This is a genomic window from Campylobacter concisus (genome assembly GCF_003048605.1).
Lineage (GTDB): Bacteria > Campylobacterota > Campylobacteria > Campylobacterales > Campylobacteraceae > Campylobacter_A > Campylobacter_A concisus_BM.
Window position 1 is genome coordinate 171873 of sequence record NZ_PIRX01000003.1, and the last position, 56042, is coordinate 227914.

64 protein-coding genes, 2 pseudogenes and 1 CRISPR repeat array (2 of these 67 cut by a window edge) are annotated in these 56042 nt (G+C 39.4%); of the genes and pseudogenes, 37 read left to right on the forward strand and 29 right to left on the reverse strand.

The window, feature by feature from the left end; genetic code table 11:
• The 5 genes in view from gmhB to CVS86_RS03305 are tightly spaced (at most 1 nt apart) and all read left to right on the forward strand, a layout consistent with a single transcriptional unit that may run on beyond the window.
• On the forward strand, positions 1-488 hold the 3' portion of the coding sequence (gene gmhB, locus CVS86_RS03285) for a D-glycero-beta-D-manno-heptose 1,7-bisphosphate 7-phosphatase (protein WP_107791002.1). Its footprint begins 28 nt before the window's first position; 488 of the gene's 516 nt are visible here — the last part of the coding sequence; the start codon falls outside the window, past its left edge; the stop codon is at positions 486-488.
• Positions 485-1474 carry an ADP-glyceromanno-heptose 6-epimerase gene (rfaD, locus tag CVS86_RS03290; RefSeq protein ID WP_107790962.1) on the forward strand — a complete coding sequence of 330 codons (990 nt, stop codon included), beginning with the start codon at positions 485-487 and terminating at the stop codon, positions 1472-1474. The genes gmhB and rfaD overlap by 4 nt, the downstream gene beginning before the upstream one ends.
• Positions 1467-2885 (forward strand): D-glycero-beta-D-manno-heptose-7-phosphate kinase, encoded by a 1419-nt coding sequence (rfaE1, locus tag CVS86_RS03295; protein ID WP_107790963.1) that lies wholly within the window; start codon positions 1467-1469, stop codon positions 2883-2885. Before rfaD ends, rfaE1 begins: the two co-directional genes overlap by 8 nt.
• Positions 2860-3429, forward strand: a complete 570-nt coding sequence (gmhA, locus tag CVS86_RS03300) for a D-sedoheptulose 7-phosphate isomerase (RefSeq protein WP_103596131.1) — start codon at positions 2860-2862, stop codon at positions 3427-3429. Before rfaE1 ends, gmhA begins: the two co-directional genes overlap by 26 nt.
• A gap of 1 nt (position 3430) precedes the next feature.
• Positions 3431-3826: an SseB family protein gene (locus tag CVS86_RS03305; RefSeq protein WP_009294047.1), complete on the forward strand. Its 396-nt coding sequence runs from the start codon at positions 3431-3433 to the stop codon at positions 3824-3826.
• Positions 3827-4869: 1043 nt separating this feature from the next.
• Here the strand turns inward: CVS86_RS03305 and tilS are convergent.
• From tilS to panC, 3 genes are read right to left on the reverse strand one after another with little or no spacing between them, the layout of a single operon-like run.
• Positions 4870-5862, reverse strand: a complete 993-nt coding sequence (gene tilS, locus CVS86_RS03310; RefSeq protein WP_107790964.1) for a tRNA lysidine(34) synthetase TilS — start codon at positions 5860-5862, stop codon at positions 4870-4872.
• Entirely contained in the window at positions 5859-7169 is a 1311-nt protein-coding gene (gene rimO / locus CVS86_RS03315) for a 30S ribosomal protein S12 methylthiotransferase RimO (RefSeq protein WP_107790965.1), read from the reverse strand. The genes tilS and rimO overlap by 4 nt, the downstream gene beginning before the upstream one ends.
• A 2-nt stretch (positions 7170-7171) precedes the next feature.
• Positions 7172-7993, reverse strand: coding sequence for a pantoate--beta-alanine ligase (panC, locus tag CVS86_RS03320; protein ID WP_107790966.1), 822 nt, complete (start codon positions 7991-7993; stop codon positions 7172-7174).
• 120 nt (positions 7994-8113) lie between these two features.
• On the opposite strand from panC, the gene prfB reads away from it, so the two are divergent.
• On the forward strand, positions 8114-9214 hold the full coding sequence (gene prfB / locus CVS86_RS03325) for a peptide chain release factor 2 (RefSeq protein ID WP_103595613.1): 1101 nt from the start codon (positions 8114-8116) through the stop codon (positions 9212-9214).
• Positions 9215-9235: 21 nt separating this feature from the next.
• On the opposite strand, the gene CVS86_RS03330 is transcribed toward prfB, so the two are convergent.
• Complete coding sequence (locus tag CVS86_RS03330) at positions 9236-9787, reverse strand: tetratricopeptide repeat protein (RefSeq protein WP_107790967.1); 552 nt, start codon at positions 9785-9787, stop codon at positions 9236-9238.
• A gap of 77 nt (positions 9788-9864) precedes the next feature.
• On the opposite strand from CVS86_RS03330, the gene CVS86_RS03340 reads away from it, so the two are divergent.
• The 4 genes from CVS86_RS03340 to CVS86_RS03355 are packed head-to-tail and all read left to right on the forward strand — an operon-like array spanning position 9865 to position 12825.
• Positions 9865-10182 (forward strand): type II secretion system protein, encoded by a 318-nt coding sequence (locus CVS86_RS03340; RefSeq protein WP_107790968.1) that lies wholly within the window; start codon positions 9865-9867, stop codon positions 10180-10182.
• A complete protein-coding gene (locus CVS86_RS03345; protein WP_107790969.1) occupies positions 10179-11519 on the forward strand; it encodes a dihydrolipoyl dehydrogenase family protein in 1341 nt (446 codons plus the stop codon). The genes CVS86_RS03340 and CVS86_RS03345 overlap by 4 nt, the downstream gene beginning before the upstream one ends.
• Before the next feature lie 10 nt (positions 11520-11529).
• Positions 11530-12189, forward strand: a complete 660-nt coding sequence (locus CVS86_RS03350) for a tetratricopeptide repeat protein (RefSeq protein ID WP_002941997.1) — start codon at positions 11530-11532, stop codon at positions 12187-12189.
• 12 nt (positions 12190-12201) lie between these two features.
• Positions 12202-12825 carry a tetratricopeptide repeat protein gene (locus tag CVS86_RS03355; protein ID WP_087580858.1) on the forward strand — a complete coding sequence of 208 codons (624 nt, stop codon included), beginning with the start codon at positions 12202-12204 and terminating at the stop codon, positions 12823-12825.
• A gap of 44 nt (positions 12826-12869) precedes the next feature.
• Here the strand turns inward: CVS86_RS03355 and CVS86_RS03360 are convergent, their stop codons facing one another.
• The 8 genes from CVS86_RS03360 to CVS86_RS03395 form a co-directional block, all read right to left on the reverse strand.
• Positions 12870-13082 carry a helix-turn-helix domain-containing protein gene (locus tag CVS86_RS03360; RefSeq protein WP_107790970.1) on the reverse strand — a complete coding sequence of 71 codons (213 nt, stop codon included), beginning with the start codon at positions 13080-13082 and terminating at the stop codon, positions 12870-12872.
• Positions 13083-13364: 282 nt separating this feature from the next.
• A complete protein-coding gene (locus CVS86_RS03365; protein WP_002942078.1) occupies positions 13365-13901 on the reverse strand; it encodes a hypothetical protein in 537 nt (178 codons plus the stop codon).
• Positions 13894-14415: a hypothetical protein gene (locus tag CVS86_RS03370; protein ID WP_107790971.1), complete on the reverse strand. Its 522-nt coding sequence runs from the start codon at positions 14413-14415 to the stop codon at positions 13894-13896. The genes CVS86_RS03365 and CVS86_RS03370 overlap by 8 nt, the downstream gene beginning before the upstream one ends.
• Entirely contained in the window at positions 14412-15416 is a 1005-nt protein-coding gene (locus tag CVS86_RS03375) for a hypothetical protein (RefSeq protein ID WP_107790972.1), read from the reverse strand. Before CVS86_RS03375 ends, CVS86_RS03370 begins: the two co-directional genes overlap by 4 nt.
• Positions 15417-15476: 60 nt before the next feature.
• Entirely contained in the window at positions 15477-15923 is a 447-nt protein-coding gene (locus CVS86_RS03380; protein ID WP_107790973.1) for a hypothetical protein, read from the reverse strand.
• Complete coding sequence (locus CVS86_RS03385) at positions 15913-16692, reverse strand: lysophospholipid acyltransferase family protein (protein WP_107790974.1); 780 nt, start codon at positions 16690-16692, stop codon at positions 15913-15915. Before CVS86_RS03385 ends, CVS86_RS03380 begins: the two co-directional genes overlap by 11 nt.
• Positions 16673-17974 carry a tRNA (N6-isopentenyl adenosine(37)-C2)-methylthiotransferase MiaB gene (miaB, locus tag CVS86_RS03390; protein WP_107790975.1) on the reverse strand — a complete coding sequence of 434 codons (1302 nt, stop codon included), beginning with the start codon at positions 17972-17974 and terminating at the stop codon, positions 16673-16675. The genes CVS86_RS03385 and miaB overlap by 20 nt, the downstream gene beginning before the upstream one ends.
• Positions 17974-18216, reverse strand: coding sequence for an HP0268 family nuclease (locus tag CVS86_RS03395; protein ID WP_002941786.1), 243 nt, complete (start codon positions 18214-18216; stop codon positions 17974-17976). Before CVS86_RS03395 ends, miaB begins: the two co-directional genes overlap by 1 nt.
• A 172-nt stretch (positions 18217-18388) precedes the next feature.
• On the opposite strand from CVS86_RS03395, the gene nusA reads away from it, so the two are divergent.
• Complete coding sequence (gene nusA, locus CVS86_RS03400; protein ID WP_012139939.1) at positions 18389-19492, forward strand: transcription termination factor NusA; 1104 nt, start codon at positions 18389-18391, stop codon at positions 19490-19492.
• Positions 19492-19971 carry a GNAT family N-acetyltransferase gene (locus CVS86_RS03405; RefSeq protein ID WP_107790976.1) on the forward strand — a complete coding sequence of 160 codons (480 nt, stop codon included), beginning with the start codon at positions 19492-19494 and terminating at the stop codon, positions 19969-19971. Before nusA ends, CVS86_RS03405 begins: the two co-directional genes overlap by 1 nt.
• Before the next feature lie 48 nt (positions 19972-20019).
• Here CVS86_RS03405 and CVS86_RS03410 read toward each other — a convergent pair whose 3' ends face one another.
• Positions 20020-20424 carry a hypothetical protein gene (locus tag CVS86_RS03410; RefSeq protein ID WP_234399218.1) on the reverse strand — a complete coding sequence of 135 codons (405 nt, stop codon included), beginning with the start codon at positions 20422-20424 and terminating at the stop codon, positions 20020-20022.
• A gap of 20 nt (positions 20425-20444) precedes the next feature.
• A complete protein-coding gene (locus CVS86_RS09970) occupies positions 20445-20621 on the reverse strand; it encodes a hypothetical protein (protein ID WP_234399219.1) in 177 nt (58 codons plus the stop codon).
• 159 nt (positions 20622-20780) lie between these two features.
• Here CVS86_RS09970 and CVS86_RS03415 point away from each other — a divergent pair, with 159 nt between their 5' ends.
• Positions 20781-20993 carry a transcriptional regulator gene (locus tag CVS86_RS03415; protein WP_103575997.1) on the forward strand — a complete coding sequence of 71 codons (213 nt, stop codon included), beginning with the start codon at positions 20781-20783 and terminating at the stop codon, positions 20991-20993.
• A gap of 142 nt (positions 20994-21135) precedes the next feature.
• Here the strand turns inward: CVS86_RS03415 and rho are convergent, their stop codons facing one another.
• Positions 21136-22479 carry a transcription termination factor Rho gene (gene rho, locus CVS86_RS03420; protein WP_021092197.1) on the reverse strand — a complete coding sequence of 448 codons (1344 nt, stop codon included), beginning with the start codon at positions 22477-22479 and terminating at the stop codon, positions 21136-21138.
• 142 nt (positions 22480-22621) lie between these two features.
• Here rho and CVS86_RS03425 point away from each other — a divergent pair.
• The 3 genes and pseudogenes from CVS86_RS03425 (at position 22622) to CVS86_RS03435 (ending at position 24789) form a co-directional block, all read left to right on the forward strand.
• Positions 22622-23727 (forward strand): annotated as a pseudogene (locus CVS86_RS03425) (cation diffusion facilitator family transporter).
• 59 nt (positions 23728-23786) lie between these two features.
• Positions 23787-24305, forward strand: coding sequence for a DUF1566 domain-containing protein (locus tag CVS86_RS03430; protein WP_141090368.1), 519 nt, complete (start codon positions 23787-23789; stop codon positions 24303-24305).
• Positions 24306-24465: 160 nt separating this feature from the next.
• Complete coding sequence (locus CVS86_RS03435; RefSeq protein ID WP_103650657.1) at positions 24466-24789, forward strand: DUF1566 domain-containing protein; 324 nt, start codon at positions 24466-24468, stop codon at positions 24787-24789.
• Between the two features lie 71 nt (positions 24790-24860).
• On the opposite strand, the gene CVS86_RS03440 is transcribed toward CVS86_RS03435, so the two are convergent.
• The 3 genes from CVS86_RS03440 to CVS86_RS03450 form a co-directional block, all read right to left on the reverse strand.
• Positions 24861-25181 (reverse strand): hypothetical protein, encoded by a 321-nt coding sequence (locus CVS86_RS03440; RefSeq protein WP_103650658.1) that lies wholly within the window; start codon positions 25179-25181, stop codon positions 24861-24863.
• A gap of 69 nt (positions 25182-25250) precedes the next feature.
• Positions 25251-26336, reverse strand: a complete 1086-nt coding sequence (locus CVS86_RS03445) for a pyridoxal-phosphate dependent enzyme (protein WP_103650659.1) — start codon at positions 26334-26336, stop codon at positions 25251-25253.
• Positions 26337-26347: 11 nt separating this feature from the next.
• Positions 26348-26731 (reverse strand): RidA family protein, encoded by a 384-nt coding sequence (locus CVS86_RS03450; protein ID WP_002941830.1) that lies wholly within the window; start codon positions 26729-26731, stop codon positions 26348-26350.
• 146 nt (positions 26732-26877) lie between these two features.
• On the opposite strand from CVS86_RS03450, the gene CVS86_RS03455 reads away from it, so the two are divergent.
• The 3 genes from CVS86_RS03455 to ccoS are packed head-to-tail and all read left to right on the forward strand — an operon-like array spanning position 26878 to position 30142.
• A complete protein-coding gene (locus CVS86_RS03455) occupies positions 26878-27498 on the forward strand; it encodes a transcriptional regulator (RefSeq protein ID WP_107790978.1) in 621 nt (206 codons plus the stop codon).
• On the forward strand, positions 27495-29873 hold the full coding sequence (locus tag CVS86_RS03460; RefSeq protein WP_107790979.1) for a heavy metal translocating P-type ATPase: 2379 nt from the start codon (positions 27495-27497) through the stop codon (positions 29871-29873). Before CVS86_RS03455 ends, CVS86_RS03460 begins: the two co-directional genes overlap by 4 nt.
• Positions 29873-30142 (forward strand): cbb3-type cytochrome oxidase assembly protein CcoS, encoded by a 270-nt coding sequence (ccoS, locus tag CVS86_RS03465; protein WP_107790980.1) that lies wholly within the window; start codon positions 29873-29875, stop codon positions 30140-30142. Before CVS86_RS03460 ends, ccoS begins: the two co-directional genes overlap by 1 nt.
• Here ccoS and CVS86_RS03470 read toward each other — a convergent pair.
• On the reverse strand, positions 30077-30685 hold the full coding sequence (locus CVS86_RS03470) for a LysE/ArgO family amino acid transporter (RefSeq protein ID WP_234399220.1): 609 nt from the start codon (positions 30683-30685) through the stop codon (positions 30077-30079). The genes ccoS and CVS86_RS03470 overlap by 66 nt on opposite strands.
• 117 nt (positions 30686-30802) lie before the next feature.
• Between CVS86_RS03470 and CVS86_RS03475 the strand changes: the two genes are divergently transcribed.
• Positions 30803-32464 carry a DNA polymerase III subunit gamma/tau gene (locus tag CVS86_RS03475; protein WP_107790982.1) on the forward strand — a complete coding sequence of 554 codons (1662 nt, stop codon included), beginning with the start codon at positions 30803-30805 and terminating at the stop codon, positions 32462-32464.
• Positions 32465-32884: 420 nt separating this feature from the next.
• Here CVS86_RS03475 and glnA read toward each other — a convergent pair whose 3' ends face one another.
• Together glnA and CVS86_RS03485 are read right to left on the reverse strand one after the other, a co-directional pair.
• Positions 32885-34315, reverse strand: coding sequence for a type I glutamate--ammonia ligase (gene glnA, locus CVS86_RS03480; protein ID WP_107790983.1), 1431 nt, complete (start codon positions 34313-34315; stop codon positions 32885-32887).
• An 87-nt stretch (positions 34316-34402) separates the two neighbouring features.
• Positions 34403-35182, reverse strand: coding sequence for a histidinol-phosphatase (locus CVS86_RS03485; protein ID WP_103620664.1), 780 nt, complete (start codon positions 35180-35182; stop codon positions 34403-34405).
• Between the two features lie 136 nt (positions 35183-35318).
• On the opposite strand from CVS86_RS03485, the gene CVS86_RS03490 reads away from it, so the two are divergent.
• The 17 genes from CVS86_RS03490 to CVS86_RS10225 all read left to right on the forward strand — a co-directional run bounded on the left by CVS86_RS03490 (position 35319) and on the right by CVS86_RS10225 (position 47112).
• Positions 35319-36068, forward strand: coding sequence for a chemotaxis protein (locus tag CVS86_RS03490; protein ID WP_107790984.1), 750 nt, complete (start codon positions 35319-35321; stop codon positions 36066-36068).
• A complete protein-coding gene (locus tag CVS86_RS03495; RefSeq protein WP_107790985.1) occupies positions 36068-37327 on the forward strand; it encodes a peptidase U32 family protein in 1260 nt (419 codons plus the stop codon). The genes CVS86_RS03490 and CVS86_RS03495 overlap by 1 nt, the downstream gene beginning before the upstream one ends.
• On the forward strand, positions 37324-37818 hold the full coding sequence (gene purE / locus CVS86_RS03500) for a 5-(carboxyamino)imidazole ribonucleotide mutase (protein ID WP_107790986.1): 495 nt from the start codon (positions 37324-37326) through the stop codon (positions 37816-37818). Before CVS86_RS03495 ends, purE begins: the two co-directional genes overlap by 4 nt.
• An 11-nt stretch (positions 37819-37829) precedes the next feature.
• Positions 37830-38303, forward strand: coding sequence for a DUF3972 domain-containing protein (locus CVS86_RS03505; RefSeq protein ID WP_002942132.1), 474 nt, complete (start codon positions 37830-37832; stop codon positions 38301-38303).
• 3 nt (positions 38304-38306) lie between these two features.
• Positions 38307-38723 carry a GyrI-like domain-containing protein gene (locus tag CVS86_RS03510; RefSeq protein WP_009294001.1) on the forward strand — a complete coding sequence of 139 codons (417 nt, stop codon included), beginning with the start codon at positions 38307-38309 and terminating at the stop codon, positions 38721-38723.
• Between the two features lie 10 nt (positions 38724-38733).
• The gene (gene glyQ / locus CVS86_RS03515) at positions 38734-39594 is read left to right on the forward strand and encodes a glycine--tRNA ligase subunit alpha (protein ID WP_021084368.1); all 861 of its coding nucleotides are present in this window, start codon (positions 38734-38736) and stop codon (positions 39592-39594) included.
• Positions 39595-39600: 6 nt separating this feature from the next.
• Positions 39601-40323: a Nif3-like dinuclear metal center hexameric protein gene (locus tag CVS86_RS03520; protein ID WP_107790987.1), complete on the forward strand. Its 723-nt coding sequence runs from the start codon at positions 39601-39603 to the stop codon at positions 40321-40323.
• A 16-nt stretch (positions 40324-40339) separates the two neighbouring features.
• Positions 40340-41047 carry a zinc ribbon domain-containing protein gene (locus tag CVS86_RS03525; RefSeq protein ID WP_107790988.1) on the forward strand — a complete coding sequence of 236 codons (708 nt, stop codon included), beginning with the start codon at positions 40340-40342 and terminating at the stop codon, positions 41045-41047.
• Positions 41048-41055: 8 nt separating this feature from the next.
• Positions 41056-42192 (forward strand): lipid IV(A) 3-deoxy-D-manno-octulosonic acid transferase, encoded by a 1137-nt coding sequence (gene waaA, locus CVS86_RS03530; RefSeq protein ID WP_107790989.1) that lies wholly within the window; start codon positions 41056-41058, stop codon positions 42190-42192.
• Positions 42189-42947, forward strand: coding sequence for an RluA family pseudouridine synthase (locus CVS86_RS03535; RefSeq protein ID WP_107790990.1), 759 nt, complete (start codon positions 42189-42191; stop codon positions 42945-42947). Before waaA ends, CVS86_RS03535 begins: the two co-directional genes overlap by 4 nt.
• A gap of 62 nt (positions 42948-43009) precedes the next feature.
• Positions 43010-44350, forward strand: coding sequence for a signal recognition particle protein (gene ffh, locus CVS86_RS03540; protein WP_107790991.1), 1341 nt, complete (start codon positions 43010-43012; stop codon positions 44348-44350).
• A 71-nt stretch (positions 44351-44421) separates the two neighbouring features.
• On the forward strand, positions 44422-44649 hold the full coding sequence (rpsP, locus tag CVS86_RS03545) for a 30S ribosomal protein S16 (RefSeq protein ID WP_009293992.1): 228 nt from the start codon (positions 44422-44424) through the stop codon (positions 44647-44649).
• The gene (locus tag CVS86_RS03550; protein ID WP_009293991.1) at positions 44649-44891 is read left to right on the forward strand and encodes a KH domain-containing protein; all 243 of its coding nucleotides are present in this window, start codon (positions 44649-44651) and stop codon (positions 44889-44891) included. The genes rpsP and CVS86_RS03550 overlap by 1 nt, the downstream gene beginning before the upstream one ends.
• Positions 44884-45414, forward strand: coding sequence for a ribosome maturation factor RimM (gene rimM, locus CVS86_RS03555; RefSeq protein ID WP_103644171.1), 531 nt, complete (start codon positions 44884-44886; stop codon positions 45412-45414). Before CVS86_RS03550 ends, rimM begins: the two co-directional genes overlap by 8 nt.
• A complete protein-coding gene (gene trmD, locus CVS86_RS03560; protein WP_103644170.1) occupies positions 45411-46115 on the forward strand; it encodes a tRNA (guanosine(37)-N1)-methyltransferase TrmD in 705 nt (234 codons plus the stop codon). The genes rimM and trmD overlap by 4 nt, the downstream gene beginning before the upstream one ends.
• Positions 46112-46468, forward strand: a complete 357-nt coding sequence (rplS, locus tag CVS86_RS03565; RefSeq protein WP_002941851.1) for a 50S ribosomal protein L19 — start codon at positions 46112-46114, stop codon at positions 46466-46468. The genes trmD and rplS overlap by 4 nt, the downstream gene beginning before the upstream one ends.
• Before the next feature lie 137 nt (positions 46469-46605).
• Positions 46606-47112, forward strand: coding sequence for a helix-hairpin-helix domain-containing protein (locus CVS86_RS10225; protein ID WP_107790992.1), 507 nt, complete (start codon positions 46606-46608; stop codon positions 47110-47112).
• Positions 47113-47363: 251 nt separating this feature from the next.
• A CRISPR array of direct repeats spans positions 47364-49041; the repeat unit is 30 nt; unit sequence GTTTCAAACTCCAACGGAGTAAATTCTAAT.
• Between the two features lie 153 nt (positions 49042-49194).
• Here the strand turns inward: CVS86_RS10225 and cas1 are convergent.
• The 8 genes and pseudogenes from cas1 to CVS86_RS03605 form a co-directional block, all read right to left on the reverse strand.
• Entirely contained in the window at positions 49195-50193 is a 999-nt protein-coding gene (gene cas1 / locus CVS86_RS03575; RefSeq protein ID WP_107790993.1) for a CRISPR-associated endonuclease Cas1, read from the reverse strand.
• 9 nt (positions 50194-50202) lie between these two features.
• Positions 50203-50481 (reverse strand): CRISPR-associated endonuclease Cas2, encoded by a 279-nt coding sequence (cas2, locus tag CVS86_RS03580; RefSeq protein WP_021089505.1) that lies wholly within the window; start codon positions 50479-50481, stop codon positions 50203-50205.
• An 8-nt stretch (positions 50482-50489) separates the two neighbouring features.
• Positions 50490-51024: pseudogene (locus CVS86_RS03585) on the reverse strand (Dna2/Cas4 domain-containing protein).
• Complete coding sequence (locus tag CVS86_RS09980) at positions 51024-52046, reverse strand: helicase-related protein (RefSeq protein WP_234399221.1); 1023 nt, start codon at positions 52044-52046, stop codon at positions 51024-51026. The pseudogene CVS86_RS03585 and the gene CVS86_RS09980 overlap by 1 nt, the downstream one beginning before the upstream one ends.
• 93 nt (positions 52047-52139) lie before the next feature.
• A complete protein-coding gene (locus CVS86_RS09985) occupies positions 52140-53222 on the reverse strand; it encodes a CRISPR-associated endonuclease Cas3'' (protein WP_234399222.1) in 1083 nt (360 codons plus the stop codon).
• On the reverse strand, positions 53200-53910 hold the full coding sequence (cas5, locus tag CVS86_RS03595) for a CRISPR-associated protein Cas5 (RefSeq protein WP_107790994.1): 711 nt from the start codon (positions 53908-53910) through the stop codon (positions 53200-53202). The genes CVS86_RS09985 and cas5 overlap by 23 nt, the downstream gene beginning before the upstream one ends.
• Before the next feature lies 1 nt (position 53911).
• A complete protein-coding gene (gene cas7b, locus CVS86_RS03600) occupies positions 53912-54853 on the reverse strand; it encodes a type I-B CRISPR-associated protein Cas7/Csh2 (RefSeq protein ID WP_107790995.1) in 942 nt (313 codons plus the stop codon).
• 10 nt (positions 54854-54863) lie between these two features.
• Positions 54864-56042: the 3' portion of a TM1802 family CRISPR-associated protein gene (locus tag CVS86_RS03605; protein ID WP_107790996.1), read on the reverse strand. It continues 588 nt past the right edge of the window; only the last 1179 of its 1767 coding nucleotides appear in the window; its start codon lies off the right edge, out of view; its stop codon occupies positions 54864-54866.

A 56042-nucleotide genomic window follows, 5' to 3' on the forward strand; every position in this document is an offset into this window, starting at 1 on the left:
TTTTTTTAGACCGAGATGGCGTCATAAACGAAGACGCTGGATACGTTTGCGAGATCAAAGACTTTAAATTTATTGATGGTATTTTTGATGTGTTAAGAGAATTTGCTAGGGCTGGCTACAAGCTCTTTGTCGTGACAAATCAATCAGGCATCGGTAGGGGCTACTACACGCAGGAGCAGTTTGACGCTCTAAATAAATTTATGCTTGAAAGCTTTAAAAAAGAGCAAATTTTTATCACCAAAGTCTATTTTTGCCCGCACGCTCCAGAGCAAAAATGCACCTGCAGAAAACCAAATCCAAAAATGATACTTGATGCTTGCAAAGAGTTTGACATAGACCTTGAAAACTCGCTCATGATAGGCGATAAGCCAAGTGACGTCGAGGCTGGCAAAAGAGCAGGTGTTGGTAGAAATTTCTTGCTCGATGGGATAATTTTTAAAGATGTAAGAGATGTTTTAAATAAGCTAAAAAAGGAAAAATCACTATGAATTTAAACGGAAAAAAGATAGTTATAACTGGCGGCGCTGGTTTTATCGGCTCAGCTTTGGCACACTATTTTGATGAAAACTATAAAGATGCTCACGTGCTTGTCGTGGATAAATTTAGAAACGACGAGACATTTAGCAACGGCAATCTAAAAAGCTTTGGTCATTTTAAAAATTTACTTGGTTTTAAGGGTGAAATTTACGCTGGCGATATCAACGACCCTAGCACACTTGAGAAGATAAAAAGCTTTCGCCCAGACGTTATCTATCACGAAGCAGCGATCTCAGATACCACTGTCAAAGAGCAAGACGAGCTAATAAAAACAAATGTAAATGCCTTTGTAAATTTGCTTGATATCTGCGAGAGTCTGGGCGCAAAGATGATCTACGCTAGCTCAGGGGCGACTTATGGCAACGCAAAGAGCCCACAAACCGTTGGCGAGTGCGAAGCGCCAAATAACGTATATGGCTTTAGCAAGCTAAGCATGGATAATATCAATAAAATTTATGCAAAGCGCGGCGTGAGCGTGGTTGGACTGAGGTATTTTAACGTCTTTGGCAAGGGCGAGTTTTTCAAAAACAAAACCGCCTCGATGGTGCTTCAGTTTGGACTTCAAATTTTAGCTGGCAAGACCCCAAGGCTCTTTGAGGGCAGTGACCAGATCAAACGTGACTTTGTCTATATAAAAGATATCATTGAGGCAAATATAAAAGCACTTGACGCGCCAAGTGGCGTCTATAACGCAGCTACTGGCAAGGCTAGAAGCTTTCAAGATATCGCTGACATCTTGCAGCGTGAGATCGGCGTAAATTTAGGCAACGAATATATCAAAAACCCATTTATCGGCTCATATCAGTTTCACACAGAAGCCGACGTCGCCCCAGCTCGCGAGGCATTTGGCTTTAGCGCGACTTGGAGCTTGGAAGAGGCGATAAAAGACTATTTGCCAGAGATAAAGAGAATTTATAAGGAAGAGATAAATGGCTAAGAGGGTTAAAATTTTAGTCGTCGGCGACCTCATGCTGGACCACTATATCTGGGGCAGCTGCGAGCGCATCTCGCCTGAAGCACCTGTGCAGGTGGTAAAGATAAATAACGAAACTTATACGCTTGGTGGCGCTGGTAATGTAGTAAGAAATTTACTCTCCCTTGGTGCAAACGTGAGCGTAGCTAGCGTCTTAGGAGATGATGAGGCTGGTAAAAAGATAAAAGAGAAGCTTGCTGAGATAAATGTAAAAGATGAGCTGATCCTTACTGAAAAAGGGCGTGAAAGCTCGATAAAAAGCCGCATCATGGCATCTCACCAGCAAGTTGTCAGGATCGATAAAGAGAGCGTTGTCAAGATAAAATTAGAAGATGAGCTCGTCTCAAAAGTCAAAGAAAACCTTGCAAATTTCAAGGCCGTCTTGCTAAGTGACTACGGCAAAGGCGTGCTTAGTGAGAAGGTCTGCCAAGAGATCATAAACGAGTGCGTGAGGCTAAATATCCCAGTGCTCATAGACCCAAAAGGCAGCGACTACTCAAAATACAAAAACGCCACCCTTCTAACGCCAAATAAAAAAGAGGCGAGTGAGGCTACAAATTTAAAGATAAAAGACAAGGCCGAGCTTGAAAAAGCGATAAAACAGCTAAAATACGAGCTAAATTTGACCTATTCGATCATCACGATCTCTGAAGAGGGCATCGCGCTATATGATGACAAATTGCATATCTTTGCGGCCAAGGCAAAAGAGGTCTTCGACGTCACAGGTGCAGGAGATACGGTGCTAGCGACACTTGGCTATATGCTAGCAAATGGGGCTGATATAAAAGAGGCGATCAAGATAGCAAATCTCGCAGCAGCCGTCGTCGTGGCAAAGATCGGCAGCGCAACGGCTAGTTTTAGCGAGATCGAGCAGCTGTTAAATAGCTCATTTGGGGCAAATTTCGAGCACAAGCTTAAAAGCGTTGAGGAGTTAGAAGAAATTTTGAGCCAAAAGGGCAAGAAAAAGGTCGTTTTCACAAATGGCTGCTTTGATATCTTGCACGCTGGACACGTAAAATACCTAGCCCGTGCAAGGGAGCTTGGCGATCTTTTGGTAGTCGGGCTAAACTCGGACGCTTCAGTTAAGAGGCTAAAAGGCGAAGCAAGGCCCATAAACTCGCAAGATGATAGAGCCTGCGTGCTATGCGGGCTTGGATTTGTAGACTATGTCGTGATATTTGATGAGGATACGCCATTAAATTTGATAACAAAGATAAAGCCTGACGTGCTTGTAAAAGGGGCTGACTACAAGGGCAAAGAGGTCGTTGGCAGCGATATCGTAAAAGAGGTCAGGCTGATCGACTTTGTCGAGGGCAAAAGCACAACAGGGATAATAAAAAGGATAAAAGATGCTAAAAACGATGATAAAAAATGAGCTTGAGGCTCACCAAAAGACCTTTAGCGAGCATGTAAATTTGCTAGGTAGCCTAGAGCGCGCTTGCCAGATGGTGGCTGATACGCTAAAAAATGGCAAAAAGGTGCTCATATGTGGTAACGGCGGCTCTGCGGCGGACGCTCAGCACTTTGCAGCCGAGCTAACTGGCAGATATAAAAGCGAGCGTCAGCCACTACCTGGCATCGCGCTAACTACAGACACTTCGGCACTTACAGCCATTGGCAACGACTACGGCTTTGACTATGTTTTCTCACGCCAGTTTGAGGCTTTGGCTCAGTCAGGCGACTTGCTCGTGGCGATCTCAACGAGTGGCAACAGCAAAAATGTCCTTGAGGCTATAAAAAGTGCCAAAAAAATGGGCGCATCAGTGCTTGGACTTAGCGGCAAAGGTGGTGGCGCGATGAATGAAGGATGTGATCTAAATTTAGTCGTTAGCTCAAGCGATACAGCAAGAATTCAAGAGTCGCACATCTTTTTTATACACACGATCTGCCAAGCCGTAGATGAGGCTTTTAGGGGTTAAAATGCAAGAAGCGATGGATAAATTTTTAAGTGATCCAAGCGAGAAAAATGAGATAAATTTGATATCGGCTTTAAAAAAGGCTACTTTTTTTGCTCCAGTGCTTTTAAACCAAGCACTTGCAAAGCCTGATGGTGGCGTAGTTTATGAGGAGGAGGGCTCAAATATCAAATTTATCCTACTTGAAGATGAGGGCGAGAAGCTTAGCTATTTTCCGGCATTTACAAGCAAAGAGGCGATGAAGCTTTGGCGAAACGACAGCGAGCAAGAGAGCATTGAGATAGGGCTAAAGGAGTATCTTGCGATGCTAAAAGAGAGTAGTTATGCTGGCGTCGTGGTGGATGCTTTTAGCTATGACTTTGTGCTAAAAAGAGAGCTGATAGAGAAAATCCTCGCTTAGGGCGTAATAAAATTTATAAAATTTTACGCATTATTTTATGCAAATGGCTTTGATGAGGTAGATTTTGAGTTGCTGGTCTATTTAAATTTTTAGGCTGGCTTTTTGCTGCGATCGGCGGTGATTTATAAATTTGACTTTTTTGAGTGCTTTTATTAAATTTGATATTGTAGATGAGCTAAATTTAGTAAGCTACAAATTTCACTATCTCGTTTATAAAATTTGGTTTCATATATCTTTGTTATTGGTAGCAAAATTAAATTTGATATACGATTTTAAAGCGATAAGACCGCTGTGAATTTTAAATTTAAGTTGAAGATCGCAGCTATCCTGCAACAAAGATATGTGGATCAAATTTAGAGTTTTATTGCTTGAAAAATTTATATCGTAGATGAGTTTTTGGGCTGTTTTAAAACAGCTGTGAAATTAAATTTACTAGATGATGCTTTAAATTTGGCTCTTTATAGATTAAATTTGACTTTTAGTATAGAAAATTTGCAGGTTTAGTGCTGTATTTGTCAAGGTTGAAGCAGGCATTTACTTGAGAGCTTGAGTAAAATTGCTGCTTAAGGCTTTAAAATTGACTTTTCAGATCAAATTTGCAGCCAAATTTAAGCCCAAAAAATAGTTGTAATAAACTAAAAATAAATAAATTTACCGATAGAAATTTTAAATTTTGCAGACTTAACGCTTTAGTGTGAATATCGTAAAGGTAAAATTTACTGGTTGAGCTTTAAAATTTGCTCTTTTGTGTGTTAGATTTATAGCCTTTGTATTCTAAATTTATACACAAAAGCAGTTTATATCAGAAAAAAATAAAGGCGGCTAAAGCCAAATTCGCAGTTTTTGCTCTAATTGCTAACGTGGGTGGTTGCTTTTTGCTTGTGAGAGTGGAGTAAAATTTAGTTTTAAATTTGACCTTAGTAGATTAAATTCGCAGATAGAAATTTTAAATTTTTGCGGACTTGTTAAGATTGTTGTAGAAAATTTGGTGATAAAAAGTTTAAATTAGCCTTTGGTAGATCAAATTTAGAGCCTAAAAAGCTCTATCTACTAAAAAATTTAGAAAGGTTTTCTATTTGAATGCCGTTTGCAAATAAATAGCCTCTATTTATCGCTGGGAGCTTTAAAATTCTAGCTTTTTCTTTAAAAATTTTTGGCATTACGACTTTGCAAAATGGCGTTACCAAAACAAATTCATTAGCATATCCAACGGCGATCTTGCCACTTAGCACCACGCTTGTTTGCCTTGCTAAATTTGCATTTAGCTCATCTTTTTGAGCCTTGCTTAAAAGTACATTTAGCTCTTTTGCTGCCATATCGACGCCCCGCACAACGTTACTATCATTTTTTATAATAAAAATTTCATTATCTATCTTTGTGATATTTGGCAGCAAATTTTGCCTATCAGCCTCCAAAAACTCAAAGCTTCTTTTCACGCCGCCAAAATACTCGTCCAAAAACGGCTCGCTAAAATTTAGCCTCACAAAGCTTCTTTTAAGCTTGCCTTCTAAATTTGTCTCATCGACAAAGTAGCGCAAACCTCGCTCGTCAAGGTAGTTTTGAAGCTCTTTTTTGCGTAAATTTAAAAGCGGTCTAACCAGCCAAAAGTGCTTTCTCCTCTCAAGCTCGCTCATGCCAAAGAGCTCTTTTAGTCCAGCACCCTTGCCAAGCTGCATCAAAAACCACTCAAATTTATCGTCAAATTGATGTGCTAGGATCAAATTTTCATAGCCAAAATTTTGGCAAATTTCTCCAAAAAACTCATATCTTGCTTCACGTGCATTTTTTTCAAAATTTGACCCAGCTAAATTTACACTTTTTACGTAGATCTTTTTGCCAAATTTGCTAGCAAGCTCTTTGGCGCTTTCCACTTCAAATTTGCTCTCTTTTCTAACGTTGTGATCGACTATGGCTAGATCAAATTTGACCCCAGTCTCGTGTAAAATGTAAAAAAGTGCGGTGCTATCTATGCCGTGCGAGAAGGCAAGCAGGTTTGCGCCTGAGCTTAGCTTACCAAGCACATTTTGGCTTATCATTTTGCTTTTTTGATGATGGTGGCGACTAGTTTTTGATCAACCACGTCGCTGACCTCGCAAAGGTAGAGCGAACCGATCTCAAGCTCTTTTAAGTCGCTTTCATTGATCAAAATTTCGCCGTCTATATCTTTGTCCCAGATATCTTTTTTGGCTGCGTAAAACATCTCGCCCTCGCTGCTAATGCCCTCAAGCGATGCGTAAATTTGCTTGCCAAGCTCTTTTTGTAAACTCTCATTTATCGCTTTTTTAGTGATCTTTTCTATCTTGCTTAGCCTTTTTGAGATGATCTTGGCTGGGATTTGCTCCATTTCAAAAGAGGCTGTGTCCTCTTCTTTTGAGTAGGCAAAGGCTGAAATTCTATCAAATTTAAACTCTTCTAAAAACTCGCAAAGCTCCTCAAAATCCTCCTCGCTCTCGCCTGGGTGTCCCACGATGACACCAGTTCGCAAGAATGAATTTTTGGCATTTCTCATCAAATTTAAAAGCTCTTTTATCTTTTTAGCGCCACTTCCACGCTTCATTATCTTTAGCATATTTTCGCTGATGTGCTGGATGGGCATGTCAAAGTAGTTGTGAAAGATAGGCGAGGCGATTATGCGCGAAATGAGCTCCCTGCTGGTCGTACTTGGGTAGATATAAAGTATCCTAGCGCTCTTTACGCCTTTTATCTTTTCTATCTCGTCTATTAAATTTATTAGCCCGTCGCTAACGCCATGATCGCGCATGTATGAGCTTGAGTCTTGGGACAAAAAGCTAAAGTCGTAGTAGCCTTTTTTGACTAGATTTTTGACCTCATTTACGATGTTTTCAAGCGAGCGTGATTTTAGCTTGCCCTTAAATGTCGGTATCGCGCAAAAGCTGCACTTTTGGTTACAGCCCTCTGAAATTTTGATGTAGGCGTGGTAGTTTGAGCCAGTTATCACGCGCTCTTCGTTTGCCTGCAGATAAGTCTGCGGGCTAAATAAATTTTGCTTTTTCAAGATGATCTCATCGATCTTGTCGTAGTCTGCCACGCCGGTAAAGAGATCGACCTCTGGTAGCTCTTTTATTAACTCATCTTTGTAGCGCTGCATAAGACAGCCAGTCACTACTAGCAAAGAGCCATTTTTACGAGCTTCGTGCATCTCAAGTATGGTTTGGATGCTCTCTTCTTTGGCGGATTTGATAAAGCCGCAGGTATTTACGATGATGACGTCTGCGTCGCTGATATCGTCCGTGATATCGTAGTTTTGCAAGCGTCCTAGCATGATCTCCGAATCAACTAAATTTTTATTACAACCAAGCGAGATTAGATGAAGTTTTGGCATTTTTAGATCCAGATGTTGTCTATTAGCCTAGTTTTGCCAACATAGGCGGCTACTAAGATGATGGTGTTACCTTTTTCTACTTTTGAAATTTCATTTAAATTTCTATCCGTAACCGCGACGTAATCAACTTTTAGTGGCTCTAAAACCTCAAGCATATTTGCCTTGACCTCGCTCGCGTCTTCTTCGCCGTTTTGGATCAAATTTAACGCTTTATTTAGCGATCTTGAAAGTCTTAGCGCGTTGCACTTATCTTCGTCGCAGATATAGACGTTTCTGCTTGAAAGTGCTAGGCCGTCAGGCTCTCTAACGATATCGCAAGCTACTAGCTCGATGTTTAAGAAAAATGTCTTTATCATATTTTGCACGATGATGAGCTGCTGCGTGTCTTTTTTGCCCATATAGACGCTATTTGCACGGGTTAGGCGAAATAGCTTGTTTAGCACTCTTAAGACGCCATCAAAGTGCCCAGGTCTAGTTTTGCCCTCTAAGATGGTCGAAAGCTTCTTTGGAGCGACGATGAGCGGTTCATCTTCAAAGTAAAGCTCATTTGTGTCTGGTATAAAGATAGCGCTAACGCCGTTTTGCTCGCAAATTTGGATGTCGCTTTGCTCTTTTCTTGGGTATTTGTCCAGATCTTCGCCTGGCAAAAATTGAGTTGGATTAACAAATGTTGAGACGATGCTTATCTCATTTTCGCTCACACATTTTTTTATAAGGCTAACGTGTCCGTTATGAAGTGCGCCCATTGTCGGCACAAAACCGATCTTGCCACTTGCATTTTGGACAAAATTTTCAAGCTCTTTTATAGTTCTTATGATCTGCATATTTGACTCTTTTTATCTAAATTTTAACTTGGCATTGTAACAAAAAAGGATTAAAAGGGCGTAAATTTAAAAATGTAAGCAACTTTTGGCTAAAATCGGCAAAAATTTATGGAGAAAAACTTGGATAGTTACGAATACAACGAGCTTTTAAAGAAGCTACAAACAAAAGTTGAAAACATAGGCTCTATCGTAAAGCCTGACGAGATAAAGGCTAGGCTAAAAGAGATCGAAGCGACCGAGCAAGACCCTGACTTTTGGCAAGATATCGCAAGAGCTGGGGCGCTAAATAAAGAAAAGACAAAAATTTCAAACATGCTTGCTAAATTTAGTGACGCTCATCAAGCAGTTAGCGACGCAAAGGAGCTCTTTGAGCTAGCAAATTCTGAAAATGACGAGGAGACTATAAATTCTCTCTTTGAAGATGCTAAAAATTTAGATGAAAAGATAGTAAATTTAGAAATTTCTATGCTTTTAAGTGGCGAAGATGACGGCAAAAACGCGATCGTATCGATCCACCCAGGAGCTGGTGGTACTGAGAGCAACGACTGGGCGAGCATGCTTTATAGGATGTATCTTAGATTTTGCGAGCGTGAGGGCTTTAAGGTTGAGACTTTGGACTTTCAAGAGGGCGAAGAAGCAGGCCTAAAGGATGTGAGCTTTATAGTAAAAGGCGAAAACGCTTATGGTTACTTCAAGGCAGAAAATGGCATCCACAGGCTCGTTCGAACAAGCCCATTTGATAGCGCAGGACGCCGCCACACAAGCTTTTCTAGTGTCATGGTAAGCCCTGAAGTAGATGATGATATAGAGATCGAGATCGAAGAGAAAGATCTAAAGATAGACACTTATAGAGCTAGCGGTGCAGGCGGTCAGCACGTAAATAAGACTGAATCAGCCATCCGCATCACGCACATACCAACTGGCATCGTCGTGCAGTGTCAAAACGACCGTAGTCAGCATAAAAACAGAGCCACAGCGATGAAGATGCTAAAGTCGCGCCTTTATGAGCTTGAGCTGATGAAGCAACAAGAGGCGAGCAACAGCGTCGAAAAGAGCGAGATCGGCTGGGGACACCAGATAAGATCATACGTGCTTTTCCCGTATCAGCAAGTAAAAGACAACCGCAGTGGCGAGGCATTTTCGCAAACTGATGCGATACTTGATGGAGATATCAAAAAGATGATAGAGGGCGTTTTGATCGCTCAAAAGGCTGAGGGGTAGTAAATTTAAAAGAGATGAGAGCTAAAATTTCATCTCTTTTAGCTTGGTGCAGGCTTCTTCTTTGGCATGGTAGCAAGCCTCATCAAGATAAATTCTAGCTTTTTTATAGTCATTTTTGCCTAGGTAGATAAGCCCTAGATCATAGCTGGCCTCGCTTGAGCCAAGGCTAGTGGCTTTTTCATAAAAATATATCGCTTTTTCTAAATTTTTATTGACCCCAAGGCCGTACTCGTAGATATATCCAGCGCTTCTTAGTCCGTCTATGTTGCCGTATCTGCCAGCTGTCTCAAACCAAAAAAGTGCCCTTAAGATATCCTTACTAAAGCCTTTGCCGTCACGAAAACAAACGCCAGTTTGCTGCATGGCTAGGACATTGCCATCTTTTGCGTAGTCGTAAAATCTCTTGCAAGCCTTTGGATAGTTGCCTTCGTTATATAGATAGATGGCGTCTGCTATCTGCTCTACTTCAGGATCAAGTGGTGGCTCGCTAAGACCTAAATTTTGCGAAATTTGCTCTGCTGAACAGCCACAAAATAGCAAAATGCTAAATAGAAAAATGATAAATTTTTTCATATTTGTCCTTGAAAATTTAGGCGATTTTATCGAATTTTATCTTATAATGATCGCAAATTTAAGCAAAAAGGAACGATATGGATCATAACGCACTTTTGACACAGCTTGGCTACAACATAGACGAAACGACCACTGAGCATATGCGTAGAATTTTAAATAACACTGATGGCCTTTTGCCAAAGAGTGTGATCGAGCTAAACGATCATCTAAAGCCGCACCTTTGCTTTGTAGCGATGAGCGGGAGTGAGGATAGGCTAAAAATAAAAAACGTTGCAACCGTCAAAGAGATAAAAGAGCGTGTTGATGAGATCATCAAAAGCTGGGCAAATAAATACAGAATGGATATCAAAAAGATAAACGAAACTACATACTACATAATAGGAAAAATTAAATGAAATATGACATTGTTATTATTGGATTTGGTAAGGCTGGCAAGACGCTAGCGGTAAAGGCGGCTGCGCTTGGTAAAAAAGTCGCGCTAATCGAGAGATCGCCAAAGATGTATGGAGGCACTTGCATAAATGTGGGCTGCATACCGACAAAGCGTCTAATCACAGCTGCAAAAGAGGCGATATATGCAGATAATAGCGTTGAAAACGAGTATTACACGCTTAGCATCGAAAATAAAAATAAGCTAATCTCAGCTTTAAATTCTAAAAACTATGCGATGCTAAATGATAAAGAAAATATCGACGTGATCGATGGCGTTGGCTCGTTTAAAGATAAAAATAGCGTCTTAGTCACAACCTCAAATGGCGAGCAAAAAGTCGTTGAGGGCGAGTTTATCATCATAAATACCGGCTCAAAAGAGGCGTATGCGCCATTTGAGATAACAAACTCAAACGTCTTTTCAAGTAAAACTTTGCTTGATCTAAAAACTATGCCAAAGCATCTTGTCATCGTTGGCAGTGGCTTCATCGGCATCGAGTTTGCATCGATGTTTGCAAATTTTGGCTCAAAAGTGACCATCGTCGGACGCTCACCACTTCTAAAAAATGAAGATGAAGACATAGCTAAAAGCGTAAAAGATGCGCTAAGCGTGCAAGGCGTCGAAATTTTAGAGGGCTGCGAGATAGAGAGCTTAAAAGATAATGCGCTAAATTTTAAACAAGACAGTGAAGATAGGATCATTAAGGCTGATGCGTTTTTAGTAGCGCTTGGCAGAGTGGCAAATTTAGATGATCTAAATTTAAAAGCAGCTGGTATCGAGCTAAATGAAAAAGGCTTTATAAAGACAAATGAGCGCCTTCAAACAAATGTGTCGAACATCTACGCAGTGGGCGACGTGCGCGGCGGAGAGCTTTTTACCTACACGAGCTTGGATGATTTTAGGATAGTTTTCTCGCAAATTTTTGGCGATAAAAAGCGCACCACACAAAATAGAAGCATCCACGCAAACGTGCTATTTACCGACACTCCGCTAGCAAGAGTTGGCGTAAATGCAAAAGAAGCTAGCAAGCTTGGGCTAAATTTCAAGGAGCTAAAACTTAGCATGGCAGCAGTGCCAGGAGCAAAGGTGCTAAATCATGATGTGGGCATGCTAAAAGCGATCGTTGAAGCAAGCAGTGGCGAAATTTTGGGGGCTAGCTTTCACTGCATCTACGCAAATGAGATCATAAATGAGATCGCGATCGCGATGAATTTAAAAGCAGACGCAAATTTCTTTAAAAACCAAATTTTCACTCACCCAAGCATCAGCGAAGCCCTAAATGACTTGTTTGGACAATACTAAAAGGATAAAAATGAAAAAATATCTACTACTTTTAACTGCTCTATTTTTCACAGGCTGCTTAAATGTGATCGGCATCGGAGAGACGCCAAAGCAAGATGACTCATGGCAGCAACCAAAGGACGAAAAGGTGGTGCAAAACAAAGAGCAAATTTCAAAAAATGCCATCGATCTTTTAACACCAAAATGCGAGAGCGGCGATGCTGAAGCTTGCAACGACTTGGGTGTAAATTTTGAGCTTATGAAAGAGTATGACAATGCTTACGCAAACTACAAAAAGGCTTGCGATGCGAAAGTGCAGCTTGCTTGCTCAAACCTTGGTACACTCTATGAAAACGGCCTTGGCGTGAAAAAAGATCCAAAAAAAGCGGTCGAAATTTACAAAGATAGCTGCAATAGTGGCGGCGTACAAGCTTGCTACCACCTAGGAAACGCCTACCGCAAGGGCGAGATCGTAAAACAAGACTACTATCTAGCGATGGAGGCCTACACAAACGCTTGCAACGCTGGGGATTTGCCAAGCTGCGCAAATATCGGTGCGATGTATGAGCTAGGTCTTGGTATGAACAAGGACGAAAAGAGAGCTTATGGGATTTACAAAGTCGCTTGCTTTCGTGGTCTAAACAAGGCGTGCCCACAGATGAAAAGACTAGGCGCAAAGCTTGGCATGTAAGCAGGAAAATAAGTGAAAAAAGTTTTAAATTTTGGGCTTATCGTAGCTGCTAGCTTTATGCTAAGTGGCTGCTGGTCGTGGCAAAAGATGGTGAGCTTTGGCTTTTGGCAAAGTGATGAGGAGGCTAGGGCGGAGCGCCTTGAGCTTGAAAAAGAGAAGATGGTGCAAAACTGCGAGAGCGGGAATAGCATCGACTGCAACAACCTAGCTGTAAATTTTAGCAACGAAAAGGACTTCGTAAAGGCAAAAGGCTACTACGAAAAGGCTTGCAACGCTGGGCTTGCAACTGCTTGCTCAAATTTAGGTCAAATTTACGAGCAAGGGCTAGTTGATGAGCAAAAAGATATCGAAAAGGCTCTAAAGCTTTATAAACTAGCTTGCGATAGTGGCGACGGCGTTGGCTGCTACAACGAGGCAATGGGACTAAAATCCTACATCGAAAGCGAAAATTTAAAAACTCATAAGATAGATAGAAACAAGGCTGAGGCTAGGGTGCTAAAGCTTTTGGCAAAGAGTTGCGAGCTTGAGTATGCTCAGTCGTGCTTCTTGCTTGCAAAGCTAAGCGGCGATGAAACAAAGGCGGACGCACTTTATAAAAGAGCCTGCCAACTTGGCAAATGTGTGGATAAAAAGTAAGAATTTGTGTAGCTTAAATTTATAAAAGCTACACAAAGTTAAATTTAGTTTGATCCGCTAAGTCTATATCCCACGCCTGAGATGTTTTTGATGAGGTTGGCGTCAGTTTTTACCCTTATCTTTTTGATAGTCATTCTAAGTGCTTCGTTACTCATCGATTTTTCGCTCCAGACATAGTTTTCTATCACTTCGTAACTCACCACTTTTTCTATATTACTCACGAGCAAAAAGAAGAGTTTTGCCTCATTTTTTGGCATCTGAACCTCTTCGCCATTTTTGAAAAAGCTGCTTGCTCTTCATATCGTATTCGTAAATTTCTTTAAATTTGATTCTGCTTTCAAAAATATCTTTTGTCGCCATTATGATCGTGGTTTGAAGCTCTTTACATAGTTTTATAACCTCGCTTTGTGTGTCAGCATCTGCGTGTGTAAGAGTTTTTTTGACCTCTTGTAGCAGAGAGGGCTCTAGCTTTTTATATCCTAGTATTTGCTAAGAGCAGTGCGATTTTAATTTTATGTGGAGAAATTTATTAAATTTGGTTACTTCAACCCAAAAACTTTTATGTTAAAGGTCGTGTGGATCTTGTCGTTTTCGCCCTTCATGACGATAGGAAATTCGGCTTTTATGATGCTGTCGTAGCTGCTAAGCGCATCTAAAAAGTCATAAAATTTCTGTGGGGTTTTAAGCGAGCTAGTGACATTTAGGCGGTATCTAAAAAACTTCTCAGTTGCATTATTTTCGCCTTCTTCTATCTTGCTAAGGCTCACTTCGCTAAAAAATTGTGATGCGAAATTTATAAATTTGTCCTTATCAAAAGCTGTATCATAAGCCAAGATGATAGCGCCGTCCTTTTGTCTTGTCGCCTCAAGTGCTTTAAATTTAGCTTCAAATTCATTTTTTACCTTCGTATATGATGAGGTTTGCGAATAGTTTTGTCTTGAGAGGCTTTTAAATTCTTTTATGTTTGGCACGATAAAGCCAAATATCATAATGAAGCAAACTATGATAAAAGCAAATATAAAAAGTAAAAGCTTTACTGGGTCGATTTTTTCTAAGCTCGTATCTTTTTTACTCATTATATCCCTCAGAATTATCAATCTTATTTGTGCTTATAAAGCCGTACCAGCCGTTTTTGCTCTGATAAAAGCTAGTGTTTGACGTGGTGAAAATCGACCTTAGTGGCGAGGCCAAAAGCTGGTTAAAGACATCTTTTGTAGGCGTTATGCCGCGTATGATGAGCGAGTTTTTATCCATAAAGACCTCTTCAAGCGTGATGCTATCAGGCACAAGGTCAAAGAGGTTATGCAGGCTTTGCTTTAGGATAGAGTTTGACGTGAAAATATCGTTTGCTGCGTCTATCTGCACGCCAAGTCTAGCTGAAATTTCATCAGTATCAACTATCTTTTGACTAAGCTCTTTTTGCTCATTTGCTAGAAATTCTATATTTTTCTTGGTTGAGTAGTTTTTATAAACGATAAAGAAATTTGCCACCAAAAGCACCACAAAGACAAAGCCGATGAGGCTTAGCCAGAGCTTGCTAAAGATAGATAGAAGCGGTCTTGGTTCTGGAGTGATGAAGCTAAATTTCATAGTGTTATCTCTTCTTGCATGATCTCATTCATGATGTGATTTGTGTTGATCGGATAGCTTGATGTCTCCACAAATAGCTCAGACTGCAGGTATTGTAAAAAGGTTGCACTTGTTTTTGTGTTTTCAAAAACGATGATCTGCTCGATAAAATCGCCGCCGTAGATCGGATTTTCATAAAATTCTTTCATAGCTTTTGCGATGTAGTCAAACATCTTCATATCGCGCCCAAATATCGCTACTGACTTCTCGACATTGGTCGAAGCTGGCATATTTAGCTCGTAGTTTAGATCTTCAAATTCTTTTGGTTTATCATCGCTTAAAAAATCATCCAAACTCTTAAAATCATCAAGCGCCGTTGCGCCATCTTCTTCTTTGACTATAAGGTTGTCTATGTCTGTTATATCCTCTTCTTTTAGGCTTTCGATCTCTTCGTTGCCCTCTTCAGTGTCACTCATATTTAAAAACGTAGAGAGCTTCATCTGCTTATCTTTAAATATCGCAAGCGCAAAAGAGTGCGAGTGGATGTAGAGATATAGCGTGGTTTTTGGCGAAATTCCACGCTTTAAAAGCTCGTGAAAGAGCAGGGCGATAGGTGAGTAGATAAGATCGACGCTACCTTGCCCAAAGAGGTTTTTATATCTTCTTATAGCATTTAAATTTGCATATATGCTCCAGCTATCTTGCATCACAAGGCTGGTTAAATTTTGTGTGTTGATGTTGAATTTTTTATACTCGTCAAAGTTGGCAGTAGGCAGCGCACCTTGTGAGTCGTCGTTAAAAAAGAGCGAAACATAGACGCCAAAATAGGTCTTTTCCTGCTCTTCTATGTATTTTAAAACTTTTTCATCGACACTATCTATGCTTATGTCTGTAAATTTAGCATTTATGGTTTTTATAAGCTTGCCGTTTCTAAAGACCTGACCGTAAAATATGCACTCGTTGCCCTCGATCACGACGCTTAAGAAAAGGTTTGAAAAAAGCTTTTTGATGCTAAAAGACATAACTCTCCTAAATTTAGTGCATTATTTTTGATATGTTAGCTAAAAAGGGATTAAATAAGTTTAAAACAGCTCGTTTTTTAGTTTTGCAAACGCCTCTTTCATCTTCAGAGCTTCGCTTTTTAGCTCATCATCAAGCAGTGCAGAATTTCTCAAATTTTCAAAATCCTCTATCATCACATCACACATCATTTTGATGCGCTCATTATCAGCCTTACTGACACCATTTTGGCTCATTTTTTTGATGCGTTCAAGATACTCTTTGCCGTTTTTTATGTATGAGTTAAATTTCATAGCTGCCTTGCTTTGATTAAGCGTGGTGGCGGCCATCTTATTGTATGCGTCAAGATCAAGGGCTTTTTGGCTTAAATTTATAGCCTTTTCATACTCTTTGCTCTCGTAGTAAAATTTCGCTTCAAGAGCGAGCTTGTAGGAGTTGTCGCTGTAAAAAAATAGCCCAAACAAGGCTATTATAAAAATGGCTATAAAGATAGAAATTTTATTTTTCATAAATTTCGTCCAAAATTTCTCTTATCTCGTCACTTATTTGCGGATTTTTGTGAGCATATTTTTTCCACCAAATTTTTAAATTTGACCTAAAGTCCTCTTTGTTTTGCTCCACGCTCTTGCCACCGTCATTTTGTGAGGCCTGCCAAAGCTCGTTTTGTATCTTCTCTTTTGCCTCTTTTTGCTCTAAATTTGCCACGCTAAAAGGCGCTGAGAGGCTAAATTTTATAGTTGAAAATGGCTTTGGAAGTATCATCTTATCCCAGCTTTTAAACTCCCAAAATGAGTTTGCTTCGAAATTTAGAGCGTAAATTTTGCAAGATGACTTTTGCGCGATCACCGCAGCTCCGTCTGCTACGCTGTGTCTTGGACCGCGTGGGCCATCTGGTGTGATGATGACGTCGTGGCCTTGCTTTATCTCTCTTAGGGCTTCTATGAGCGCCCTTGCGCCGCCTTTTGAGCTGCTGCCTCTAATGGTGCCGATGCCAAAAAATTTGATTATTCTGGTGATTAGCTCGCCATCTTTGTGGTCGCTGATTATTACCTTGCCTTGTTTTCTGTTTTGGCTGCTCCACCAGCGTCTGTAAGCAAAGCTCATAAAGCTAAGCCTGCCGTGCCAAAAGACGACGACGCAGCCATTTTGTGGTAAGAAATTTGGAGTGTAGCTCTTTTTGCAGGTTAGAAAAATGAGCCACATCAAAATGTAGATGAAAAAGACGCCAACGCTCGTGGCGAGCTTTTCAAGGGTATTTTTAAATTTGCAGCTCGCCATACAAAACCATTCGTTTTGGGTTTGTGATCTTTACTTTTTGCGTAGTGCCAAGAAGCTCCTCACTGCCATCAATTTGAACTAAAAAGTTGTTAAAACTTCGTCCAGCAACGCCGCCATTTGCTCTTAGCTCTTCAAAATATACATCAAAAATTTTATCTTTTTGTGCCGCCACGATCTCGTCTAAAATTTCGCTGTGGCGATTTTGCAGGCGCGTTAGCCTTTCTGAGGCGGTTTTATCATCTATTTGATTTGTAAAAGTAGCTGCTTTTGTAAGCGGACGAGGCGAATACTTAAAGCTAAAAATTTGCTCAAATCTAACTTGCTCAAGCACGTCCATCGTATCTTCAAATTCATTGTCGCTCTCACCTGGAAATGCGACGATGATATCAGTTGAGATGCTCACGTCTGGGCACATTTTTCTAAGTCTTAGCGCGCGGTCTAAAAACCACTCTTTTGTGTATCCACGCTTCATCTCGCGCAAAACTTTGGTGTTTCCGCTTTGAAGTGGCATGTGCATAGATTTACAAATTTTTGGGTTATTTGTGAAAATTTCAAGAAATTTATCATCCATGTGAAGTGGATGTGGGCTTGTAAATCTTATCCTCTCAACACCCTCTATCTCGCTTATCTTCACTAGCAGGTCGCTAAAATCGATATTTTCTTGCACGCCTGAAAATCTTTTGCCGTAGTTATTGACATTTTGCCCTAGTAAAAATATCTCTTTTGCGCCGCTTTTTGCGGCCTTTTCTACCTCTTTTAGGATGAGGCTTGAAGGGATAGAAATTTCATCGCCTCTAGTGTGTGGGACGATGCAGTAGGTGCATTTTTTATCGCAGCCGATTGAGATGTTGATGTGGCTTTTATATGGCGAGCCTCTAAATTCGCCAAATGCATATTCGCTCTCGTCGTGGTTGATGTCGGTTGAGATAAATTTAGGTGTATTTACCGCCTTTGTGATCTTGCTAACATTTCTTGCGCCAAGGACAAAATCAACATAAGGTGCGCGCTTGAAAATTTCACTACCCAAATGGCTTGCAGTGCAGCCACAAACGCCTATTTTAGCACCTCTTTTTTTGGCTTTTTCAAAGGCTCCAACCTCGCTAAAGAGCTTATGAACTGGCTTTTCACGAACTGAGCAGGTATTTATAAGGATTAAATCAGCTTCTTCGATGTTTTGTGTTAAGGAGTAGTCTTCTTTTTGTGAGAGCTCGGCTATGATATGCTCGCTGTCACGAACATTCATAGCACAACCTAGAGTTTGGATAAAGAGTTTTTTACTCATTAAAGTATATGCACTTCATACATATAATCGCTATCATCAAGCCCGTATTTCACGGTTCTGTGATAAACGCTTAGCCCTTTTTCTTCAAAGTGCTCGACTAAGGCGATTAGCTGTTTGTGTGTGTTTTCTTTATCAAAATAGAAAATTTTCTGACCCTCTTTTTCGACAGCTGCCTCTATCTTTTCTAGTGAAATCGTTTTTGGTTTTGCGTCTAATTCGGCTCTTGCAAGTTTTAGCTCCATTTTTAATCCTTTCAAAATCTTAAATTTTAATCGGTCAATATACCCAAATCATCATAAAAAAAGGATTAAATAAAAGTTAATAACAAGCTTAAAGTTATTAAAAGTATGGCTCATGTATAATTTCAAAACTTCACGAAAAATCCCCGAAATTTATCGTCACAATGGAGAAAAAATGGAAAGAATATCAGACATTATAGAGTCAATTGCAAATGAGAAAAATTTAGAGATAGAAGATGTAAAAGAGCGCGTCATAAGAGCCTTGATAAACACTGCAAAAAGGGTTTATGGCGAAAATTATGAGTATGACGTGAGTATCGATGCTAATAAAAATTTAAAGCTTTATCAAAAAATTTCAATCGTAGCAAACGACGATGAGAGACTTGCTGAAGACAATGAACACTTTTTAAGCTTAAAAGAGGCTAAAAAGATAGATAGTGGCGTAGAGATCGGAGATGAGCTCACTTACGAACTAAGCCTTGATAACCTTGGCAGAACCGCAGCTCAAACGCTTCACAAAGAGCTTGAGTATCACATCCAGCGCCTAGTAGAAGAGAAAATTTTACAAAAATATAATGAGATGAGCGGTCACATGGTCTTTGGTCCAGTTGTAAGGGTCGATAACGATGAAAACACATTTATCGAGATAGACGAGCTTCGTGCCATCTTGCCACGTAAAAACCGCATAAAAGGCGAGAAATTTAAAGTGGGCGACGTGGTAAAAGCGGTCATTAGAAAAGTTTTTACAGATAAAAATTTAGGCATAAAGGTCGAACTTTCAAGGACTTCGCCTAAATTTCTTGAAGCGCTGCTAACTTCAGAGGTGCCTGAGATAAAAGATGGTGGCATCATCATCCAAGGAAGTGCGAGGATCCCTGGCGAAAGAGCAAAAGTAGCGCTCATCTCAACCACTCCAAATATCGATCCAGTCGGCGCAACCGTTGGCACAAAGGGTGTTAGGATAAATGCCGTAAGCAAAGAGCTTCATGGTGAGAGCATCGATGCGATCGAATACACCACCGAGCCAGCGATCTTGGTAGCTCGCGCTATGGCGCCTGCGATCATCACATCTGTAAAGATCGAAGAAAACAAGGCGATCGTGACACTTGCGAGCGAGCAAAAGAGTAAGGCGATTGGCAAAAACGGTATAAATATCCGCCTGGCAAGCATGCTAACTGGCTATGAGATCGAGCTAAATGAGCTTGGCTCAAAAACTAGCAGCAGCGGCGAAAATGGCGAAATGGTCAAGGATCTAAAAGCACTCTTTGGTGATAACTAATGAAATTTGAAATAAGAAAAGCGACTGAAGGCGATATAGACGTGATCTGCGAGCTTGTAAGAGAGCTTGCGAGCTATGAAAAGATGAGTGATCAAGTCACTTTTACAAATGAAATTTTCGCAGACTCCATTTTTAATAAAAATCACGCAAAAGCCCTTGTTTGCGAAAGCGAGGGCAGGGCTATTGGCTACGCTATCTATTTTTACACGTTTTCTACATTTTTAGGGCTTGGCGGGATCTATCTTGAGGACATCTACGTCAAAAAAGAGTTTAGAAATCAAGGCATCGGCAAGGCGTTTTTTAAATTTCTAGCTCAAATTTGCAAGGATGAAAATTTAAAAAGGCTTGAGTGGTGCTGCCTAAACTGGAACGAGCCAAGTATCAAATTTTATGAGAGCATGGGTGCCAAAAATCAATCTCTTGAGTGGAGAACCTACCGCTTAGACGGCGAAAATTTAGAAAAGCTGATAAATTTATAGTTTCTAGCAAAAGCTCAAATTTGCTTTGAAATTTGAGCTTGTGAGTGATTAAAATTTATATGTATATCCCATATAAAGACCGAGGTTTGTCTCTTTGGCATCAATCATATCAAATTTGCTGATCTTGCCGTAGTCAGTTCTATCAGCTTTTAGACCAAACTCAACCGCATTATTTTCGTTGATAGAGTATTCGGCACCAACTCTTGCACCTAGTATCCAGCCGTTTGTGCTAGCACTTTCCATCGGAGTTTCAGCATCGCCACCTTTTATTTTTAGTTTTGAAAAACCAGTATAGCCACCAAGAACTAGTTTAAGATCTTTTGCTACGCTTGGAGTGTAGTCAGCTCCAACTATAAATTTATGAGTTTTCCACTCAGCTACGCTTTTATCTTCGTCATTTGCTGTTTTCTTAACTTTAAAATCATATATGTAAGCACCATAAACTCTAGCCACATCAAAGTCATAACCAGCTTTTATGCCAAGACCGGGTTGTGCTTTTTTGACTTTTGATGTGCCACTCTATCGCTATTTGCTTTTAATTTTGAACTAAAAGAGTAATCTCCTTCAACTCCCACAAACGCTCCTTGCGCTAGAGCAGCGGCACTAGCTAGGCTTAAACCTAAAGCAACCTTTAAAACTACATTTTTCATTTTTACTCCTTATTTAAAAAATGTTACGCGGCTATTTTAAATTTTCTTATATTAAATAAAGTTTAAATATTCAATGAAATTAATAAAAAACATAAAATAATTCAATTGTTTTCTTATCAGAATAAAATTTATAAAATCACTCGAAAAAAGGAGTGTAAAGTGGGTAAGATGACAAAACGTGATATGGCTTATCATTTAGACGTTGATGTCGCAACGCTTTACAACTGGCGAAAACACAAGCCAAACCTTTATCGTATCGTGATGCTTGGATTTAAATTTGACGAGCTTATCGAGCAGAGCAAAAAGACTTGCAACGAGCTTTGCGAATATGAAAATTTAATCAATCAAGATATAGAAAAATTTAGTAAATAATCGTTTAAAAATCGTAATCTCTTTTATAATCAAAAGTGTTAGAAAATTCAAAATTTCTAAGATATTTTTGGCTAGAAAAGCTAGAGTTTATATTTTAAGTGAAAATTTGAGCTCAAAGCAAGCGCTTCAAGCTCAGTTAAATTTACTCGTTTAGGATAGAGAGAAGCTCTTTGTTATCTTTTGTTTTTAGCATTTTTGCGTATAAAAATTTAAGCGCTTCGACGTCGTCCATTGTAGCTATCGCAGAGCGAATAGCCCAAATTTTTTGAAGCTCATCAGGCTTTTGAAGTAGCTCTTCTTTTCTGGTGCCTGATTTTAGCACGTTGATAGCTGGGTAAATTCTGCGGTCTGAGATGTTGCGATCAAGCACGATCTCGCTGTTACCAGTGCCTTTAAACTCTTCAAATATCACTTCATCCATACGTGAGCCAGTGTCGATCAGTGCGGTTGCGATGATGGTTAGCGAGCCGCCATGCTCGATATTTCTAGCTGCACCAAAGAAGCGTTTTGGCTTATGAAGTGCGTTTGCGTCTACGCCGCCTGTTAGCACCTTGCCGCTTGGCGGGGTCACTGTGTTGTAGGCGCGTGCTAGACGGGTTATACTATCAAGCAAGATGATGACATCTTTGCCCATCTCAACTAGACGTTTTGCTTTTTCAATGACTAGCTCTGCTACGCGGACGTGGTTAAGCGCTGGCAGGTCAAATGTCGAGCTAAAAACCTCGCCTTTTACGCAGCGCTGCATGTCTGTAACTTCTTCTGGTCTTTCATCAACCAAAAGCACCATTAGCTGGGCTTCTGGATGATTTTTAGCGATGCCGTGAGCTAGCTCTTTCATAAGCTCAGTTTTACCACTTCTTGGAGGTGCGACGATGAGGCCACGCTGACCCTTGCCAATAGGCGTGAAAAGGTCGAGCACACGGCCCGTTAGCTTCATCGGATCATACTCTAAATTTAGCTTTTCGGTTGGGAAAAGTGGGGTTAGGTTGTCAAAGAGTGGCCTCTCTTTTGCGTCTGCTAGAGGCATATAATTTACCGCTTCGATCTTTAAAAGGGCGTAGTATTTCTCCTGATCTTTTGGCTCTCTTACTTGGCCAGTGATGATGTCGCCCACACGAAGTGCAAATTTGCGGATCTGAGAGTTTGAAACATAAGCGTCGTTTGAGCTGTCACTTAAATTTGCATCAACAGCCCTTAAAAAGCCGTAGCCCTCGTTTGTGATCTCTAAAATTCCAGTAAATAGTATAAAGCCACCTTGTTTTGTCTGGGTTTTTAGTATCTCAAATATCAAATCCTGTCTGCGAAATTCACGTGGATTTTCGACGCCAACGCCATTTGCGATCTGCACTAGCTCGTCTAAGCTAAGCGTTCTTAGCTCTTCGATCTTGTGTCCGTCGACTGGTACGTGGGTTCTTGATGCTTGATGTTTTTTTGTAGTTTTTGTGCTTTGAGCAGCACTTTGCTCGGTTTGGTTGTTGTTTTCCATTTTTCCTCTTTAAATGCGGGGATAAGACTGCAGAATTTCTAAGCTTCAAAAGTTTTTGAAAGTTTTGGCATTTTATAAAAATAAAACTTTGTTGTCAAGAAATGATATAATCTTGCCAAAAATGAAAAGGGATCTCAAAATGATGGATTTTAAAGACGGCAAACGCGAAAAAAATATAATAAAAACGGCGTTTATCGGCATAATTACAAATTTTTTCTTAGCTGGAGCTAAAATTTTTATAGCTATGGTTTCAAACTCAGTTGCATTGATATCAGATGCTATAAATAACATTAGTGATGCAGGCTCAAGTATCATCACGATATTTGGCTCAAAGCTAGCTAGTAAGATGCCTGACGAGGATCATCCGTATGGCTATGGTAGGACTGAGTATATCGGCGGTCTCATCGTCTCGGTTATCGTACTGATGCTTGGTTTTCAGTTTTTAAAAACATCGGTAGAAAATATCTTTGCGCCAGAGCCTACAATCTTTACGATGCCGTTTTTAGTGTTTTTGTTCTGCGCGATATTCGTCAAATTTGCACTTGGATTTTACTACAAAGGATAGGCAAAGAGACCAAGTCTATCTCGCTTAGAGCCGTAGGGCAAGAGGCTTTAGGTGATGCTATCATCTCGTGCGTGATCTTAGTTTCAGCAGCACTCTCATACTTTGCCAACATTCAGATAGATGGCTATGCGGGCGCTTTGGCATCATTTTTTATCATCATAAACGGCGTGCTTTTGATAAAAGAGACCTTTGATAAGATCATCGGACAGCGCGTCGAAAAAGAGATCAGTGATGAAATTTACGCCGCTGTAAATCGCTGTGAGATCGTGCGCGGGGCATACGACTTGATACTGCATAACTACGGCGCGCAGCGTTACGTGGGCTCTATAAATGTCGAGATAGACGAGCATTTGCCACTTAGTGAGGTTTCGCAAAGGCTAAATGAGCTTCAGATCGAGCTATATAAAATTTATAGGATATATCTGGTTTTTGGCGTTTATAGCGTAAATTTAGGTCAAGAAGGGAGCCGTGCCTGCGTGGCAAATTTACTCTCACGCTTTAGCAGTGTGCGTGGATTTCATGCGTTTTTTATAGACACCAAGAAAAAGAGCGTGAGGTTTGACGTGGTGGTTGATTTTGCTGAGAGAAATTTAGGCGAGCTACGTGCTGCGATCGAGCGTGAGGTATCGTTAAACTATCCAGGATATAAAATTTTCATCGTTATAGATAGGGAATTTGCGTGAAAATATTTATTGCCTTGGTATAATTTTGTTGTTTAATAAATATTTCAAAGGAGGATGTATTGAGAAAAACAATAACCGCTTCGCTGGCTTGTGCGCTCTGCTACGGTGCGGCGTTTGGCTTTGATTTAATGGGGTTTGTTAAAGATACTATAGGTATTGAAAGCGGGGTTACGGCGGGCTTTAGCCGGGACAACCGACGAGAGGTCGTCAAAGACGACATTTATAAGCTAATGTGGCAAGACGGCGAGGATATATATCAAGGTACTTATGACGAAGCAGTAAAGTACTGCGAAAATTTAAATTTCGCGGGCTTTGACAACTGGAGATTGCCAACTATAAAGGAGTTAAGAAGCATATCAGATAAAAGTAAATTTAATCCTGCTATTAACAATATCTTTAAAAACACCGCATATACAAAAAGCGATAACAGCGAGATAAAATATGGTTGGTACTGGAGTTCTACTACTGGGTACGCTAGAGATTCATCCAAATGGTTTGTTTTGGATTTTGAAACCAGTGATGAAGATTGGGCATTTTTATTTAGTCGCTGTTATGTTCGATGTGTGCTAGAGTACTAAATTTGAAAATTTAAATACAAAGTGAGAAAATATGAAAAAAAACATAGTTACTTCTTTGCTTCTTTGTGGACTACTAAATGCTGATACGCTAAGCTTAATATGCTATCGTGACAACTATAAGCATGTAGTTATATGTAGTGAGAAAAAGTTAGGCAGATTGATGTGGCAAGATGAGAAACAAATTTTTAAAGGAACATTTGAACAAGCCAGTGAGTATTGTAGGTTAGTAAATCTTGCAGGTTTTGAAGATTGGAGATTGCCTACCATAGAGGAACTCTCAAGTATTACCGATGTGGAAAAATATAATTTAACTATAAATTCGGTTTTTAAGCATTTGCCAGAGCTGGAATATCTTTTTTATTGGAGCTCAACAAAATATATAAAGGATTTATTGTATGTATGGGGCGTAAATTTTAGCGATGGGCATATTGGTTTTAATGGTTCATCTGATCAGTATTTCGTGCGGTGCGTGAGAAATGATTGATTTGGCGGGTTATGCGCCTTAAATTTGTTTTTTATAGTTAAATTTGAGGCTGAAATTTAATGAGCCGAATTTTATTTAAACTTACGACTCATAAATTTTGCGATGTTCAAATTTGCAAGCGTTAAAAATTCGCTCGTAAATTTGCCAGCGTTTTCAAAATGTGAGTTTTGCCAAAAATCTACTGCAAAATTTGACGGCTTTTGCAAAACGTCTGCCAAATTTAGTCCGCTCGGTGCAAAAACTCGGCTATAAAATTTACATGTAAATTTAAGCATCGTAAGTTTGGCTTCATCAAATTTAACTCCGCTAAACACTCGAAAACGAGGCAAAAATCGGCTATCAAATTTGATAGACGATTTAAATTCGTCAAATTTACCGCCAAATCGACGCATCCGTCAAAAAAGACTGCACTCGCTTACATGCGCAAAAAGCAAAAAACTAAAGCGATAAAATTTAAAAAATCAGTGTTCGCTTTTCAGACCAGCGCCGCACATCGAGATGATGCTTTTGCCCTCTATCTTGTGTGATTTTACGTAGCTTGCGTATGCCGCGTAGATCGCTGCTGTGGTGTGCTCGACGTAAAAACCGCGGCTTGCTAGGAAATTTCTAGCTGGCTCAATATCCTCTTCTTTTATCGTGATCACCTCGCGCTCGCCCGCGTAGCGGCTAGCTAATATCTCAGCGCCACGAGCAGGTTTTGCTATCGCTATGCCCTCAGCCAAAGTTGGCTCTGGCTTGATCGCACGTGGCTCGCTTGTTGCCCATAAAAATGGCGCGCACTTTTCGCTTTGAACGATGAAAATTTTAGGTAGTTTTTTGATCGCTCCAGCCTCATATAGCTCATTTAGCGCGATCTGGCTGCCAATTAGCAAGGTGCCGTTGCCAACTGGCAAAAAGAGATTTTCAGGGACAAAGCCAAGCTGCTCGTAAATTTCATATATATATGTTTTGGTGCCTTGGTAAAAAAGCGGGTTAAATACGTGGTTTGCGTAAAATATGCCCTCATCTTTTGCCCTTTTTCTGCAAGCATCTGCCGTCTCGTCGCGCGTGCCGTCAAAGACAACCGCCTTTGCGCCGTAGTACTCAAGCATCTTTATCTTTTTCTCACTTGTGCCTTTTGGGACGTAAATTTCACACTCTATGCCAGCTCTAGCAGCGTATGCGGCGACCGAATTTCCAGCGTTTCCGCTGCTATCTTGCAAGATCTTTTTGATGCCATGAGTTTTACAAAACCAAATAAGCATCACCGCACCCCTATCTTTAAAAGAGAGTGTTGGCATCGCATAGTCCATTTTAAGATAGAGTGCGTCATCAAATTTCACGCTCTTTGTTAGCCCTTCGCCAAGGCTGATATCGCGCCAAAGCTCGTTTTTGATAGGGAAAAATTTGCGGTATCTAAAGAGGCTAAACTCGCGCTGATCGATCAAATTTAGATCAAATTTGGCCGGTTTAAACTCCAGATCATATAGCCCACCGCACTCGCACGCAAATATAGGCGTCTCAAAGTCTGCGCTCTTGCCGCACTTTGAGCAGATAAATTTAGGCATTTTTGCTCCTTTTAAATTTTTCTATCGAGTATCGCTGTAGCTTCGATCTCTAGCAGGCAGCCAAAGTGAAGTTTGTTTGTCGGTACTACGACGCGAGCTGGCTTGTGATCGCCAAAAAATAGCGCATACTCGTCGTCTATCTCGTCCCAAAAGTCGATATCTGGCGTATAGATGCGGCACATTAAGATGTCGTTTCTCGTCGCATTTGCCAGCTTTAGCACGTTATCAAGATTTTTTAAAGCCTGCCTTGTTTGCGCCTTTAGCCCCTCTGGGATCTGCCTAGTCTCTGGGTCCATACTAAGCTGACCTGAGATGTAGAGGATGCCGTTGTGCTCGGTCGCTAAAGAGTAGTGAGCCTTTTTCTTTTTTGAAATTTCTGTTTCGTAAATTTTCATATTTTCTCCTTAAAAATTTAAAAAATTATAGATAAAAAATTATTATTACCACTTAAATTTCATAAATTTTCATAAAAAATTATATTTTTCTTATCGAAAATTTAAAAATATTTTGGCTAAACTTAAACAAAAACAAAAGGCGCCTTATGCACCATATATTAAAGGCATTTATCCCAACGGCAAATCTCATACAAAAAAGCTCGCCATTTGCCTGCGAAGTCGTCCTGCACGATCTCTCAAACCCACAGCGCTCAGTCGTCTATGTAGCTGGAGACGTCACTGGCAGAAAGGTCGGACAAAGCTTTGACCACCTTGTAAGCGAGGTTTTAAACAGCAAAAATTTCAAAGACGACTACGTAGCAAACTACTTTTTTACCAAAGATGAAAAGCTAGTGAAGTCTTCAACCGCCTTCATAAGAGACGAGCTCGGCGAGATCATCGGGGCTATATGCGTAAATGTCGATGCGAGCGTGGCAAAGAGCCTTTTTGAAATGGCTGGGAATTTCTTAAAAACGAGTGAAAATGAGCCAAAGAGCGAGCAAAACGACGATGTGACAAAGATCGTTTTAAATTTGATCGACAAGATCATCGCCAAAAATGAGGGCAAAAAGCTCAAAAAGGAGCAAAAGCTAGAACTCGTGGGCTTTATGAACGAAAAGGGCATTTTTAACATAAAGGGCGCTATCGAGGTCGTAGCAGCCAAGCTAAACGTCTCAAAGATCACGATATATGGCTATTTAGACCAGCTTAAAAAGAAGCGTCCATGAAGTGTAGGTGCGCTCACTGCAAGCAAAGCTTTGATGAAAGCGCGATGATAGAGGCTAAAGGCGGGCTTAAGTTTTGTTGCGTCGGCTGCAAAGGCGTCTATGAAATTTTAAATGAAAGTGGCCTTGGCGAGTTTTACGAGAGGCTTGGCAAAAACACGCTAAATCCTGCAAGTAGCGGCGCAAATGTCAAAAATTTAGCGGCAAATTTTAGTGAGCTGGTGGCAAAAGAGGGCGAGTTTTCTAAAATCTCGCTTCTGATTGACGGTATCACCTGCTCGGCGTGCATTTGGCTACTTGAAAAGGCACTTTTTAGCCTGCCTGGAATTTTGGAGGTAAATATCAACTCGCTTAGTCAAAAGGCGGTCATTGTTTACGATGAGCAAGAGCTTTTGGTGGAGCAAATAATTGAGAAAATTTATGCCGTTGGCTACACTCCAAAGCCCTACGCAGCGAGCCAAAAAGAGGATGAGCTAGTCAAAAAAAGGCGAAATTTCTACGCAAAAGCGCTTGTTGGCGTCTTTGCTACGATGAATATCATGTGGCTGGCGATCGCGCAGTATGGCGGCTACTTTAGCGGTATCAGAAGCGACGTGAAGGATCTTTTAAGTTTCGCGCAGTTTGTGTTGGCAACGCCTGTGCTTTTCTACACTGGCAGCGAGTTTTTTAAAGGGGCAAAAATCGCCATTAAAAATGCCTCACCAAATATGGACCTGCTCGTTATCACTGGGGCTAGCATAACCTATATCTACTCGATCTTTGCGATGTTTACAAGAAGTGGCGAGAGCTATTTTGACTCGGTAGCGATGATCATAACCTTTGTTTTTATCGGTAAATTTTTAGAAATTTTAGGCAAGAAAAAGGCACTTGAGACCTCAAATTTCTTAAGCGATATGTTGCTTGCAAAAGTGTGCGTTTTAGAAGATGGCAATGACATTTTAAAAGAGCCAAAAGATGTAAATTTAGGCGAAAAGATCGTGCTTAGATCAGGCGAAAGGGCACTGCTTGATGGGGTGGTGCTTAGTGGCGAGGCAAGCATAGATAGCTCAAGCTTAACAGGCGAAAGCTTGCCACTTTTACTAAGCTGTGGGGACGAGGTCAAAAGTGGCGTTGTCTGTCTAAACGGGCAGATCGTCTATGAGGCAGGACAAATTTTTAAAAACTCATATCTTAATAAGCTTATAAATTTACTCCAAAACGCAGAGCTAAAAAAGCCAAATATCGAGCTAGCAGTCAATAAAATCGCCTCGAAATTCTCTCTTAGCGTGCTAACTCTGGCATTTTTTACATTTTGGTTTTGGTACTTTAAATTTAGCTTTTCAGAAGCGATAGTGACAGCTGTGAGCGTCATCGTCATCGCTTGCCCTTGCGCGCTTGCCCTTGCCACGCCAGTTAGCAGTGTTTGCGCCCTTGGGGTTGCCTTTAAAAACAAGGTGCTTTTTAAGGAGGCTAAATTTTTTGAAAGCCTTGCAAAGTGCGATGTGGCAGTCTTTGACAAGACTGGGACGCTTACAAAGGCTAAATTTGAAGTGAGCGAGTTTTTTATAAAAGAGGACGTGAGTATTGATAAAATTTACTCGCTTTGCCTCATCTCAAACCACCAAATAAGCGTTGCGGTGGCTGAGTTTTTAAGGCAAAAAGGGGCAAAAAAAGTTGAGCTTGAAAATGCAAATTTAAGCGTGGCAAAAGGGGTTAGTGCTGATATCGCAGGCGAGAGCTTTGTCGCTGGAAGCAAGCGCTTTTTGGCTGAAAATGGGGTGAAATTTGAAGAGAGCGAAGAAAATGTGAGCTTTTTTGTGGGCAAGCAGGGTGAGCTGGTGGCTAAATTTTACCTAAAAGATAGTGTAAAGCCCGAAGCAAAGGCGCTAATAGAGGAGCTAAAGAGTGCTGGCATGAAGGTTTGTATCCTAAGTGGCGACGTGCAAAATGTGGTAAAAAATGTGGCAGATGAGCTTGGTGTGAGCGAGTTTAGAGCAGGGATGATGCCTGATGAAAAGGCTAAATTTATAGCTGGTCTCAAACATCAAGGCAAAAAGGTGCTGATGGTAGGGGACGGCATAAACGACGCAGCTGCGCTAAGCCTTGCTCACGTGGCCATTTGCATGGGAAGTGGCGCGGCGGTGAGCTTAGAAAAAAGCGATGTCGTGTTACTTGATGATAGCCTTCAAAGCCTTGCAAAAGCGGTGAAAATTTCAAAATTTACCTATAAAACGATAAAGCAAAATTTACTCTTTTGCCTGCTTTATAACGCCCTTAGCCTGCCATTTGCTGTCTGTGGCTACGTCATGCCACTATTTGCCGCGCTTTTCATGTCGGCAAGCTCGCTAAGCGTCATACTAAACTCGCTTTTTATAGTTAGAAAATTTAAGGATAAATAGTGGATACAACGACTCTTGCGATGCTTGTTTTTATCTCGGTTTTGATGGGGGCGGCCTTGCTTTTTGGCGTGCTTTGGGGGATAAAAAATAGGCAGTTTGAAGACTACCGCAAATTTTTAGACGGAGCGAATTTGGACGATGAAGACGCGCTAAATGAAGCCTACCAGCTCGAACTTCGCAAAAAAGAGGCGCTAAAAAAGAGGCTAGAAGCTAGCAAAAAGGAGCATGAAAGCAAGGGCGAGCATGACGAGGCCGACAAAAAACTCTAAAATTTTCCATGAGATGGGCCTTGCAAAAATAGGCGCTAAAAACCTAGCCAGATAGCCAAGTGCGAAGAAAAAGCAAAATGAGGCAAGGCTAGCTCCCACGCCAAAGATCAAATTTTCATCTTTAAATTTGGTAGAAACCGAGCCTATTAGGATCATCGTGTCAAGATAGACGTGAGGATTTAGCCAAGTAAAAGCGAGCGTTAAAAGGATGTTTTTCTTTAAATTTGATCTGGCATAATCGCTGCTGGTATCCATGCTAAGATCTTTAAAAAAGCACGTGTGAAAGTTCATTAGCGCGTAAAAAAGTAAAAATAAAAAGCCACCATATAGGGCGATTTGCTTGATGATAGAAAAATTTTGCACGAGGCTACCAAGCCCAAAAACTCCTGCAAAGATCAAGAGGGCGTCGCTAATGGCGCAAATAAGGCAGATGATAAAGATATTTTCTCTTTTGATGCCCTGTTTTAGCACAAATGCGTTTTGCGCGCCAATGGCTAAAATGAGCGATAAAGAGGTGAAAAATCCAGACAAAAATGCTTGCAAATTTATCCTTCTAGCTAAAGTTTGGCTTAAATTTAGCAAAATTTAACTTTATCATAACCATAAATTTATGCCTTTTTTTATAAAATCAGCAAATTAAAATTGCAAAAAGGAAAGCAGTTGCAAGCACTAGCCCTAAAATATCGACCAAAAAATTTTGACGAGCTCATCGGACAAGAAGCCGTAAGCAAGAGCCTAACCCATGCACTTGATGAAAATAGAGTGAGCCATGCTTATTTGTTTTCAGGCCTTAGGGGAAGCGGTAAGACATCTAGTGCTAGGATATTTGCAAAGGCTTTGGTCTGCGAGAAAGGGCCAACTTCTAGGCCTTGCGAGGTCTGCGCGCAGTGCGTGATGGCAAACGAGTCGCGTCACATGGACATCATCGAGATGGACGCAGCCAGCCACAGAAAGATCGACGACATAAGAGAGCTCATCGAGCAGACAAAATACGCTCCTACGGCTGCTAGATATAAAATTTTCATCATCGACGAAGTGCATATGCTAACAAAAGAGGCGTTTAATGCCCTTCTTAAAACGCTTGAAGAGCCGCCAAGCTATGTTAAATTTATCTTAGCGACCACCGATCCGCTCAAGCTGCCAACGACAGTGCTTTCAAGGACGCAACATTTTAGATTTAAACAGATAAGCAGATATGAGATCGTAAAACACCTTGAATTTATCCTTAGTAAAGAGGGCGTGAGCTACGAGAGGGAGGCGCTTGAGATACTAGCTAGAAGTGGCGGCGGCTCGCTAAGAGATACGCTAACGCTGCTTGATCAAGCTATCATTTATGGCGCTAGTAATATCACAAAATCAAGCGTGGCAGCGATGCTTGGACTTCTTGATCCAAGTAGGATCGAGCAGATCATCGAGCACGTCGCAAATGCCGATAAAAACGCCATTAGAGTGCTTGTGACCGAGCTTGAGACCTATGAGCCAGAGATGATCATAGATGAAATTTTGGCAAATTTAAAGCAGAGATTTTTAGACAACGACCCAAAATTTTCGCTTCTTATATATGAGAGATTTTTTAGGATTTTGGCGCAGGCAAAGTCGATGTTAAGCGTGTCAAGCGACAACGGTTTTGTGCTGATGCTTATGCTTTTTATGATGATAGAGGCGCTAAATTTACAAGATATCGATGAAGCCATAAAGCTTGCTAAGAGCGAGCCTAGCGTGGCTGTGATCGAGCCAAAAGCTGGCGTGAGTGAGCAAATTTTAGCCATAAAAGAAGCGCCAAAGACGCCATACGAGCAGTTTGTGGCAAAAATTTATGATAGAAGTTTTGAGCTTGGTGAAATTTTTAAAAATCACATAAGTTTTAGCTTTTTAAATGAAAATGAGCTTGGCTTAGTCGTCAATGCAACTGGCGATGAGCTGGCATTTTTCAAAAAAAGTTGGGGCGTAATGCATGAAATTTTACATACAATTTTTGGTAAAAAAATCAAGATCGTAAATGCTAAGACGCAAATTCCTGCCCCAAAGCCTGAGCCACAAACTCCGCCACAAGAGCCACAGGATAAATATAGCTACCTTGACGAGGAGATCGCCAAGATAAAGGCTAGGCAGCAAGACGAGCAAAAAGATGAGCCAGCAAGCGAGCCTGCTGCGTCTGAAAATAGGGTAAATGCGCTATCTCAGCCTCAAAATGACTTTGCAAAAGAGCTGATGTCGCTAAGTCAGAGTAAAAGCCCAGAGGAGCTTAAAAAGCAAAGAGAAGAGAGCGTGATAAAAGAGGCAAATAGGCTCTTTGGACAGCCTGAAGTGCAAAATAGCTAGGGATTTGGCTTTTTGCAAATTTGCTTGATTTTGCGCTTTAAATTTAGCTTTTTGGCGTAAATTTCTAAATAAAAGTTTTTTAATGAATTTATTTGCTGCTATCCTGATTAAATGAAATCCTAAATTTATATTGCAAATTTAAAAGAGCTAGGGCTTATTAAATTTGAGCTTTTAATGAGGCAGATAAATTTAAAATTCTGGCAAATTTACCCCTTGTTTGCAAAATCAAATTTAGCTCAAATTTATGTGCTATGACTATTTTTATCTATAAGCTTTAAATTTCTAAATTTATATGAGTTTAGTCTTACTAAATTTTAAATTTATTCTTGTGTGTAAAGCCAAATTTAGACCAAAATTTAACTATATAGACTTTATATTTAAAAAAAATCCCCAAGCCCAAAAAAGCTTGGAGATTGCGTTTTAGCAAGAGAAGCAAGTCTTAAACTCATAAGCGGTTGGACGTGCTTCGTAAGGCCAAACCTGAGTTTCAAATTTCATGTGCTGATAAGTGTCGATGAAAAGATCGCTCATTATCGGTTTTAGGTATTCGTTATCGCGGATAAGCGCTTCAAGGCTGCCACGAAGTGTGTGTGGTAGCTGCTCGATGCCGCGCTCTCTGATCTCATCGAGGTGAAGTTTAAATAAATTTTCATCCATCGGACCAACTGGCTCGTATTTGTTTTTAACGCCGTCAAGACCCGCCATTAACATCGCTGAGAAGGCTAGATAAGGGTTTGCTGTGCTATCTGGAAATCTCATCTCAGCCCTAACTGACTTCTCGCCAGCTCCGTAGGGTATGCGGATGCTCGCTGAGCGGTTTTGGCTAGAGTAAGTGAGGATAGATGGCGCTTCAAAGCCTGGGATTAGGCGTTTGTAGCTGTTTGTGCTTGGGTTTGTGAAGGCTGCAACGCTTCTTGCGTGTTTTAAAACGCCGCCGATGTAGTATCTTGCAAAGTCGCTTAAATTCGCATATCCGCCCTCTTTATAAAATAAATTTTTGCCGTCTTTCCAGACAGACTGGTGCACATGCATGCCGCTGCCGTTGTCGCCATAAAGCGGTTTTGGCATAAATGTAACTGTTTTGCCGTTTAGGTGGGCTACCATGCGAACGACGTATTTGTAAATTTGAACGTTGTCAGCAGCCTCGACCAGGTTGCCAAATTTCACGCCGATCTCGCCTTGACCTTGTGCGACTTCGTGGTGTCCTAAAAATACTTCAAGGCCAACTTGTTCTAAAACTTGCATCATTTCAGCCCTTAGATCGACCATGCTGTCGATTGGCTGGGTCATCAAGTAGCCGCCTTTTCTGCGTGGGCGGTGACCTGTGTTGTAGCTATCTTTAAAGTCTGCAGCGTCGTTCCACTCGCCTTCTTCGCTATCTACTTGATACATCGCGCAGTTTGGGCTGTCGATGATTTTGACGTTGTCAAATACAAAAAATTCATTCTCAGGGCCAAAATATGCCTCGTCGCCAAGCCCACTATCTTTTACATATTGCATCGCTCTTTTTGCGATCGAGCGAGGACATTTTTCATAAATTTGACCTTTGTAAATGTCGTAGATATCGCAAAAAACGACGACTGTGATATCAGAGGTAAATGGGTCCAAAAACGCAGATGTCGCTTCTGGCTTCATTATCATATCGCTCTTGTCGATTGGCTGCCAGCCGTTCATCGAGCTAGCGTCCATTGGGATGCCGTTTGTGAAATTCTCTTTTGTAACAGCTTTTATGTTGTAGCTTATGCTGTGCCAAGCGCCGTTTAGATCGGTAAATCTAAAATCTACAAATTTAACTTCATTTTCTTTGCAAAAATCAAAAAAATGATCGATGTTTTGGACAAATTTTCCCATTTTTTATCTCCTTCTGGTTTTTAATTTTCGTATTGTATCACAAAATTTTATATTTAAGATTATTTTTATATTTTATTTGACCCCAAACTAAAATTTTACTAATTCTCTATCTCTATTTTTAAATATCGCACACTTTGAATACCCCAAATTTCTAGCTATCTGCTCGCAAATTTCGCCGTTTTTACCGATATCTTCTTTGGCATGAGCATCTGAGCCAAAGGTAATAGTGATGTCATTTTCAGCGATTAGCTCAAGTAAATTTACGCTTGGATATTGCTCGCCGATAGGCTTTCTAAAGCCAGCTGCGTTTATCTCGACTACCAAATTTGCCTCTTTTATCGCTTTTACCGCGTTTTTGGCCAGGATCCTGACATCTTTTTTGGGTAAAAATTTAAATAGTTTTAAAAGATCGATGTGCCCCATGATGTCAAATTTACCAAGTCTAGCCGATCTTTCTATATGGTCAAAATACTCCTGCCAAATTTGATCCAAGTCTTTGCCCTCGTAACCGCCGATAAATTCAGGGTTGTCAAACGCCCAGCCGTTAAAAAAATGCACAGAGCCTATTAGATAATCAACCTTTCTAGCAAAAACTCGCTCGTCCATAAAGCCATCTAAAAAGTCCATCTCGTAGCCAAGCAAAATTTCTATCTCGCCGCTAAATTCATCTCTTAAACGTAAAATTTCGTCTTCGTAGCTTTGCATCTCTTCAAATTTCATCCTATAAGCTTCATCGTAGTTCATCGGCGCGTGATCGCTAAAGCCAAAGTATTTTGTGTCAGCTTTTATGGCGCATCTCACAAATTCTAGCGGTTCGCCAACTGCGTGGTTGCAAAGAGGTGTGTGGTTGTGAAGATCGACGGTCATTTTTAGCCTTTTAAAGTCGTTTATTTTTCAAAAATGCTACCTAAAATTTGATAAATTTAAAGATAAACGCATACTTTTTAAACTTTCTTTTTATTTAAATCCTATATAATCAAGGCAAATTTTATTAGGAGCTTTTATGACCCAAGAGGAACTTGACGCGCTTATGGCGGGCGGATTAGAGGATGATTTAGGTGATACTAAAGATGCCAGCCAAGAGGTCGCGGACGTCAAAGAGGAAACAGACGAGGTAGCAGAAGTTGCAGAGGCAATGAGTGCTAAAGCAGATGAGCCACAAGCAAATAGTTCAAAACATGGCGAAAACTACAGAGTGAGCGCAGACGGTGTTTGGCCACCGCCACCACCAACTGAAGACCACAAAATGGTGCATCAGCTTGACGATGTGACAAGAGATAGCGAAGAGAAAGCTACTCAGATGTTTGACAAGCTTGAGACGATAAATAACTTTTTTATGGACGCTGAGAGCGACTCAAATAGCCTAAAAGAGGCGATAAACTCAAATGTTGAGCTATTTACGACACTAAGTGAGAAATTTCCAAATATTGCTGCATTTAGCGAGGCTTTAGAGAAAAACAACGCACTTCTTGGCACGATCGATAACATCATCTCAAATTTACAAATGGGACAAGATGAGATCATGATGGCTATGGATATGATGCAGTATCAAGACATCCACAGACAAAAGATCGAGCGTGTTATCAACGTTATGAGGGCGCTTAGCAAATATATGAATACCTTGTTTGAAGGTCGTATCGATGATGATAAACGCGTGGGATCTGCTGTTCATATCGCTGGTGATACAACGACTGAAAACCTTGTCAGCAACGACGACATCGAAGCCTTGATAGAAAGTCTAGGTAAAAAATAGTGCTAAAAAGGCCTGAGCTTTTATCTCCAGCTGGAAATTTAACAAAACTTAAAATCGCCCTTGAATACGGAGCCGACGCTGTTTATGGCTCGGTGGCTAGCTTTTCGCTAAGGACTAGATCGGCAAGGGAGTTTAACCTTGAAACATTCAAAGAGGCGATAGACTACACTCATGCAAAGGGAAAGAAATTTTATGCGACCATAAATGCCTTCCCTTTTAACTCTCAGATAGAACCGCTAAAAAGGCACTTGCAAACCATCTCAGCGATGAAGCCAGACGCCTTTATCATCGCAACTCCAGGCGTTATGAGCCTAGCAAAAGAGATCGCTCCAGATATCGAGATACATCTCTCTACTCAGGCAAACGTTATGAACGTTTTGGACGCTAAAATTTATCACGATATGGGCGCAAAACGCATCGTCGTGGCTAGAGAGATGAATTTAAAAGATGTTATAAAGATAAAAGAGGAAATTCCAACTCTTGACATTGAAATTTTCGTCCATGGCTCTATGTGCTTTGCCTACTCTGGCAGGTGCTTGGTAAGCTCAGTGCAAAGCGGACGTATGTCAAACCGCGGCAGCTGCGCAAACGACTGCAGATTTAAGTATGAACTCTACGCCAAAAACGAAGAGAGCGGCGTGCTTTTTCGCTTAGAAGAGGACGAAAATGGCACTCATATCATGAACTCAAAGGATCTTTGCCTCATCTCGCACATCAAAGAGATCGTTGATAGCGGTGTCATTGATAGCTTTAAGATAGAGGGCCGCACAAAGAGCGAGTACTACGCAGCTTGCACTGCAAGAGCCTATAAAATGGCGATAGATGATGCTATGGATGATAAATTTGACGCGCAAATTTATGAAAATGAGATAAATACACTGAAAAATCGCGGCTTTACAGATGGCTACTTGGTTCATAGACCTTATGAGCGAACCGATACGCAAAATCACACGAGCAGCCTAGAAGAGGGCACTCATCAGGTAAATGCCATAAGCGAAGACGGTGAGTTTTTTAAATGTAAATATAAAATTTTCCCAGATAAGGGCTATGAGATCGTGGCGCCAACTGGCTCACACATAGACGATAGTGAAAATGAAATTTCAAAGGTCTATTCGCAAGATGGCAAGAAATTTATCAAATTTAAGCAACTCATCACCAAAAAAGGCAAGGTCATGAGCGAAATTCACAGTGGCAATGAAAATGAGATAAACCTCGGCGTTAAGCTGCCAAAATTTAGTTTTTTAAGGGAGAAAATATGAAATTTGTTTCTATTATAATGGGAAGTAAAAGCGACTATGAGATCGTTAGCGAGACGGCAAAGACTCTGGAGAAATTTGGCGTAAAATATGAACTGATAATCAGCTCAGCCCACAGAAGCCCAAAAAGAACTAGCGAGTATGTCGCAAATGCCGAGAAAAAGGGCGCAAAAGTCTTCATCGCAGCTGCTGGCATGGCAGCCCACCTAGCTGGAGCGATCGCTGCAAACACAACAAAGCCAGTGATCGGCATACCAATGGCAGGATCGGCTCTAAGCGGTGTTGATGCACTTTACTCAACTGTGCAAATGCCAAGTGGCATGCCAGTGGCAACCTTAGCCATTGGCAAGGCTGGCGCGATAAATGCAGCCTATCTTGCGGTGCAAATTTTAGCCCTTGAAGATGAGGGGCTAGCAAGCGCGCTAAAGGCCGACAGAAAGGCAAAGATAAAGGCCTTAGAGGAAGACTCTTCAAAGGTTGAAGTGATACTATAAAAGGAGAAGCGGTGCAGACCTATCTTGGAGTTGATGAATTTTGCAAACTTGTGCACTTGGAGCGCGAAGTTATCGAGGATATGATAAATCGTGGCGTTTTAAAAACCAAAGAGGAAAACGGAGAAATTTTGATAGAAGCGAGCGAGGGAACGATGAGCGTGGTGCCTAGTGTTTCGCAAAATTTATCCTTGCAGCCACAAAGCCAAGATGGTTTTAGCTTTGTGGAAAAGACGATTGGCACGATACTAAATTTACACGAAAAGGTGCTTGACGCAAAAGATGAGACGCTTGAGACCTTAAGAAATGAGAATAAATTTTTAAAAGAGGCGCTCATTTCGATGCAAGAGCTCTATGACGAGGATAGAAAAACGGTCGAGACGCTTACAAAACAGCTTAAAATTTCACAAGATGAAGTTGAATTTTTAAAACGAAAATACAAGCTCATGTGGAACCAAGCGGTTGAAAATTTTAACGGACAAAAGTAGTTTATGAAGATTATAAATTTAGATGATAGCTTTGAAATTTATGGAGTAAAAACTCGCACTAAAAATGAAGATGAAATGGACGGCAAGGGCAAAATTCCAGCTTTATGGTCTAAATTTATGGGCGAGCTCTATGATGGCAAGAGCGAAATTTATAGCGTTTACTGCAATTACGAAAGCGATTTTAATGGACATTACGATAACTTTATCGGCACAAGATCACGCCAAAAGGGTGATGAAAATTTAGATATACAAAGCGGAAAATACGCTCTTTTTAGCTTTGCAAATGAGCCACAAAATGTTGCAAAATTTTGGGGTGAAATTTGGAGATATTTTGAAAGTAGTGAGCTAAAAAGAACCTATAAAACGGACTTTGAAAAATATCTAAAAGATAAAATAGAAATTTATATATCAATAAAATAAAAGGCACAAAATGACATTTTCACAAATAATACTAACGCTTCAAAACTATTGGCAAGAGCAAGGCTGCGTCATACTTCAGCCATACGATATGCCCGCAGGCGCTGGTACATATCATCAAGCGACATTTTTAAGAAGCCTCGGACCAAAGCCTTGGGCGACTGCCTACGTAGCTCCAAGCCGCCGACCGACTGATGGCAGATACGGCGAAAACCCAAACCGCCTGGGTGCTTACTATCAGTTTCAGGTACTCATTAAACCAAGCCCAGAAAATATCCAAGAGCTTTACCTAAAAAGCCTTGAAAGACTTGGTCTAAATTTGAAAAATCACGACATTCGCTTTGTTGAAGACAACTGGGAGAGCCCGACACTTGGTGCTTGGGGGCTTGGCTGGGAGGTCTGGCTAGACGGCATGGAAGTTACGCAGTTTACATATTTTCAACAAGTTGGCGGCATCGCATGCGAGCTAATCTCTGGTGAGATAACCTACGGCCTTGAGCGCTTAGCTATGTATTTGCAAGATGTAAACAGCGTCTATGACATCGTTTGGGACGACTCTAATGGCAATATCGTAACCTACGCTGACGTTCATAAGCAAGGTGAGTATGAGTGGAGCAAATATAACTTTGAAGTGGCAAATGTCGATATGCTTTTTAACCAGTTTGAAAACGCATTTAACGAGTGCAAACGCTGCTTGGAGGCTAAAATTTCACTGCCAGCCTACGACTACTGCATGCTTGCGGCTCATACATTTAACGTCCTTGACGCGCGTGGAGCGATAAGCGTGACGCAAAGACAAGACTACATCTTAAAAATTCGTGAGCTTGCAAAAGAGTGCGCGCTAACATATAAAGAGAGCTTAGAGCAAAAGTAAAATTTGATGAAAATAGCTGAAATTTATAAAAAATTAGATGAAATTTGCCCATTTACGAGCCAAGAGTCTTGGGATAATAGCGGCTTGCAGGTTGGCTCATTTGATAGTGAGTTTGAGCGAATTTATCTAAGTCTTGATCTTGATAGTGAATTTTTGCAAAGCGTAAAACCAAACTCACTTATTATTACGCATCATCCGCTCATTTTTAAAGGGCTAAAGTGCCTAGACTACAGCCTTTATCCAAGCTCGCTTATAAGAGAGATGATGATAAAAAATATCTCGCTTATCTCGCTTCACACAAATGCCGATCTTGCATTTTTAAATGAAAAATTTGCGACGCAGGTTTTGGGGCTTGAAATTTCAAGCAAAGATGGCTTTTTGATCTACGCTGATGTGAATATGAAATTTAGCGAGCTTTGCAAATTTGTAAAAGAAAAACTTGGACTTGAAAATTTAAGAGCAGTTTATGCAAAAGATGAAATTTCTAAAATTTGCATCTGCACTGGAAGCGGCGCAGATCTCATGCAAGATGTCAAAGCAGATGCCTTTTTGACAGGCGATCTAAAGTATCACCAAGCCCTTTATGCAAAGGAAAATGGACTAAATTTGATCGACATAAACCACTATGAAAGCGAGCGTTATTTTAGTGATTTTTTAGCAAAATATTTGCAAAATCTAAAAATTGAAGTTATAATAAGCAATTCTAAAAACCCATTTACATATTGCTAATAAAAAAGGAAACATTATGAATAAATATTTGCAACAATTAGTTGAATTATCTGATCTTGACAAACAAATAGACGGCTTCACGCCGCGCATACAAGAAGTAGAAAAAGCCTATAAAAGCATAGAAGAAGAGTGTGAAACTATAGCGGTTAATATAGAGAGACTTGACGAAGAGGTAAATGATCTAAAATCACAAAAATCAGGCACAAACGCTCATATCGCTGAATTTAGCGCCAAGATCAAAGACGTAGCTAAAAAAAGCTCGAGCGCTAAAAGCGAAAAAGAGATAAAAGCGCTAGGTCTTGAAGAAGATATCGCAAAAGAGCAACTTGAAGCAGCAAATGAAGAGATCGCTAGACTTGAAAAACTAATTGACAATAAAAATGCTCAAAAAGATGAGCTAAACGCTAAAAAAACAGAGCTTGAGGGAAATTTAGAAAAGATAAAAAGCGAGGTTTCATCTGAGCTTGAAAAGATCGAAAAAGAGCGCAAAGAGGTTTATGCTAAAAAAGATAAGCTTGTCGCTGCGATGAACCAAAAGATCCTAGCATTTTATGAAAAGATCAGAAAATGGGCTCACAACACAGCCGTTGTGCCTGTTAAAAAACAAGCTTGTTATGGCTGCTTTATGCAGATAAATGATAAAACTTTCTCTGCGGTTGTAAAAGGCGAAGATATCGTTACTTGCCCGCATTGTGGCAGAATTTTATATAAACAAGAGCAATAACACGTTTCGTGATAATAATATATTATTTTTTAGCCTCAATACTCTACTTTTTTGGGGCTATTTTTCTACTTTTATTAAGTTTCAAAAAAAAATACCATAGATCGATCCCAGCACGTTTTTTTCTCTTTGATAATCCAAAATTTCAAGATGCAGATGTGCATTTTCACGCTTGCTCGTTTGGCGAGGTCCAAGCACTTAAACCTTTGATGCAAAAATTTGAGAGCAAAGCCATAAGCGTGGTAACAAATACGGGCTTTGAAGCAGCAAGTAAAATTTGTTCTAACACAAGGTTTTTACCATTTGAAATTTTCTTGCCATTTTGGCTAAAAAAGAGCAAAATTTTAGTCATTTTTGAGGCTGAGCTTTGGCTTATGCTAGTTTTCATGGCGAAGCTAAAAGGCAGCCGTGTGATCCTTATAAACGCTAGAATTTCAGATAGAAGCTATAAAAGCTACTTAAAATTTAGCTTTTTTTATAGATATCTTTTTAAATTTGTAGATAAAATTTACGCCCAAAGCGAGCTTGATAAAGAGAGGCTAAAGTCGCTTGGAGCTGGTGAAATAGAGGTCGTTGGCAACATAAAAGCTGCATTTTTGCCAAGCGTGAGTAGAGTTTATGAAAAGCCAAAAGCTAGAGTGATCGTGCTAGCAAGCACGCATGCGGGCGAAGAAGAGATGATTTTGCAAAATTTAAATTTAAAAGAAAACGATCTATTAATCATCGCACCACGCCACCCTGAGAGATTTGTGGAGGTGGAAAAGCTAGCTAGCGACTACGCTAAAAAGTATGATTATAGCTTTGCTAAATTTAGTCAAACACATAAATTTGAAGCAAAGGTAAATTTGCTTGACACTTTAGGCGAGCTTGTAAATGTCTATGCTATTAGCGATATAGTCGTGCTTGGCGGCAGTTTTGTGCCAAATATCGGCGGGCATAATCCAATCGAGTGCGCACAATTTAACCCAGTGGTAATTAGCGGCGAGTTTATATTTAACCAAAAGGCGTTATTTGGCCTAGTTGAAAACATCTACATCGCAAAGGTCAGCGAGATCGGCGGCATAATGGGTAGTGATGCCAAAAAGAGCAAGATCGCCGTGCAGGCCAGCGCTGATGCGATCATAGAAGATATAAGGAGTACTTTATGAGTGAAGAAAAAGCGTATAAAATTTTAGCCAAACAAAAAAATATCTCAAACAACGAGGCAAAGGAGCTAATCGACAGCGGACTAGTCTATGCCAAGGGGCAAAAGGTGATGATAGCTCGTGCTTTGATGAGTGAAAACACTAAATTTAATGTCGAAGAGATGCCAAAGCCAAGCGTTATCTTTGAAGATGAAAATTTAATAGCCATCAATAAACCAGCTGCAATAACTAGCGAAAAAATCAGCCAAATGTATAAATTTCCGCTTCTTCACAGGCTCGATAAAGACACAAGCGGCGTGCTGCTTCTTGTAAAAAATGATGAATTTGCGAGCCTTGCCATAAATGAGTTTAAAAATATGAAGGTTGAGAAAATTTACGTGGCCGCAGTTAAGGGTATCATGAGCGAGGAAGTGGTCGTAAATGAGCCGATCTTAACGATAAAAAATAAAAATGGTGCCTTTTCAAAGATCTCAAAAGATGGCAAAGAGGCGATCAGTGAAATTTCACCGATCATGGTTGTGGGTAAAAAAACGCTGGTAAAAGTGGTCATAAAAACAGGCAGGACGCATCAGATAAGGGTGCATTTGGCTAGTTTAAATTTACCGATAGTTGGCGATGAGAAATACGGCAAAAATAGGGCAAATAGAATGTTTTTGCATGCCTATTCTATCGCCCTTTTAAATTATAAATTTAAAGCGCCGATCCCAAAAGAATTTAACTCTCTCGGATTTGAGCTGTCTAATAAATTTGAAATTTAAAGAGCAATAAAGAAATTATTTAGTAATATACGCCCTTTAATAACAACTTAGAAAGGTGATTAGTGTTTGAACAAATTAGCGAGTCTTTTAGATTAGCCGTTAGCAAGATACGTTTTGTAGATGACGAGAAAGCTCTAAAAAACGCACTTGACGTGCTTAAAAAAGCTCTTTTAAAAGCTGATGTTCATCATAAAGTCACCAAAGATCTACTCGCGTCTATCGAAAGCGAACTAAAGCAAACTGGCGTTGGCCAAAAGAATTTCTTAGATGCGATCAAGTCAAATTTAACGACTATCTTAACAGCTCCTGGCAACCAAGGCTTTGTCTATGCGCCAGTTGCGCCAACCATTGTTTTGATGGCTGGCTTGCAAGGTAGCGGTAAAACAACGACAACTATCAAGCTTGCAAACTATCTAAAACTAAGAAAGAAAAAAGTTTTAGTTGCAGCTTGTGATTTACAAAGATTAGCAGCGGTTGAACAGCTAAGGCAGCTCTGCGTTGCAAATGAGATCGATCTTTTTTATATAGAAAACGAAAACAACCCCATAAAAGTAGCAAAAGAAGCACTAGAAAAAGCAAAAAGCGGTCTTTATGACGTGCTTTTGGTGGATACCGCTGGTCGTCTTGCGATCGATGAAAAGTTGATGCAAGAGATAAAAGATGTAAAAAATGCGATAAATCCACATGAAATTTTCTATGTAGCTGACGCTATGAGCGGACAAGATGCTGTAAAAACAGCTACAAGTTTTAATGAAATTTTGGGAATTTCTGGAGTTATCCTTTCTAAATTTGACTCTGACTCAAAGGGTGGCGTAGCTATTAGTATCGCAAAACAGCTAAATATTCCACTTAGATTTGTCGGTACTGGCGAGAAAGTAGCTGATATCGAGAGTTTTATACCAGATCGTATCGTAAGCCGTATAATGGGCGAGGGCGACTTAGCTACTTTGGTTGAGAAAACATCGACTATTATCGATGAAAAAGAGGCAAAACGTCTAAATCAAAAGATAAAAAAAGGTCAATTTAACTTTAATGACTTTTTGGATCAAATGGAAAGCGTTAAAAAGCTTGGTAGCATGAAGTCTTTGATGGGGATGATACCTGGACTTTCAAATATTGCAAATCAGATAAAAGATATAGACCTTGATAATTCAAAAGAAATTTTGCATATTAAGGCTATGATAAATTCTATGACGCAAAAAGAGCGTGAAAATCCAGACCTTTTAAACAATAGCAGAAAAAGGCGTTTGGCAGCTGGTTCAGGACTATCTCAAGTAGAGGTAAATCGCTTTTTGAAGCAGTTTGAAAATGCCTCAAAGCTTGCTAAGAAATTTTCAGGAAAGGGCGGAGTAAAAGGACTTGCAAACATGCTTTCACAAGCAAATTTAAAAAGACCTGTTTGATAAAAGGGTTTAAATTTGGATATTTGTTATCTAAATTTAAGCTTTATTTAAAAACAAGAGGAGAATATAATATGGCAACAGTAGTAAGACTAACAAGAATGGGACGTAAAAAAAGACCTTTTTATCGTATAGTTGTTACAGATAGCAGAAAAAGACGCGACAGCGGTTGGATAGAGAGCATTGGTTATTACAACCCTATGGTTGAGCCAAATGTTATAAATTTCAACAAAGAGAGATTGGATTACTGGAAAAGCGTCGGTGCTAAACTTAGCGACAGAGTTGCACAAATTACAAAATAATGGTTGAAAATTTTTTATACGAATACGCCAAGCTTATAGCTGATTTTCCTGAAAAGGTGACTATTGAGCGTCAAGAGCTTGGTGAAAATTTTGTCGAGATCATTATAAGTGCTGATAAGGTTGATACTGGAAAGCTTATCGGTAAAGATGGCAAAATGATAAATGCTATAAAGACCGTTATTATTGGCTGTAAAGCAAAAGACAATACAAGTTATAGAGTAACGGTAAAAGCTATTGAATAGTGATATTGTTGAAGTCGCTACCATCGGGAGATGTGTTGGTTTAAAGGGCTATTTAAAGCTTCACAACAAGAGCGACTTCCCAGAGCAATTTAAAAAAGGTGCAACCTTTTTTGATAAAAACAGTGTTCAGCTCATCATAAAAGATTATAACAAACAAAAAGAGCTGGTTTTGTTTGAAAAATTTGATGACTTAGACCTTGCTAAAACACTTGTAAACAAAACTATTTATACCACAAAAGAGCTTACTAGAAAAAACTGCAAACTAAAAAAAGATGAATTTTTTCAGTTTGATATCATTGGATTAAAAGTTGTAGAAAATGGCGAAATTTTGGGTATTGTAGAAGATATCCAAGATAATTTTGCAAATTCACTTTTATACATAAAAACTGATGAAGAGCTTATTACAGCTGGCAAACCAAAGAATTTCTACATTCCATATTTGGAGCGTTTTATCGAAAGCGTAAATTTAGATAGTGGAGAGATTTTAGTAAAAGGCGCTAGAGATATCTTAGAAAATTCATGAAATTTACGTTTATTACACTTTTTGAAAATTTAGTCAAACCTTACTTTTGCGATTCTATTTTAAAACGTGCGATTAGCAATAAATTTATAGAAATTGATTTCATAAATCCAAGAAATTTTACCAATAATAAGCACAATAAAGTTGATGATTATATGATCGGAGGTGGAGCAGGGCTTTTGATGTTTCCACAGCCTTTGGATGAGTCGATCAAATTTTTAAAAGAAAAAGACAAAAATGCCCATGTTATTTTCTTGACGCCAGCTGGTAAAAAATTTAGTCAAAATGACGCGAAAAGGCTCTCTAAAAAAGATCATATTTGTTTTGTCTGCAGTAGATATGAAGGTCTTGATGAGAGGGTTGTTGAGCTTTGGGCAGATGAAGTTTTTTGTATAGGTGATTTTATTTTAACTGGCGGAGAGCTGCCTGCACTTTGTATGAGTGACGCGATATCAAGAAATGTGCCTGGAGTTTTAGGAAATGACATGAGCCTTGAAGTAGAGAGTTTTGAGGATGATTTGCTTGAAGCTCCATCTTTTACAAAACCTGATAATTTTAAATCCCTCTTTGTGGTTTCAGAGTTTTTAAAGGGTAATCATGCTAAAATCCACAATTTAAAAAACAAGATGGCTCACTGCAAAACAAGGTACTTTCGCCCTGATTTATATCAAAAGCTAAAGCCACATAAACAAGGAAAAACATGAGAAATAAATACATTGAAGCGTTTGAAAATGCTCAAATTGCTGGTAAGAATATCCCTGACTTCCGTGCAGGAGATACATTGCGTGTGGCTACTCGTATTCACGAGGGAGACAAAACGAGAATTCAAAATTTTGAAGGCATTTGTATAGCTAGACGCGGTAGCGGCACTGGCGAAACATTTATCATCAGAAAAATCGGTGCTAACAGTGTTGGCGTTGAGAGAATTTTCCCAATATTTAGCGATTCTATCGAAGAGATAAAGGTTCTTAGAAAAGGTCGTGTTAGAAGAGCTAAACTATTCTATCTACGTGAACTACGCGGCAAAGCAGCTAAGATCCGCGAACTTAGAAAATAAAACTTTTTCCCTGAAATTTTTCAGGGACTCTCTCCTATAAACTATATTTAAAATCATTTTTATATTACTTCATATTTATACTTCATTAATCACTCTTTGCTAGAATTTTACCTCAAATTTACTTTTAAGGAATGGAAATGAAAAAAATTTTGATTTCACTTGCAGCTATTGCGTCTTTGGCTATGGCAGCAATCAATCTAAACACAGCTACAAAAGAGGAACTTATGAGTCTTGATGGCATTGGCAGTGCAAAAGCAGATGCTATCATCGAGTATAGAAAAGCAAATAAATTTAACTCAATCGACGATCTCAAAAATGTAAATGGTATCGGCGATAAAACTTTTGATAACCTAAAAGGTGAAATTTCTACTACTGGCAAGAGCGAAATAAGCGAAAAAGCAAAAGTTGGCAAGAAGAAAATGGATGAGGCAAAAGACGAGATGAAAGAAAAAATCTCTGATAAAAAAGATAAATTTAAAAAGAAAGCTTCTAAAACTAAAGAAGAGCTAACTTCTAGTAAAGAAGATGAAACTAGTATAAGCGAAAAAGATAAAGTTGTTGACAAAGTAAAAGAAAAGAAAGAAAAAGCTGCTTCAAAAGCTAAATCTAAAAAAGAAAAACTTAAAGAAAAACTAGAGAAATAAAACATTTTAAAACCTACTTGTATTTACAAGTAGGTTTTATAAATTCATATATTTTTTTGTTTTAATTATAATTGATAAAAAATTTCATTGATCCGATAATTTGCTTTATTTTAATCTTTGGTCAAGGTGTTTTTCTAAATTGTGTCAAAATAGCTGCCATCTAACTTTGCCAACTAAAAATTTGTATGGAACTGCCCCAAAAAAAACGACTATCAAAAGAGTTATTGCGGTTTCGCTAATCATGTTTGGTGGGTTTTAACTCCAACGGAGTAAATTCTAATTATATAGAAACCGCATAGGCTACTTTTCAAGCAGAAGTTTCAAACTCCAACGGAGTAAATTCTAATCATAAGCCCTAAATCTAGGTCACAGCGTAGAACCGCTGTTTCAAACTCCAACGGAGTAAATTCTAATCAAGGCATTTTTAAAGAGCGTGTGGGCGATTAATCCATTGTTTCAAACTCCAACGGAGTAAATTCTAATAGTATCTCTTACGATAAATCTCCACCTATCAGTAGCATTTCAAACTCCAACGGAGTAAATTCTAATGAAAACTCGGCGATAAACGGCGATAGTGGCTGGCGGTTTCAAACTCCAACGGAGTAAATTCTAATTAGAATTTACCGAGTAACCGACTACTCACAAAAACGTTTCAAACTCCAACGGAGTAAATTCTAATAACTGGCTTAAAATTTTATTGACATCTTCAACAACGGTTTCAAACTCCAACGGAGTAAATTCTAATAACACTTGAAATTTATAAAGAAAAGGCGGAGTATGAGTTTCAAACTCCAACGGAGTAAATTCTAATGTCAAAGGGAGTATATGCGCTCTTTTTCTTTTGTATTTCAAACTCCAACGGAGTAAATTCTAATCCAAATCGTGAAAAATAGAGTAAGAATAGACCTAGTTTCAAACTCCAACGGAGTAAATTCTAATAAAACTATAAGTTCTACTATTTATTGTATTTTTAATGTTTCAAACTCCAACGGAGTAAATTCTAATAATTCCAGCAGCTGACCGAGATAGTATCATTATTTGTTTCAAACTCCAACGGAGTAAATTCTAATAGCAAATGCAAATGACAGCATCGTGCTCAAAGTTGATAAGTTTCAAACTCCAACGGAGTAAATTCTAATTTTCGCTGTGAAAAAAGGTTTCTCCCTTTTGAGAGTTTCAAACTCCAACGGAGTAAATTCTAATAATCTCTTTTAAACCCACTGGATCATTTTTATTTGTTTCAAACTCCAACGGAGTAAATTCTAATGGTAAAGCCTTATTTTGTATTTCATCAACTTGTAATTGTTTCAAACTCCAACGGAGTAAATTCTAATATAAAAATAGGCACAAAAAAGAGAGCAAAAATACTGTTTCAAACTCCAACGGAGTAAATTCTAATATAAAAATAGGCACAAAAAAGAGAGCAAAAATACTGTTTCAAACTCCAACGGAGTAAATTCTAATGAAAAGATATAAAAACTATCTATAACTGGGAAAAAAAGTTTCAAACTCCAACGGAGTAAATTCTAATAGATAGCACATCAACAAATTCATCTGGTAGCTCGTCGTTTCAAACTCCAACGGAGTAAATTCTAATCCTTGATATTGATAGCTTTGTAGATAGATTTTTGATTTGGTTTCAAACTCCAACGGAGTAAATTCTAATAAATCAAGTTCTAGCCGATGGCGATATTGAAGAATTGTTTCAAACTCCAACGGAGTAAATTCTAATCGAAGTCCGCCAAATGGTGGCTCTTGTCAAATTAAGTTTCAAACTCCAACGGAGTAAATTCTAATAGTGGTTCTTTTGGTGGCTTGCCTAATCAAACTATTTGTTTCAAACTCCAACGGAGTAAATTCTAATTTAAAAATTTATGAACTTCAAAACAAGATCGACTAGTTTCAAACTCCAACGGAGTAAATTCTAATAGCACCAAAAAGCCTATTTTATAGGCGTTCTAGTGCAAGAAGTCTATATTTTTTCGCCTTAAATTTGACTAAATTTTAGCCATGTGTAAATACGCAAAGCCCTAAATTTCAAGCATTTTAAAATCTTAAAAAACGCTTTATTAAAATGCGATTTCACTCCCACCTAAAGCCTTCATAAGGCGCGTCCTCGCAGATGCACTTTTTAAGCTTATTTGCTTCGCGGCGGATCACCTGCCTCCACGTTAGCTCCCTACCGCCCACCGTGAGCGTTTCGCAAAGGTGCGAGATCATCTTTAGCTCGATCTTTTGCACGGCGTCGTTGCTAAATTTTATCCTGCCAGCGTCCGTTTGGAAGTCCTTTGCGGTGATCTCTTTTTTATTTAGCATGTTAAAAATCAGCGTATCACCCAAGATCGGCTTAAAAATCTCCGCAAGATCGAGGTGAAGGCTTAGCGCGCGGTAGTTTGGCTCGTGCAAAAAGCCGATGCGAGGATCTAGCTCGGTCTTGTAAATTTCGCTTAAGCAGATGTTGTAGATACGCGTATTTACGTAGCTTATGAAGCTGTTGATCTTATCAGCGGGCGGACGTTTTGAGCGGACGGTAAATTTAAAGCTTCGCTGATCTGCGATGATCTCGTTCCACTTTTCGTAGTAGAGCTTTTGAAATGCACCCTCTACCGCCATGATAGCAGGCACGCTAGTGGCGGCATCTAGTGCCTTTATGTGAGGCTGCACGTCAAATTTCACGCCGTGTCTTTTGCAGTTTGCGGCGTCATTTATGATGTGAGCTCTAGTGATCTCGCGCGCGATATATGCACGCTTGATCGGGTCGTCAAAAGAGCGGAGCTGGCAAAGCAATACAAAGCCGCTTTTATTTACAGAATTTGACGTGTTTGGATAGAAATTCCCGCGAAAGCTCTGATACGGACTAAAGATGTGCAAAAGGATGTTATTATCCGCCAAAAATGCGATGGTGTAGGTATCGATATGCACTTTTGCTAGCACGTAAATTTCATCGATCGCATTTATCGGCAAAATTTTACTGGCAAGGGTCGCGCCAGCATCGTCAAATTTTTCAAAATAGATATTATTATCTTGCCTGTAAAGCCTACCTGGACTAAGTATAAAGTGCGTCCTGTCGCTCTTTTGCATATTTGCTCCTTAGCTAAATACCGGGCTATTTTTATCTACACCGATGACGATGCGCTCGGAGTATTTTAGCGAGTTAAATGTATAGATGACGATGGAGTCTAGCTCGCTTACGCACTCTTTTTGCAGCGTCTTGCTTAGCTTTTTAAAGTCGCTCTCGCGGATCTCACCCTCATAGACTGAAAACTGCACGCGAGGCAGAAACTTCTCGACCGCTTTTCTGATACGATTTGCGTTATTTCGCTCTTTTTGCTCGCGCCCTGCGATGTCGTAAAAAAGTATCACATACATCTTGCCTCCTAAGCAGTGCAATAGTCGTGATATGCGCAGTTTTGGCAAAATTTGCCCTGCGTAAATTTGGGCGTCTTTTCTAAATTTGCAAGTGTGCTTATCTCGCTTAAAATTTGCTCTACTAGAGCGAAATTTTCGCTGCTATCCTCCACTAAAATCACCTTTTTACCGCTTATTAGCTTGCCTTTTACCTCTTTTAAATTTAAGCCCGTTTTTAAAAGATAGATGTAAAAAAGTAGTTGCATCTTGCCCGCAAGCTCGTTTTTTAGGCTCTTTTTTTACTTCGCTCTCGCTCGTAACGCTAAAGCGAGGATACTCTGTGATGAGGTAGTGACCGTGCTGTTTTGAGAGTTTGTCAAATTTTAGGTTACCAAAGGCAAATTCTTGCAGATCTTGCTCTTTGATATCAGTCAAAGCCTTGCCCATCAGCACGTTTTCATCCTCTTGGTCCGCGTGGATCTGATGTGCGTAAAGCCACGCCTCGCGCTTACAGGTTACGTAGTAATTCACAAGTGTGCCAGTGATCTGATCTTTTGAGAACATTATTCAAATACCTCGTCTGTGATGTCTAAATTCGTATCTTTTTTAAGGCCGCACTCGGCACTATAAAAATAAGACGAGCCAAACGGCAGATAAAACATATCTTTAAGCCCATTTATCTGTTTTAAATTTGGCATTAGCTTATTCATATCTTTTAACGCTACGTTTATGCTAAATTTCGACAACTTTCTGATGTGGTTTTTAAAAAGATCTCTTATGGTAAATTTCTCATTTGGACTATTTTTAATCTCAAAAATTTTAGCTTCAAAATTTTTAATGAAATTTTCTTCAGGCTCGATTATTATGGTTTGTTTATGGTTGTCATTCATGATATCTTCGATTTTTTGATTGATATTTTCAAATTCCAGCTTTTCTATCTCGCTTTTTATATGCAAATTTTCCAGTTGATTGCTTATTTTTTGAAAATACAAATTTGAAATTTCTAAAATTTCACTTTCTCGCACCTCTTTTTGCTTAAGATCACCCAAAATAGCCCCGCTTACTTTATACAAATCGCCGTAAATCAAATTTGTAAATTTACTTATTTCAGGAAAGACGTATAGCTCGCCTCTTGTTGCTCCAAAATGCCTATTTACACGGCCTGCTGTTTGTATGATAGAGCTAATAGGCGAGACTTCGCGAAACCCAATGTCAAAGTCAAGATCCACTCCAGCTTCTATGGACTGCGTGGAGATAAGTAAAATTTTGATTGCGAGCGGATCAATTTTACTTTTATCTATCGCACACTTTACGGCCTCTATAGTAGTGCGCTTGTGATCATCATACATATATCCGTTTAGGCAAAAGCAGTTAAATTTATCCCTTAGTTTAGCAAATAGCTCTTGCGCTTTTTTGATAGTATTTACGACGACGAGGGTATTTTTATCGCTTGCAGCCTCGCAAATCTTTTCTAAAAGCTCATCTTCGCCGCCTATATCAAGCCATTTTATGACGTATCTGTCCTGCTTTGAAAAATAGTCCAAATTTGAAATTTCTTTAAAATTTTCGCTTTTGATAACCGGCATCGTCGCCGACATAAATATAAAAATAGTGCTAAGCCTCTGCGAAATGATCTCGCAAAGCAGGATAAAATCTTTTCTAAAGTTATATGGGATCGCTTACGCCTCATCGATGATAACGACGCTATTTTTTAGTTGATTAAATTTAACGTTATCTTTGTTTTTGTTACCAAATAGCGCAAATATCAGCTGATAAAGCGTAGTTACGTTTATCTCGCCGCTAAAAGACTCCATTAGAAATTTAATCTTTGAGTATCTATCCTCTTGGGTTAGATTTTCTTCGCCTATCGTCGTTTTGTGGTGAGCCTTACTGACCAAAATATCGCTATTTTTATAAATTTTTGCGACTATATCGTAGGTTTGATCGATTATAGAAGTAAAAGGAAGCGCATAAATTATGCGAGGTTTATTAAATTTCAATGCAAAATTTAATGCCGTCAAAGTCTTGCCATAGCCTGTAGGCGCAGTCAAAGTAAAAAGTTTGCGCTCTTCGTCAAAGTTGTTTAAGACGAAATTTCTAAACGCATCTCGCTTTTCATTTGGCGGCAAATTTTGGATATCACCCTCTAAAACATCTATCGGTATATCTTTGCTTTGCTGCTTTGGCATGCTAAAGATCGCCTCAAATTTATCGCTATAAATCAAATTTGAATATAGGCTTTTGAAATTTATAAAGTCCTCATAGGTAAATTTGTGCCTGTACTGCGATAAAACTAAGTATTGACGAAGCTTTTTTGCTCTATCTAAAAACTCATCTTTTTTTGTAGATAACTCCGAATAGATCTTAATGTTTTTAGCAGCGCCAGCCACTTCGTCCCACTGCTCTAGCTCTTTTTGGTTTTTGAAAAATTTATTAGCTTCTCTGGCTAGCGTCATTAAATTTACCACGTCGCCGTGGTGCGAAACGATAGCAAGAAAGCCAAACAGGGTTGGTATCTCATCAAATTTTGAGTTTAGCAAGAAAAAATATGCCGACAAAAGCGAGTGATTTTTATCCAGCTTGTCGTTTGAAGTATCTCTGATGTAAATTTGAAAATTATTTTTCAGTTTTGCGATGTCGTGAAAGAGCTTGACCTGCTTATCCAGCTCATCGTCGTCAGGCGAGATCATATTTTTTATATGATTTTCTAAAAGTTTATTTGGATGAGACCAAAACTCGTCAAATAAAATAGACTCTTTCATCATTTATCTGATAAATATTTCCATGATTTTTAGATTTTATAAGCTCTTTGCCGTTTATCTCCATCACAAAGTCTTTAAAATCTTTAAAAATTCGTCCATTTTCACAGCCACAAGGCATTCTTGCCGTAGTTAATTTCGCATTTTCATCAATGCCTTCAAAAATAAAATCATCCATAAGCGTAAATGTATTTATAAAACTTTCAGCTTGCGATATTTTTTCGCATATTTTTATATCGATCCAGCTAAAATCCGCTATGCAAAAATTTATCCCAAGATAGGGCGTAAAGGCGGTTTTATGTTCTTTTAAATTTGAGATTATTTTATCTTGATAGCTTTGCTCTAAATTTTCTAAATTTAAAAATACGACATAAGACGGCGAGCAGATTAGCTCTCTGTAAAACTGCTTTTTCTCTTTTGCGTTTTGACAGCCTTCCTCTATGTGCATATTGCTTGAGAGGGCAAATTTTATGCCGTTAAAGACAAAACTCTTTTTTAAAATTTGCCTATCTATTTTTACGCTGTATTGGATGCTTGATAGCTTAAAGTACTCTTCCTCACCTATAACAGCACCTAAAAAGCCCATTATAGTGGTCTTTGGTGGCACTGGATAGGTTAAGCTAGAATAAATCGTCGCTGGATGCGAAAAATGAGCGTAATCGCCAAATAATCTAAAAGCAACAATGCTCATTTTATGCCTCTATCTTTTTCCAGCTGCTGTCAAAATTTTCTTTGTTTATCGTTTCAAAATCATAATCGCTCATATACTCTATCTTTTCTATATTTGCAGCGTATCTTGCGAGTTTATTTTTTAAATTTGTAAAGTCGATAGTGTATTCGTTGATGCTTCTTATCACTCTATCTTCTTTTTCGCTTTTTAGGCTTATGCTATTGTTTAGATCGCCTGCAAACGTATCGTCTTTGTACGTGATGATTAGCATAAATCTTGGAGTTTGACCGATTTTGGAGCGAGTTGTTAGGTTTTTAGTGCCGTGCCACAAAGCTTTTAAAATTTTCGCTTCATCGGCTTCGTTAAAGCCTGTTTTTGCTGCATTATAGTTATCTATGATCCCATAAGTGGCAAAAATAGCGTATTTTATAAATTCCTCTTCTCTAAAAGTCGCTTGATCTTTTTGTTTTTTTGGATCATTTTGATCGTAATCGCTAGCAAAAGCGCCAGTTCCTTTAACATGCTCTACTTCGACCTTGTTTAGGGATTTGCTTAGTCTAAACTGCACTGGTCCAGTAAATTGAACGCCTGCAGTTTTTATCTCTTTGTCTTGTTTCATCTCGTCTTTATCTGAAATAGGCAAAACTCCGCCAAATGCGCGGATATCGATAAATTTAGACAAAATTTCTTTTTGCAGTTCGCTTTTGCCTTGCTTTATGTTTATACTCTGTCTGATAGCCGTTTTAGCGTCTAGCAGGGCGTCTTCTATCCTATACTCCTTTATAAAAATCGACGCCTCATCTTTTTTCATGATCTCATCTCTAATAGTCCTTTTTATGCGCACGTCCGTCACCTCGGCTACGCCAGTTTCATCATCTCGCCTAGGAGCGTTATCCTTTAGCATATCACCGTTTGGGTTCCAGTTCTCTCCGTCCCATAAAAAAAGTATCTCTTTTTTTTGCATCTTATTCTCCTTATTTTGTTTTTTCTTTTATAAATTTACGATAGTCACTTCCGCCCATAGCAAAGGCAAGTGTAGTATGTGAGGTTTTTACCATCTTTCTCTCCTTAGAAAAGACCTGCGGTAAAATTTCGATCAAACACTCTTTTATGTTTTCAATGTTAGCATTTGGCTTGCCAGAAGCAGCCTTAAGCTTTCTAATCATCTCATCGCACTTGGTCCAAATTCGTTCTAAATTTTCCATGCTTATCGATCCGCAGTCGTTAAGCCAGTTGCTAAAGGATACGCCGCCGTTCACGCCAAGCTGCCAGTTTATCATGGCCGCGCTTAGCATACCGAGCAAATAAGCGCTAGTGAGCGCATCGTTTTGATTTAAAAACTCGCTATTTTTGATTAGCTCTTTGATTAGTTCTTTTTTATCGGTTAAATTTTCCAAATCGCACTCCTTTTGAAAGACTAGTTTTTTGTTTAAGACATTGATCTCATTAAAGAAATTTTGATATTTTGCAATATTTTCAAACTTTCTTTCTTTGTAAAAATCGTTAAAGTATTTGCTCCATTCCAACTTTTTTGCATAGCTTTTATTGACGCTACCATAATAAATCAGATCGCTATATCTTTCTATCATAATCTCTAAATCAAATTTATTTCGCGATAACAAAAAGCTCATCACGCCAAGCCTGCTTTCAAATAAATTTTGCAGATAGATCGTCTCTTCTGTGCCGCTATTTTTTTCATAGAAGGCTTTTATGTTAAAATGGCTCATTAAATTTGAGATGCGAGAGATAAAAGATGGTAAAACATCGTCTATCGCAAGCTTCAAATCGATAGCGGCGTTGCTTTGAGTATAAAATAAAATCGTATTTAAAACAGGTAAATTTTCCTGCTTTTTAGCTGTTGTCTCGAGATAATAATCTATGCTAAATTTTATGGCTTCCTCGGCGATTTCAATATTTTTTATGTCGTTCTTTGAAGTCTCTTCAAGTATTTTTACAATTTCTTCTAAATTTACTGAGCTACTCAAAATAGTCGGTAAAATCGCCATTTTCATACCATAAAAATTATGCGATAGCTTATCTTTTATCGCCTTAAAGCCATTTTCTACCTTTTTTGCGCTATTGGCGTTTAATGGCAGTAGTTTTGATTTAATAAATTGCATATTAGCAGGCATCTCATTTACCGAGCAAAACGC

Coding starts and splice junctions, on each gene's coding strand:
- rfaD (WP_107790962.1), top strand. CDS start 485: ATGAATTTAAACGGAAAAAAGATAGTTATAACTGGCGGCGCTGGTTTT.
- rfaE1 (WP_107790963.1), top strand. CDS start 1,467: ATGGCTAAGAGGGTTAAAATTTTAGTCGTCGGCGACCTCATGCTGGAC.
- gmhA (WP_103596131.1), top strand. CDS start 2,860: ATGCTAAAAACGATGATAAAAAATGAGCTTGAGGCTCACCAAAAGACC.
- CVS86_RS03305 (WP_009294047.1), top strand. CDS start 3,431: ATGCAAGAAGCGATGGATAAATTTTTAAGTGATCCAAGCGAGAAAAAT.
- tilS (WP_107790964.1), bottom strand. CDS start 5,862: ATGATAAGCCAAAATGTGCTTGGTAAGCTAAGCTCAGGCGCAAACCTG.
- rimO (WP_107790965.1), bottom strand. CDS start 7,169: ATGCCAAAACTTCATCTAATCTCGCTTGGTTGTAATAAAAATTTAGTT.
- panC (WP_107790966.1), bottom strand. CDS start 7,993: ATGCAGATCATAAGAACTATAAAAGAGCTTGAAAATTTTGTCCAAAAT.
- CVS86_RS03330 (WP_107790967.1), bottom strand. CDS start 9,787: ATGAAAAAATTTATCATTTTTCTATTTAGCATTTTGCTATTTTGTGGC.
- CVS86_RS03340 (WP_107790968.1), top strand. CDS start 9,865: ATGGATCATAACGCACTTTTGACACAGCTTGGCTACAACATAGACGAA.
- CVS86_RS03345 (WP_107790969.1), top strand. CDS start 10,179: ATGAAATATGACATTGTTATTATTGGATTTGGTAAGGCTGGCAAGACG.
- CVS86_RS03350 (WP_002941997.1), top strand. CDS start 11,530: ATGAAAAAATATCTACTACTTTTAACTGCTCTATTTTTCACAGGCTGC.
- CVS86_RS03360 (WP_107790970.1), bottom strand. CDS start 13,082: ATGCCAAAAAATGAGGCAAAACTCTTCTTTTTGCTCGTGAGTAATATA.
- CVS86_RS03365 (WP_002942078.1), bottom strand. CDS start 13,901: ATGAGTAAAAAAGATACGAGCTTAGAAAAAATCGACCCAGTAAAGCTT.
- CVS86_RS03370 (WP_107790971.1), bottom strand. CDS start 14,415: ATGAAATTTAGCTTCATCACTCCAGAACCAAGACCGCTTCTATCTATC.
- CVS86_RS03375 (WP_107790972.1), bottom strand. CDS start 15,416: ATGTCTTTTAGCATCAAAAAGCTTTTTTCAAACCTTTTCTTAAGCGTC.
- CVS86_RS03380 (WP_107790973.1), bottom strand. CDS start 15,923: ATGAAAAATAAAATTTCTATCTTTATAGCCATTTTTATAATAGCCTTG.
- CVS86_RS03385 (WP_107790974.1), bottom strand. CDS start 16,692: ATGGCGAGCTGCAAATTTAAAAATACCCTTGAAAAGCTCGCCACGAGC.
- miaB (WP_107790975.1), bottom strand. CDS start 17,974: ATGAGTAAAAAACTCTTTATCCAAACTCTAGGTTGTGCTATGAATGTT.
- CVS86_RS03395 (WP_002941786.1), bottom strand. CDS start 18,216: ATGGAGCTAAAACTTGCAAGAGCCGAATTAGACGCAAAACCAAAAACG.
- nusA (WP_012139939.1), top strand. CDS start 18,389: ATGGAAAGAATATCAGACATTATAGAGTCAATTGCAAATGAGAAAAAT.
- CVS86_RS03405 (WP_107790976.1), top strand. CDS start 19,492: ATGAAATTTGAAATAAGAAAAGCGACTGAAGGCGATATAGACGTGATC.
- CVS86_RS09970 (WP_234399219.1), bottom strand. CDS start 20,621: ATGAAAAATGTAGTTTTAAAGGTTGCTTTAGGTTTAAGCCTAGCTAGT.
- rho (WP_021092197.1), bottom strand. CDS start 22,479: ATGGAAAACAACAACCAAACCGAGCAAAGTGCTGCTCAAAGCACAAAA.
- CVS86_RS03435 (WP_103650657.1), top strand. CDS start 24,466: ATGTGGCAAGATGAGAAACAAATTTTTAAAGGAACATTTGAACAAGCC.
- CVS86_RS03440 (WP_103650658.1), bottom strand. CDS start 25,181: ATGCGTCGATTTGGCGGTAAATTTGACGAATTTAAATCGTCTATCAAA.
- CVS86_RS03445 (WP_103650659.1), bottom strand. CDS start 26,336: ATGCCTAAATTTATCTGCTCAAAGTGCGGCAAGAGCGCAGACTTTGAG.
- CVS86_RS03450 (WP_002941830.1), bottom strand. CDS start 26,731: ATGAAAATTTACGAAACAGAAATTTCAAAAAAGAAAAAGGCTCACTAC.
- CVS86_RS03455 (WP_107790978.1), top strand. CDS start 26,878: ATGCACCATATATTAAAGGCATTTATCCCAACGGCAAATCTCATACAA.
- CVS86_RS03460 (WP_107790979.1), top strand. CDS start 27,495: ATGAAGTGTAGGTGCGCTCACTGCAAGCAAAGCTTTGATGAAAGCGCG.
- glnA (WP_107790983.1), bottom strand. CDS start 34,315: ATGGGAAAATTTGTCCAAAACATCGATCATTTTTTTGATTTTTGCAAA.
- CVS86_RS03485 (WP_103620664.1), bottom strand. CDS start 35,182: ATGACCGTCGATCTTCACAACCACACACCTCTTTGCAACCACGCAGTT.
- CVS86_RS03490 (WP_107790984.1), top strand. CDS start 35,319: ATGACCCAAGAGGAACTTGACGCGCTTATGGCGGGCGGATTAGAGGAT.
- purE (WP_107790986.1), top strand. CDS start 37,324: ATGAAATTTGTTTCTATTATAATGGGAAGTAAAAGCGACTATGAGATC.
- CVS86_RS03510 (WP_009294001.1), top strand. CDS start 38,307: ATGAAGATTATAAATTTAGATGATAGCTTTGAAATTTATGGAGTAAAA.
- glyQ (WP_021084368.1), top strand. CDS start 38,734: ATGACATTTTCACAAATAATACTAACGCTTCAAAACTATTGGCAAGAG.
- CVS86_RS03520 (WP_107790987.1), top strand. CDS start 39,601: ATGAAAATAGCTGAAATTTATAAAAAATTAGATGAAATTTGCCCATTT.
- CVS86_RS03525 (WP_107790988.1), top strand. CDS start 40,340: ATGAATAAATATTTGCAACAATTAGTTGAATTATCTGATCTTGACAAA.
- CVS86_RS03535 (WP_107790990.1), top strand. CDS start 42,189: ATGAGTGAAGAAAAAGCGTATAAAATTTTAGCCAAACAAAAAAATATC.
- rpsP (WP_009293992.1), top strand. CDS start 44,422: ATGGCAACAGTAGTAAGACTAACAAGAATGGGACGTAAAAAAAGACCT.
- CVS86_RS03550 (WP_009293991.1), top strand. CDS start 44,649: ATGGTTGAAAATTTTTTATACGAATACGCCAAGCTTATAGCTGATTTT.
- trmD (WP_103644170.1), top strand. CDS start 45,411: ATGAAATTTACGTTTATTACACTTTTTGAAAATTTAGTCAAACCTTAC.
- rplS (WP_002941851.1), top strand. CDS start 46,112: ATGAGAAATAAATACATTGAAGCGTTTGAAAATGCTCAAATTGCTGGT.
- CVS86_RS10225 (WP_107790992.1), top strand. CDS start 46,606: ATGAAAAAAATTTTGATTTCACTTGCAGCTATTGCGTCTTTGGCTATG.
- cas1 (WP_107790993.1), bottom strand. CDS start 50,193: ATGCAAAAGAGCGACAGGACGCACTTTATACTTAGTCCAGGTAGGCTT.
- cas2 (WP_021089505.1), bottom strand. CDS start 50,481: ATGTATGTGATACTTTTTTACGACATCGCAGGGCGCGAGCAAAAAGAG.
- CVS86_RS09980 (WP_234399221.1), bottom strand. CDS start 52,046: ATGCCGGTTATCAAAAGCGAAAATTTTAAAGAAATTTCAAATTTGGAC.
- CVS86_RS09985 (WP_234399222.1), bottom strand. CDS start 53,222: ATGAAAGAGTCTATTTTATTTGACGAGTTTTGGTCTCATCCAAATAAA.
- cas5 (WP_107790994.1), bottom strand. CDS start 53,910: ATGAGCATTGTTGCTTTTAGATTATTTGGCGATTACGCTCATTTTTCG.
- cas7b (WP_107790995.1), bottom strand. CDS start 54,853: ATGCAAAAAAAAGAGATACTTTTTTTATGGGACGGAGAGAACTGGAAC.